At 58.4% G+C, this 57,671-nt stretch carries 49 protein-coding genes and 2 pseudogenes (2 of these 51 cut by a window edge); 37 read left to right on the forward strand and 14 right to left on the reverse strand.

Features of this window, described 5'->3' with window-relative positions; all coding sequences use genetic code 11:
- The 11 genes and pseudogenes from ABOK31_RS34565 to ABOK31_RS34615 all read left to right on the forward strand — a co-directional run.
- On the forward strand, positions 1-152 hold the 3' end of the coding sequence (locus ABOK31_RS34565) for an enolase C-terminal domain-like protein (protein ID WP_349963201.1). The gene continues 1,009 nt to the left of window position 1, outside the view; only the last 152 of its 1,161 coding nucleotides appear in the window; its start codon lies off the left edge, out of view; the stop codon is at positions 150-152.
- A 36-nt stretch (positions 153-188) separates the two neighbouring features.
- A complete protein-coding gene (locus tag ABOK31_RS34570) occupies positions 189-1,304 on the forward strand; it encodes an FAD-dependent oxidoreductase (protein WP_349963202.1) in 1,116 nt (371 codons plus the stop codon).
- Positions 1,285-1,608 carry a (2Fe-2S)-binding protein gene (locus tag ABOK31_RS34575; RefSeq protein ID WP_349963203.1) on the forward strand — a complete coding sequence of 108 codons (324 nt, stop codon included), beginning with the start codon at positions 1,285-1,287 and terminating at the stop codon, positions 1,606-1,608. The genes ABOK31_RS34570 and ABOK31_RS34575 overlap by 20 nt, the downstream gene beginning before the upstream one ends.
- The gene (locus ABOK31_RS34580; RefSeq protein ID WP_349963204.1) at positions 1,605-3,104 is read left to right on the forward strand and encodes an NAD(P)/FAD-dependent oxidoreductase; all 1,500 of its coding nucleotides are present in this window, start codon (positions 1,605-1,607) and stop codon (positions 3,102-3,104) included. The genes ABOK31_RS34575 and ABOK31_RS34580 overlap by 4 nt, the downstream gene beginning before the upstream one ends.
- A gap of 5 nt (positions 3,105-3,109) precedes the next feature.
- A complete protein-coding gene (locus tag ABOK31_RS34585; protein WP_349963205.1) occupies positions 3,110-3,454 on the forward strand; it encodes a RidA family protein in 345 nt (114 codons plus the stop codon).
- 141 nt (positions 3,455-3,595) lie between these two features.
- Complete coding sequence (locus tag ABOK31_RS34590; RefSeq protein ID WP_349963206.1) at positions 3,596-5,779, forward strand: methyl-accepting chemotaxis protein; 2,184 nt, start codon at positions 3,596-3,598, stop codon at positions 5,777-5,779.
- A gap of 97 nt (positions 5,780-5,876) precedes the next feature.
- Positions 5,877-6,950, forward strand: coding sequence for an ornithine cyclodeaminase (locus ABOK31_RS34595; protein WP_349963207.1), 1,074 nt, complete (start codon positions 5,877-5,879; stop codon positions 6,948-6,950).
- Positions 6,950-7,912: an arginine deiminase-related protein gene (locus ABOK31_RS34600; RefSeq protein WP_349963208.1), complete on the forward strand. Its 963-nt coding sequence runs from the start codon at positions 6,950-6,952 to the stop codon at positions 7,910-7,912. The genes ABOK31_RS34595 and ABOK31_RS34600 overlap by 1 nt, the downstream gene beginning before the upstream one ends.
- Positions 7,913-7,949: 37 nt before the next feature.
- Positions 7,950-8,774: an arginine deiminase family protein gene (locus ABOK31_RS34605; protein WP_349963209.1), complete on the forward strand. Its 825-nt coding sequence runs from the start codon at positions 7,950-7,952 to the stop codon at positions 8,772-8,774.
- Between the two features lie 374 nt (positions 8,775-9,148).
- A pseudogene (locus ABOK31_RS34610) lies at positions 9,149-12,029 on the forward strand (Tn3 family transposase).
- 717 nt (positions 12,030-12,746) lie between these two features.
- A complete protein-coding gene (locus ABOK31_RS34615) occupies positions 12,747-14,183 on the forward strand; it encodes a methyl-accepting chemotaxis protein (protein ID WP_349963210.1) in 1,437 nt (478 codons plus the stop codon).
- A 99-nt stretch (positions 14,184-14,282) separates the two neighbouring features.
- Here ABOK31_RS34615 and tam read toward each other — a convergent pair whose 3' ends face one another.
- The gene (tam, locus tag ABOK31_RS34620) at positions 14,283-15,056 is read right to left on the reverse strand and encodes a trans-aconitate 2-methyltransferase (RefSeq protein ID WP_349963211.1); all 774 of its coding nucleotides are present in this window, start codon (positions 15,054-15,056) and stop codon (positions 14,283-14,285) included.
- Positions 15,057-15,135: 79 nt separating this feature from the next.
- Between tam and ABOK31_RS34625 the strand changes: the two genes are divergently transcribed.
- Positions 15,136-15,885 carry a transporter substrate-binding domain-containing protein gene (locus ABOK31_RS34625; protein ID WP_349963212.1) on the forward strand — a complete coding sequence of 250 codons (750 nt, stop codon included), beginning with the start codon at positions 15,136-15,138 and terminating at the stop codon, positions 15,883-15,885.
- A 60-nt stretch (positions 15,886-15,945) separates the two neighbouring features.
- On the forward strand, positions 15,946-16,875 hold the full coding sequence (locus ABOK31_RS34630; protein ID WP_349963213.1) for a GntR family transcriptional regulator: 930 nt from the start codon (positions 15,946-15,948) through the stop codon (positions 16,873-16,875).
- A 6-nt stretch (positions 16,876-16,881) separates the two neighbouring features.
- On the opposite strand, the gene ABOK31_RS34635 is transcribed toward ABOK31_RS34630, so the two are convergent.
- Positions 16,882-17,760 (reverse strand): GntR family transcriptional regulator, encoded by an 879-nt coding sequence (locus tag ABOK31_RS34635; RefSeq protein WP_349963214.1) that lies wholly within the window; start codon positions 17,758-17,760, stop codon positions 16,882-16,884.
- A 198-nt stretch (positions 17,761-17,958) separates the two neighbouring features.
- Between ABOK31_RS34635 and ABOK31_RS34640 the strand changes: the two genes are divergently transcribed.
- From ABOK31_RS34640 to acnA, 14 genes are all read left to right on the forward strand, one after another.
- Positions 17,959-18,810 (forward strand): amidohydrolase family protein, encoded by an 852-nt coding sequence (locus ABOK31_RS34640; RefSeq protein ID WP_349963300.1) that lies wholly within the window; start codon positions 17,959-17,961, stop codon positions 18,808-18,810.
- Positions 18,811-18,849: 39 nt separating this feature from the next.
- Positions 18,850-20,196 (forward strand): 2-hydroxycarboxylate transporter family protein, encoded by a 1,347-nt coding sequence (locus ABOK31_RS34645; protein ID WP_349963215.1) that lies wholly within the window; start codon positions 18,850-18,852, stop codon positions 20,194-20,196.
- 28 nt (positions 20,197-20,224) lie between these two features.
- The gene (locus ABOK31_RS34650) at positions 20,225-21,310 is read left to right on the forward strand and encodes an isocitrate/isopropylmalate dehydrogenase family protein (protein WP_349963216.1); all 1,086 of its coding nucleotides are present in this window, start codon (positions 20,225-20,227) and stop codon (positions 21,308-21,310) included.
- A 21-nt stretch (positions 21,311-21,331) separates the two neighbouring features.
- Positions 21,332-22,711 carry an NAD-dependent succinate-semialdehyde dehydrogenase gene (locus ABOK31_RS34655; RefSeq protein WP_349963217.1) on the forward strand — a complete coding sequence of 460 codons (1,380 nt, stop codon included), beginning with the start codon at positions 21,332-21,334 and terminating at the stop codon, positions 22,709-22,711.
- 7 nt (positions 22,712-22,718) lie between these two features.
- A complete protein-coding gene (locus tag ABOK31_RS34660; protein ID WP_349963218.1) occupies positions 22,719-23,129 on the forward strand; it encodes a cupin domain-containing protein in 411 nt (136 codons plus the stop codon).
- Complete coding sequence (locus ABOK31_RS34665; protein WP_349963219.1) at positions 23,126-23,428, forward strand: antibiotic biosynthesis monooxygenase family protein; 303 nt, start codon at positions 23,126-23,128, stop codon at positions 23,426-23,428. Before ABOK31_RS34660 ends, ABOK31_RS34665 begins: the two co-directional genes overlap by 4 nt.
- Before the next feature lie 225 nt (positions 23,429-23,653).
- Positions 23,654-24,748 (forward strand): isocitrate/isopropylmalate dehydrogenase family protein, encoded by a 1,095-nt coding sequence (locus ABOK31_RS34670; protein WP_349963220.1) that lies wholly within the window; start codon positions 23,654-23,656, stop codon positions 24,746-24,748.
- A 102-nt stretch (positions 24,749-24,850) separates the two neighbouring features.
- Entirely contained in the window at positions 24,851-25,948 is a 1,098-nt protein-coding gene (locus ABOK31_RS34675) for an ABC transporter substrate-binding protein (RefSeq protein ID WP_349963221.1), read from the forward strand.
- 62 nt (positions 25,949-26,010) lie between these two features.
- Positions 26,011-27,771 carry an iron ABC transporter permease gene (locus tag ABOK31_RS34680; RefSeq protein WP_349963222.1) on the forward strand — a complete coding sequence of 587 codons (1,761 nt, stop codon included), beginning with the start codon at positions 26,011-26,013 and terminating at the stop codon, positions 27,769-27,771.
- Positions 27,764-28,840, forward strand: coding sequence for an ABC transporter ATP-binding protein (locus tag ABOK31_RS34685; protein ID WP_349963223.1), 1,077 nt, complete (start codon positions 27,764-27,766; stop codon positions 28,838-28,840). Before ABOK31_RS34680 ends, ABOK31_RS34685 begins: the two co-directional genes overlap by 8 nt.
- A gap of 65 nt (positions 28,841-28,905) precedes the next feature.
- A complete protein-coding gene (locus ABOK31_RS34690) occupies positions 28,906-29,565 on the forward strand; it encodes an aspartate/glutamate racemase family protein (RefSeq protein WP_349963224.1) in 660 nt (219 codons plus the stop codon).
- A 26-nt stretch (positions 29,566-29,591) separates the two neighbouring features.
- Positions 29,592-30,860, forward strand: coding sequence for a 3-oxo-tetronate kinase (gene otnK, locus ABOK31_RS34695; RefSeq protein WP_349963225.1), 1,269 nt, complete (start codon positions 29,592-29,594; stop codon positions 30,858-30,860).
- Positions 30,850-31,488, forward strand: a complete 639-nt coding sequence (gene otnC / locus ABOK31_RS34700) for a 3-oxo-tetronate 4-phosphate decarboxylase (protein WP_349963226.1) — start codon at positions 30,850-30,852, stop codon at positions 31,486-31,488. The genes otnK and otnC overlap by 11 nt, the downstream gene beginning before the upstream one ends.
- Positions 31,489-31,511: 23 nt before the next feature.
- Positions 31,512-34,112 (forward strand): aconitate hydratase AcnA, encoded by a 2,601-nt coding sequence (gene acnA / locus ABOK31_RS34705; protein ID WP_349963301.1) that lies wholly within the window; start codon positions 31,512-31,514, stop codon positions 34,110-34,112.
- Positions 34,113-34,158: 46 nt separating this feature from the next.
- Here the strand turns inward: acnA and ABOK31_RS34710 are convergent.
- The 5 genes and pseudogenes from ABOK31_RS34710 to ABOK31_RS34730 form a co-directional block, all read right to left on the reverse strand.
- Positions 34,159-34,260, reverse strand: a pseudogene (locus ABOK31_RS34710) (carboxymuconolactone decarboxylase family protein); the annotation flags it as partial.
- 133 nt (positions 34,261-34,393) lie between these two features.
- Positions 34,394-35,584, reverse strand: coding sequence for an MFS transporter (locus ABOK31_RS34715; RefSeq protein WP_349963227.1), 1,191 nt, complete (start codon positions 35,582-35,584; stop codon positions 34,394-34,396).
- A 17-nt stretch (positions 35,585-35,601) separates the two neighbouring features.
- Positions 35,602-36,702 (reverse strand): FAD-dependent oxidoreductase, encoded by a 1,101-nt coding sequence (locus ABOK31_RS34720; RefSeq protein ID WP_349963228.1) that lies wholly within the window; start codon positions 36,700-36,702, stop codon positions 35,602-35,604.
- The gene (locus ABOK31_RS34725) at positions 36,699-37,400 is read right to left on the reverse strand and encodes a cupin domain-containing protein (RefSeq protein WP_349963229.1); all 702 of its coding nucleotides are present in this window, start codon (positions 37,398-37,400) and stop codon (positions 36,699-36,701) included. Before ABOK31_RS34725 ends, ABOK31_RS34720 begins: the two co-directional genes overlap by 4 nt.
- A gap of 1 nt (position 37,401) precedes the next feature.
- Positions 37,402-38,145 carry an SDR family oxidoreductase gene (locus ABOK31_RS34730; protein ID WP_349963302.1) on the reverse strand — a complete coding sequence of 248 codons (744 nt, stop codon included), beginning with the start codon at positions 38,143-38,145 and terminating at the stop codon, positions 37,402-37,404.
- A 107-nt stretch (positions 38,146-38,252) separates the two neighbouring features.
- Between ABOK31_RS34730 and ABOK31_RS34735 the strand changes: the two genes are divergently transcribed.
- Positions 38,253-39,161 carry a LysR substrate-binding domain-containing protein gene (locus tag ABOK31_RS34735; protein ID WP_349963303.1) on the forward strand — a complete coding sequence of 303 codons (909 nt, stop codon included), beginning with the start codon at positions 38,253-38,255 and terminating at the stop codon, positions 39,159-39,161.
- A 697-nt stretch (positions 39,162-39,858) separates the two neighbouring features.
- On the opposite strand, the gene ABOK31_RS34740 is transcribed toward ABOK31_RS34735, so the two are convergent.
- The gene (locus ABOK31_RS34740) at positions 39,859-40,209 is read right to left on the reverse strand and encodes a hypothetical protein (protein WP_349963230.1); all 351 of its coding nucleotides are present in this window, start codon (positions 40,207-40,209) and stop codon (positions 39,859-39,861) included.
- A 419-nt stretch (positions 40,210-40,628) separates the two neighbouring features.
- Here ABOK31_RS34740 and ABOK31_RS34745 point away from each other — a divergent pair, with 419 nt between their 5' ends.
- Positions 40,629-41,318 (forward strand): YjjG family noncanonical pyrimidine nucleotidase, encoded by a 690-nt coding sequence (locus ABOK31_RS34745; protein ID WP_349963231.1) that lies wholly within the window; start codon positions 40,629-40,631, stop codon positions 41,316-41,318.
- 630 nt (positions 41,319-41,948) lie between these two features.
- On the opposite strand, the gene ABOK31_RS34750 is transcribed toward ABOK31_RS34745, so the two are convergent.
- The 6 genes from ABOK31_RS34750 to ABOK31_RS34775 form a co-directional block, all read right to left on the reverse strand.
- Positions 41,949-42,671, reverse strand: coding sequence for a GntR family transcriptional regulator (locus tag ABOK31_RS34750; protein WP_349963232.1), 723 nt, complete (start codon positions 42,669-42,671; stop codon positions 41,949-41,951).
- A 39-nt stretch (positions 42,672-42,710) separates the two neighbouring features.
- On the reverse strand, positions 42,711-43,454 hold the full coding sequence (locus ABOK31_RS34755) for an ABC transporter permease (RefSeq protein WP_349963233.1): 744 nt from the start codon (positions 43,452-43,454) through the stop codon (positions 42,711-42,713).
- Entirely contained in the window at positions 43,454-44,200 is a 747-nt protein-coding gene (locus tag ABOK31_RS34760; protein WP_349963234.1) for an ABC transporter permease, read from the reverse strand. The genes ABOK31_RS34755 and ABOK31_RS34760 overlap by 1 nt, the downstream gene beginning before the upstream one ends.
- Complete coding sequence (locus ABOK31_RS34765; protein WP_349963235.1) at positions 44,197-45,009, reverse strand: ABC transporter ATP-binding protein; 813 nt, start codon at positions 45,007-45,009, stop codon at positions 44,197-44,199. Before ABOK31_RS34765 ends, ABOK31_RS34760 begins: the two co-directional genes overlap by 4 nt.
- Positions 45,006-46,007 (reverse strand): ABC transporter substrate-binding protein, encoded by a 1,002-nt coding sequence (locus tag ABOK31_RS34770; protein WP_349963236.1) that lies wholly within the window; start codon positions 46,005-46,007, stop codon positions 45,006-45,008. Before ABOK31_RS34770 ends, ABOK31_RS34765 begins: the two co-directional genes overlap by 4 nt.
- A gap of 250 nt (positions 46,008-46,257) precedes the next feature.
- A complete protein-coding gene (locus ABOK31_RS34775) occupies positions 46,258-47,484 on the reverse strand; it encodes a phosphopentomutase (RefSeq protein WP_349963237.1) in 1,227 nt (408 codons plus the stop codon).
- Between the two features lie 1,042 nt (positions 47,485-48,526).
- Between ABOK31_RS34775 and ABOK31_RS34780 the strand changes: the two genes are divergently transcribed.
- From ABOK31_RS34780 to ABOK31_RS34815, 8 genes are all read left to right on the forward strand, one after another.
- Entirely contained in the window at positions 48,527-49,549 is a 1,023-nt protein-coding gene (locus ABOK31_RS34780) for a BMP family ABC transporter substrate-binding protein (RefSeq protein ID WP_349963238.1), read from the forward strand.
- Between the two features lie 50 nt (positions 49,550-49,599).
- Positions 49,600-51,123 carry an ABC transporter ATP-binding protein gene (locus ABOK31_RS34785; RefSeq protein WP_349963239.1) on the forward strand — a complete coding sequence of 508 codons (1,524 nt, stop codon included), beginning with the start codon at positions 49,600-49,602 and terminating at the stop codon, positions 51,121-51,123.
- On the forward strand, positions 51,123-52,229 hold the full coding sequence (locus ABOK31_RS34790; protein WP_349963240.1) for an ABC transporter permease: 1,107 nt from the start codon (positions 51,123-51,125) through the stop codon (positions 52,227-52,229). The genes ABOK31_RS34785 and ABOK31_RS34790 overlap by 1 nt, the downstream gene beginning before the upstream one ends.
- A 1-nt stretch (position 52,230) precedes the next feature.
- The gene (locus tag ABOK31_RS34795; RefSeq protein ID WP_349963241.1) at positions 52,231-53,502 is read left to right on the forward strand and encodes an ABC transporter permease; all 1,272 of its coding nucleotides are present in this window, start codon (positions 52,231-52,233) and stop codon (positions 53,500-53,502) included.
- Between the two features lie 175 nt (positions 53,503-53,677).
- Positions 53,678-54,811, forward strand: a complete 1,134-nt coding sequence (locus ABOK31_RS34800; RefSeq protein ID WP_349963242.1) for a pyridoxal phosphate-dependent aminotransferase — start codon at positions 53,678-53,680, stop codon at positions 54,809-54,811.
- A gap of 30 nt (positions 54,812-54,841) precedes the next feature.
- Entirely contained in the window at positions 54,842-55,624 is a 783-nt protein-coding gene (locus tag ABOK31_RS34805; RefSeq protein ID WP_349963243.1) for an SDR family oxidoreductase, read from the forward strand.
- 9 nt (positions 55,625-55,633) lie between these two features.
- Complete coding sequence (locus tag ABOK31_RS34810) at positions 55,634-56,515, forward strand: alpha/beta hydrolase (protein WP_349963244.1); 882 nt, start codon at positions 55,634-55,636, stop codon at positions 56,513-56,515.
- Positions 56,512-57,671, forward strand: partial view of a hydantoinase/carbamoylase family amidase gene (locus ABOK31_RS34815; RefSeq protein ID WP_349963245.1) — the 5' portion only. Its footprint extends 82 nt past the window's final position; 1,160 of the gene's 1,242 nt are visible here — the first part of the coding sequence; the start codon lies at positions 56,512-56,514; the stop codon falls past the right edge of the window. The genes ABOK31_RS34810 and ABOK31_RS34815 overlap by 4 nt, the downstream gene beginning before the upstream one ends.

Raw genomic sequence — 57,671 nt, forward strand, 5'->3', positions numbered from 1 at the left:
TGCGCTTGGTCGAAGATCCCACTGATTTTTCGTCCTTCGTGCGCAATGGGGTGGTCCATTTGCCCCAACGTCCGGGTCTAGGAACCGTCATTGACGAGGCCCACGTGCGGCGTCTGACAATCTCGAACTTTAACATGGGAGCGCAAAGATGAGCGCTGTTCCCGCCAACGTACGCGAGATGTCCGCCCATGCAAGACGCTGACCTGACCATTATTGGGGGCGGCCTCGTCGGAGCGTCCATTGCCTGGGGGCTTGCCCGCTCAGGCGTGAGGCCACTCGTTCTCGATGGTTCGGATCTGGACCTCAGGGCATCGCGGGCGAACTTTGCGCTGGTCTGGGTCCAGGGGAAGGGATTGCATGCTCCCCACTATGCGCTGTGGTCGGCCAGATCGGCGAGAGAGTGGCCGATTTTGGCCCAAGCGCTGTCGGAAGACAGCGGCATCGATGTTGGACTCGTTCAAGATGGCGGCTTCACCTTCGCACTTTCGGACGAAGAGCTCGCCTCCATGCACGCCGATATGGAGACTATTGCCAGGGAAACCATCGGCCAAGCTGCGACCTTTGAACTGTTGAACGGTAAAGAAACCCGAGCGCGCGTCCCGCACCTTGGCCCGGATGTCGTCGGATCGATCTATTCTGCGGCCGATGGGCACGTTAATGCATTGCGCCTGTTTCATGCGCTCCATGTCGCAATGGACCGGAAAGGGGCTATCTACCGCCCCAATCACAATGTTGATGCCATCGAACCGGTTGCCGACGGCTTCGTTCTGCGGGGCGAGGGCTTTTCCATTTTCTCGCGCAAGATTGTTCTGGCGGCCGGCCTCGACAACGAAAGGCTGGCGCCTATGGTGGGCCTTGCCTGTCCGCTCAAGCGCAGCAAGGGACAGATTCTCGTGACCGAGAAGTGCAGGCCTTTTCTGCCTTGTTTGTCGCCGACAATCCGCCAAGCCGACGAAGGCGGTATCATGATCGGCGACAGCGAAGAGACAGATACGGCCAGCATTACCACATCTTCGGATATCAGCGCCGTCCTTGCGAGCCGCGCTCTGCGCATTTTCCCGGCGCTTGCGGACTTGAACGTGGTGCGCAGTTGGTCCGGTTTCAGGGTCAAGACTGTGGACGGAGTCCCGATCTACGATCAGTCGGAAGACTACCCGGGTGCTTTCCTTGTGGCTTGCCATTCGGGCGTGACGCTGGCGGCGAACCATTCGCTTATCGTCGCGCCGCAGATCGCTGCCTCCAAGCTTGCGGACGATCATTCACCATTCTCGGCAAGGAGGTTCCATGCTCAAGCGGTTGCGTGAGATCCAAGAGCCCGTGTCGTTCATCTTCGATGGCACCGAAATGCAGGCGCAGCGTGGAGACATGCTAGCCACCGCGTTGCTTGCGGCAGGCGTTGCTCATGTCCGTCGATCTGTCGTCAGTGGTGCGCCCCGTGCTCCTTTTTGCCTGATGGGCGTCTGCTTCGAATGCCTCGTCACAGTTGATGGCGTTCAGAACCGCCAGGCTTGTCTCGTTGAAGTCGAGGATGGAATGACGGTGCTTAGCCAACAGGCCACCTCGAGCTTGCCTGCACCTGCGAGCGTCGAGGAAGGGCGTGCGCCATGACAATGCGGATCGTGTCCAGGGCTGAAGTGCTGCTTCCGGTTTATGACATCGTGATCGTCGGGGCCGGGCCGGCGGGAATGGCGGCTGCGATAGAGGCGTCGAGGGCGGGAGCACGGGTCGTCGTGCTCGACGAGAACCCTCGTTGCGGCGGCCAGATTTATCGCGAGATCACCCGCAACCGGCCGGGCGAGCGCCGCTATCTCGGCGCCGACTACTGGAAGGGAAAACCGCTCGCGGAGTCTTTTGCGGCGAGCAATACGGATTACACGGCGAAAGCCACCGTCTGGAGCATAGAGTGTGCCGACGATGCGGATGAACATGCGCATCATCGTGTGGGACTGACCGTGGCCGGCGTGGCGCGAATGATCGAGGCAACCGCCATCATCCTTGCGACCGGCGCTCAGGAAAGGCCGATGCCCGTACCCGGATGGACACTGCCGGGTGTGATGACGGCGGGTGCGGCCCAGATCGCGCTCAAGTCCTCCGGCGTCGTGCCGAATTCCCCGGTGGTACTCGCAGGCTGCGGACCGCTTCTATACCTGCTAGCAAGCCAGCTCGTCGATGCGGGCGCGCGCAACATGACGGTTCTCGACACATCGCAATCGCTCCTTAGATGGGAGGCGCTGCGCCAGCTGCCAGGCTTCCTGCTTTCGCCTTACCTTGTGAAGGGGCTCGGTCTGCTCCTCAAAACCAAGCGCAACGTGCGAGTTGTGACCGGAGTCCAGTCGCTCGCCATTTTGGGGCAGGACCACGTCGAGGGCGTTCGTTTCGAAACGCGCCGGGGAACCGAAAGCCTGCAGGCCGAGACGGTTCTGCTCCACCAGGGTGTGATCCCGGGCATCAATCTCGCAAGTGCCGCGGGTTGCCCTTTGACCTGGAATGAGCGCCAGCGTGCCTTTGAGCCGGTGACCGACGCCGAGGGACGCACGCCAAGGCGCGGCATCCTCATCGCCGGAGACGGCGCCGGCATCGGTGGTGCTCAGGCGGCGGAAATTGCCGGACGGATTGCCGCCCTGGCAACCCTTTCGGATCTCGGGCTGACAAAAGTGCCGGTTGCGGTTTCATCGCTCAGAAAGCTTCAACGGCAGCGCCGGCGCTTTCTGCGAGGGAGGGACTTTCTCGACGCCCTCTACGCGCCACGGCAGGCCTTTCTTGCCCCACCAGATCCCCAGACGATCGTTTGCCGGTGCGAGGAAATCACCGCAGGCAAGCTTCGCGAGGCGGTTGCGCTTGGACCTCCTGGGCCGAACCAGTTGAAGACGTTCGTTCGCTGCGGGATGGGGCCTTGCCAGGGCCGCCTCTGTGCCGCCACCGTGACCGAAATCATGGCAGCCGAGAAAGGAATGAACCCGAGCGAGATAGGGACCTACCGCCTGCGCTCACCGGTAAAGCCGGTGCGCCTTGCTGAACTTGCCGGTCTTCCACATGCGCCGCGCGCGCTGAAAGCCGTCACCGGAAGAGATCCGGTCGATCACCAAATGAATGAAGAAGGATAATTGTCATGACCGAACGGCTGCTTCGCACACCCACCCTGCATCGCATCGTCAAGCACGATGGCATCGCTTACATCGGCGGCATTGTTGCCGACGACGAGAGCCTCGACATGGCTGGCCAGACCCGAGAGGTTCTGAAAAAGCTGGACGCTTATCTGGAAGAGGCGGGGTCTGACCGATCGAAGCTACTTTCCGCGACGATCTTCATTACGGACATGAATGTCAAACCCGCGATGGACGCGGTCTGGAAAGAATGGCTGGCGCCCGAAGACCTGCCGGCGCGGGCGACCATCGGCGTCGCTGACCTAGGGGAACGGACGCTGATCGAACTCATCGCCACTGCGCACTACTGAGTGCCAACTGCAGACGATAGGAACGCCTCAGGAGGTTGAGGTGAACCGACCGGAATCAATTTTAGGGGGGATGCAATGAAGTGGCTAGGAATACGAAATGGTAGACTTGCCTGGCCCATCAGCCGGAAGATACCCGCTGTCATGCTCTTTGTGGGCGTCCTGTCTTGCGGCGCGGTGGCGGCCTTTGCCGGCTTTACGTCTTTTGCGACAACCGAAGACCTCATCGGCAAACATCTCGAATATGTGGCAACGACAAAACGCGAGACTATCCTCGCCAAGCTCAACGCCACCCTTCTTGAGACGGAAGCCCTCGCGAACACGCCTGGTCTGGTGCAATTGTTCGACAAGCTGAACGTCGGCTTCAAGAACACGCCGGAAGATCAGCGCAAGCACTTATCCGCGCTTAAGGTGGAGGGAGGTGATCTTGCCAAAGGCACCACTGACGAAGCGAAATTTTTCGTCGACAATTATCTCAAGGCGGACCCTTGGCTCAAATCGCTCGTGGCAGAGCATGGCTATGCGGGTATCTTGCTCGTCAACGCCACAGGCGAGCTCGTCTACAGTAGCGGGGGGGATCCGCTCGGCGTTATCGATCCGAGCGGTGCGCTCGGTGCTGCAATCGCACAATCCGCGGATCTCAAAGATGCGGTGATGACGGACTTCAGTGCCGCGACCCCGGGCCAACCCGGCGTTGCCTACTTTGCGGTCGGCGTCGCCGACGCATTCAAACCGACGGCGCGTGGCGGCACATTGCTTATCGCTATCAGCACCGAATTGCTCGATGCAATTTCGCACCAGGATTCGGGATTTGGTCCAAACGGTGAAGCAATCGTCGTCGGAAGTGACGGCAAGATGCGATCGACATCCCGTTTTGCAGATAACAAACTCGCTGCGACGACAATTGACCAAGAGGCGTTCGCGCAAGGCACGTCGCTCCGCGTCTATCGCGGACATGAGGTTCTGGCTGCGCCCGAGCCTCTCGCCTGGGGCGGCCACCATTGGACGGTCGTCGCGCTTGAGCCGGCAGCGGAGATATTCGCACCCGCCATGGCGATGATCTGGAAGATCGTCGCACTCACTGCGGCGACGGCCCTCGTCACGTTATTGGTTGCCGTTGTGGCGTCGCGATCGATCTCCCGGCCCATTACACGGCTGGTGTCGTCGATGAAGCTGCTTGCCTCCGGCGATTCGAGCGGCGACGTGGAAGGCGTCGGCCGGCATGACGAGATCGGCGACATGTCTCGGGCGGTGCTCGTCTTTCGGGAGAATGCAATTGCGAGGGTGGCTGCGGAGACGGACGCCAAAAGAAGCGGAGAAACGGCGGAACGGGAACGCCGGGCAGTGGAGACGGAGCGCGTCGAACGCCTCAGCGTTCAGGCGGGCGTTGTCGCCCAAATCGGCAGCAGCCTGTCCGCGCTCGCTGACGGCATTCTTTGCCGACCAATTGATGCCGCGTTTCCGGAAGACTACCGTCAACTAAAGGACGACTTCAACATTGCCCTGGCGCAGCTGAGAAGCACGATCTGCACGGTGATCGGGCAAGTGAACTCGATTACAGCAATTGTCGGCGAGATGAGCAATTCGACGGATGTGCTGGCGAAGCGCACCGAGCATCAGGCTGTCGTGCTTGATGGCGCGGTTCAGACGATGAACGCCATTTCGAGCGGTGTGAGTCTCACAGCAAACGCTGCAAGCGCGGCCGACGCTTTGGTGTCCGAGGCCCATTCCGTGGCCGCATCTTCGGACGAGATTGTTTCGCAAGCCGTCGCCGGCATGGCCAAGATTGAAGATTCGTCCTTTCAGATCGCCACCATCGTCAATGTCATCAACGACATCGCGCACCAGACAAACCTTTTGGCCTTGAATGCGGGCGTCGAGGCTGCCCGGGCCGGGGAGGCTGGTAAGGGGTTTGCCGTCGTTGCCTCCGAAGTGCGAGCGCTTGCCCAGCGTTCGGCAGACGCTGCGAAAGAGATCAAGGAACTGATTGACGTGTCATCGCAGCGCGTCGCGCGAGGCATGGAGCTCGTCGGTTCTACCAGCGAACTCTTGAAGCAGATCGCCGGGCATATCGATCGGATCAGGGACGTCGTTTCCAATATCGCGTCCACGGCCGCCAACCAGGCGCGGCACCTCGGGGAATTCAAGTCGACGATCCGGGAGATCGATCTATCGACCCAACAGACGGCGGCCATGGCCGAAGAGTCCAAGGCTGCCTGCATGTCGTTGGAGGATGAAGCTGCCCATTTGCTGCATCTCATCAGCAAGTTTGAACTGGGCGAACACGCACCGGCTACCAAGGAGCACTCTCGTGTCCTGGTCGCATAGCTCCCCCCCGAGATTCTTAGCGCGGCAGTCGACCAAAGGCTGCCGCTAGTCTCATACGCCGACATTATGTCGGCCGCGAATAAGGAACTATTGAAATATGCAAGAAAAACTGAATGTCGTCCCCTTCGTGAGCGTCGACCATATGATGAAGCTGGTGCTCGCCACCGGCGTGGAACGCTTTCTCATCGAGCTTGCCGCCTACATCGAAGAAGACTTCCGGCGCTGGGAGTGCTTCGACAAAACGCCGCGCGTCGCCTCGCACAGCTCGGACGGGGTCATCGAGTTGATGCCGACCAGCGACGGCGAGACCTACGGTTTCAAATACGTCAACGGCCATCCGAAGAACACGCGCTCCGGCCGCCAGACGGTGACGGCCTTCGGTGTGCTCGCAGATGTTGGCAATGGTTATCCGATGCTGCTGACCGAAATGACGATCCTCACGGCGCTACGGACCGCGGCGATGTCGGCGGTCGCCGCAAAGTACCTTGCGCCGAAGGGCGCGCGCACCGTGGCGATGATTGGTAACGGCGCCCAGTCGGAATTCCAGGCGATCGCCTTCAAGGCGATCCTCGGCATCGACAAGCTGCGTCTTTACGATATCGATCCGTCCGCCACGGACCGATGCCAGAAGAACCTTGCCGGCATGGGCTTTGAGATCAAGACCTGCTCCTCCTCACAGGAGGCAGTGGAGGAGGCTGAAATCGTCACCACGGTCACGGCCGACAAGCAGAATGCCACGATCCTCACCGACAACATGGTCGGTCCCGGCGTTCACATCAACGCCGTTGGCGGTGACTGCCCTGGCAAGACGGAGCTCCACCGCGACATCCTGCTGCGCTCCGACATTTTCGTCGAGTATCCGCCCCAGACGCGCATCGAAGGCGAGATCCAGCAACTCGATCCGGATCATCCGGTGATCGAGCTCTGGCAGGTCATCGCGGGTCATGCCACCGGTCGTTCCGGTGAACGCCAGATCACCCTGTTCGATTCCGTCGGGTTTGCCATCGAAGACTTCTCGGCCCTTCGCTACGTCCGCGATCGGCTGAAGGATACAGGCCTCTATGATGAGCTGGACCTGCTCGCCGATCCCGACGAACCGCGCGATCTCTTCGGCATGATCCTGCGTGCCGCCAAGCACACTCCCGTCGCTGCCAAGGTTGGAGCACTCTGATGACCAGATCGTCCGTACAAGCGCCGAAGTCAGTGGTGATGATCCGGCCGCATCATTTTACGCCGAACCCGATGACTGCCGCCGACAATGCGTTCCAGTCGAATGACAGCAAACGCTCTGCCGCGGCGATCGCGAACAAGGCCTTTGACGAGGTTACGCGGATGGCCGAAGGTCTCGCCGACACCGGCGTCACCGTCCATGTCTTCGAGGACGAGACCGTCTCAACGCCGGACTCCGTCTTTCCAAACAACTGGTTCTCGACCCATTCCGGCGGGCACGTCGCCATCTACCCGATGTACTCGGCCAATCGGCAAAAGGAGCGCCGCAGCGACGTCATCGAGATGCTGAAGAATGAGTACCGGGTCCAGGACGTCATCGACTACTCAGGGCTCGAGAAGGACAATGTCTATCTCGAGGGCACCGGGGCGATGGTACTCGACCACATCGGCCGGGTTGCCTATGCGGTGCGTTCGAACCGCACCAACGAAGTCGCGCTCGAGCGGTTCTGCACGCACTTCAACTTCGAGCCGATGGTCTTCGATGCCGTGGATCGCAGCGGCAAGCCGATCTACCACACCAATGTGCTGATGTGCATCGGCACGGATTTTGCGCTGCTGGGGACGCAGATGATCCCCGATGCTTCCCGCCGGCAGGAGATCGTCACCAGGCTCGAAGAGACCGGCCGCCAGGTCATCGAGCTGTCGATTGGGCAGATTGAGAACTTCGCTGGCAATGCCATCGAGCTCGAAGGCAGGGAAGGCCGTGTCCTTGTGCTGTCGGCCCGCGCCCACACGAGCCTGGATCAGGAGCAGATCGCGACGGTCGAGCGCTCCGCGAAGCTGTCGCCGTTCAACGTATCGACGATCGAACTCGCCGGCGGCTCGGTGCGCTGCATGCTCGCTGGCATTCACCTGTCGCGACGCACAGCGCTGACGGAACACCTGCAATTCGCGGCCGCATGAGCGTCGCCCAGACAATCGAACTAAAGGATAACCAATCATGTCGCAGACCCGATCCGTTTATGAGTTCAACTCCGCCATCGTCCGTGAGCCGTGCACTTCGGTGGTCAACGGCCTGCGTGCCGATGACCGCGGCGGTCCGACCTACGAAGGTATCAAGGTCGAGCACGACGCCTATATTGCAGCCATGCGCGATGCAGGGGTCGAGGTGACCGTCCTGCCGCCGCTCGAAGCCTTCCCGGACTCGATCTTTGTCGAAGATCCGGCGCTGGTGTTTACCAACGGCGCCATATTGCTTCGCCCTGGCACCCCGAGCCGGGTCAACGAAACGGCGGAAATCGCGCCGGTCCTGCGCGAGAAGTTCGAGACTGTGCTTGAACTGCCCGCGCCCGGTCAGGCGGATGGCGGCGATATCATGTATACGCCGAACGGCGTGCTGATTGGCCTCTCTGCTCGCACCGACAAGATTGGCGCCGAGGCTCTGGTTGCCTGCATCGAAAAGCTTGGTGGAAAGGCCCGAATTGCCGAAACCCCAAAAGGGGTACTGCACTTCAAGACGGCTTCCTCACTGCTCGACGATGAAACCGTGATCGCAACTGCCGCACTTGCCGATGCTGCCGTGTTCGAGGGTTTCCGCAAGATCGTCGTACCGGCAGGGGAAGAACCAGCGGCCAACGTGCTGCGTGTCAACGACGTCGTCTTCGCCAGCGCCTACTATCCGCGCACGCTCGAAATCCTCGACAGCCACGGCTACAAGGTCGTGCCACTGAAGACCGCCGAGATTGAAAAGATCGACGCAGGCCTCTCGTGTATGTCGCTGCGGTGGTATCGTCAGGGTGTGCGTTCCGGCAACCATGTTATTTGATCGAGGGATAACTCCTCAGTCAAATACGATGTAAACACCGCTCCCCAGCTCCTCCCAAGGCGCAACGCGTTGTCTACCGTCGAGCAGGTCTTGACGGTAGACGCCTGTCCTCCCAATGCCCGACGCGCGATCGCCAGCGTAGAATGGCGAATCTCCCATGCCCTGGACGGCGGGCCCTGCCTCGTTCATTGCTCCCTGTCCGGCGCGGGCACCGTGACAGTGCATTTCCGGTCTTTCCCCGTCTGCCTGGCTTTCTCTAGTCACCCCGGAATCTCCCCACCGCCGGCATCATAGAACTGGCCGCCCAATTTAATTTTCCTTGCCACAAGGGATCCTCTTTCGGACACGCATACATAGATAGCGAGATATAGGATATGCCGAGGCGAATTGTCTTGACGGCGCGCCAGCGGTCGTCCCTGCTTGACCTGCCAACCCACGAAGCCTCTCTGCTCAAGCACTATACCTTGGCGGATGACGATATCGAACATATCCGCACCCGGCGCAAAGCCCGCAATCGCCTGGGCTTTGCGCTGCAACTGTGCGCATTTCGGTACCCAGGCCGGTTTTTGACGGCAGACGACACTATTCCCGCAGAAATGGTGAAGTTCATCGCGGCACAGCTTGGCATGCAAATAGACGATCTCGACGGCTATGCCATCCGCGAAGAGACCCGGCGCGAGCATCTTTTGGAGCTCCGTACCATCTATGGCTACAGGAGTTTCACAGGCCGCGTTGCAGGAGAATTGCGGGATTGGCTTCATGGCCAGGCCGAAGATGCCCGCTCCAATGAGGATCTTGCTCAGCGCTTCATCGAACAATGCCGCCGGATTAAGATTATCCTGCCGGGCGTTTCGACAATCGAACGGTTATGCGCCGACGCTCTGGTCGCGGCCGAACGGCGGGTCGAGACGCGGATTGTCGAGCGGCTCGATACAACGATGCGGGCCCGACTTGACGAACTGCTGATCGAAACGGTCGAAGGTCATGTTAGCCGTTTCGTTTGGATCCGCAAATTTGAGATCGGTAACAATTCGGCCGACGCCAACAACCTGCTCGACAGGCTTGAATTTCTGCAAAAGCTTGACCTTGATGCCCAAGTGCTGGCCGGAACGCCACCCCATCGTATCAGTCGTCTTCGCCGGCAGGGTGAACGTTACTTCACCGACGGCTTGCTCGACGTTAGCACCGACCGGCGCTTGGCTATTCTAGCCGTCTGTGTCGTAGAATGGAGGGCCGCCATCGCCGATACGCTCGTGGAGACCCATGACCGGATCGTCGGCAAGACATGGCGGGAGGCGAAGAGACTTTGTGATGGCCAGGCAGCGGATGCCAAGGCTGCCGTCACGAATACATTGCGGGCCTTTTCCCGTCTCGGCTCCGCGGTGCTTGAAGCGCATAACGATGGCAGGTCTCTGGAAACGGCAATCACCATATCACCCGGCTGGTCCGAACTGGAAAAGCTTGTCGCCACCGCAGCCCAACTCACCGACACAATGGCCGCCGATCCGCTCTCCCATGTCGCGCAGGGCTATAATCGGTTCCGCCGTTATGCGCCGCGCATGTTGCGGTGCCTGGAGATTCGAGCCACTCCTGTGGCCGAACCCCTCATGACGGCAGCGGCGTTGATTCGAAACGGGCTGGACTGTCCGTCACTGCCCACGGATTTTCTCCGACCAACTTCCAAATGGAGCCGCCATCTCAACACGGCGCGCAAGGACCGCCGACTATGGGAAGTAGCGGTGCTGTTTCATCTGAGGGATGCCTTTCGTTCGGCGGACATCTGGCTCCACTCTTCTCGCCGCTATGCCGATCTGAGAGAGACGCTGGTGCCTTTAACTGCCGCAAAGGCTACGGCGAGACTGGCCATCCCCTTTGAGCCCGAAACTTGGCTCGCCGATCGAAAAGCTCGTATGGCCGAGGGGCTGAAGCGGCTCGCCAAGGCCGTTCGAACCGGCACAATCCCGAAGGGCAGCATCGAAGATGGCACCTTGCGGATCGAGCGCTTGGCCGCAGCAGTGCCTCAAGATGTCGACGAACTGATCCTCGACCTCAACGGGCGCATTCCCGAGGTCCGGATCACCGATATCCTTCTTGAAGTTGACGCGGCAACTGGCTTCGGCGACGCCTTCACTCACTTGCGGACCGGAGCGCCCTGTAACGACAGGATAGGCCTGCTGAACGTGCTGCTCGCCGAAGGACTCAATCTCGGACTGAGAAAGATGGCGGAAACCTCGAACACCCATGATTACTGGCAATTGTCGCGCCTGTCGCGCTGGCACGTTGAAAGCGACGCCATCAATCAAGCCTTGGCCATCGTCGTCGCTGCCCAGGGGGGATTGCCCATGTCCCAATTCTGGGGGCTGGGTGAAACTGCCTCCAGCGATGGCCAGTTTTTTCCGGCTGCACGGCAAGGCCATGAATCTCTTTAACGCCAAATATGGTCCCGAGCCCGGCTTGAAAGCCTACACGCATCTGTCCGATCAGTATGCCCCGTTCGCCACCCAGCTCATTCCCGCGACGGTCAGCGAAGCACCTTATATCCTCGACGGTCTGCTCATGAACGAAGCCGGGCAACGCATTCGCGAGCAATATGCGGATACCGGCGGCTTCACCGATCATGTCTTCGCAGCTGCCTCAATCCTGGGATACCAATTCATCCCTCACATCCGAGATCTGCCGTCCAAACGTTTCTATGTATTCAATCCAGCAGGCACACCGCAGGAACTGCGCGGGCTCGTCGGCGGGAAAATCCGCGAAGATACCATTCTTCAGAACTGGCCCGATATCTTGCGCAGCGCCGCCACCATGGTTGCCGGCATCGTGCCGCCAAGCCAACTCCTGCGCAAATTTGCCTCATATCCGCGACAACATGATCTGGCGCTGGCGCTTCGGGAAGTCGGCCGGATCGAACGCACGCTCTTCATCATCGAGTGGATCCTCGATATCGACATGCAACGGCGCGCCCGCATTGGCCTCAACAAAGGCGAGGCACATCATGCCCTCAAAAATGCCCTGCGCATTGGGCGCCAGGGTGAAATCCGCGACCGGACTGCCGAGGGGCAGCACTATCGCATGGCTGGACTCAATCTGCTCGCCGCAATTGTCATCTACTGGAATAGCGTTCATCTCGGTCATGCCATCGTCAGTCGCCAAAAAGCAGGTCTCGATGTGCCTCAGGAGCTTCTTGCACACATCTCTCCACTCGGATGGGCTCACATCCTGTTCGCAGGCGAATACAGATGGCCGAAACCGTAGGATGGCTCGCTAACGTACGATTCCGCCCCCAGCCGGAACCGACCCCAGAATCAGCGCGATACCCTACTTCTTCGAAAGACGGGTCAGCAGTTGCCTGGCAGCCCTTGGCGCTGCCGCGGTTCTGAACAATATCGCCGATCACGTCCCAAGCTGCCATGTAGAGGCGAGGTGCTTTAGGGGAGGGTGAAGTCTCATGCAGGATGAACATCTGTTCCGTAAACGGCGATTGCTGCGCAGGCATGCAAGGGTGAGACTTCATTTATTGGATTTTTAAGTAAATAAAGCCAAACTCCCAATAATTAGAGTTGGGGAGCCAGGGCTGTGTCAGTTTTTCGCAATACGAGTATTCGCACCAAGATTTTGACGATGATCTTCTTCGTCAGCATGCTGTCCGGCGTAAGCTTGACCTACACATCGCTGCGGTTTGCGGCTGCTGACGAGGCATATAAGCATTTTATCGGGTCTGCATCGAAAGCCAATACAGACATCGTGGCCGCAACGCGACACCTACAGTCTGTCGCCTATCGCGCCTATCAGGTCACCGCTTATGCACCTGATGCCAAGGATTTCGACGATGTTGCCGGCAGTTACGACAAGAACGCGACGCGGATGTTCGACCGCTTCGCTGACGCAGTCGCGGCTTATCCGGAGGGCAAAGTCGAAATCGATGCCTTCGTTGCCGACGCTAAGGCCATCAAAGCTTTGCTTGACAAAGCAATGGTCGCGGCAAAGGCCAACCGGGATATGAACGCTTTGGCGGTGTTGGGTGCGGTCGATCCAAAAATCGATGACTTGTCGACGCGGCTCCGTGAATGGAACGAGAACATGGAGGCGCGTGTCTCCGGCGGCGTTGCCGACCTGTCCGCGCAAAACATCAACTCAATCGTCGGCAGTGGTGCGGTGCTGGCCTTTGCGATCATCGCAGCCATTTTCGGATCGATGGCGCTGGCGTCGGTAGCTATCGTTGCTCCGATCCAGCGCTTGCGTCAAAAGATGATGCGCTTGGCTGAAGGCGATCTCACAGTTGCGATCGATGAAACGGCTCGCGGTGACGAAATCGGCAGTATGGCGAAGAGTGTCGAGGTCTTCCAGGATAACGCTCGTCAGCGAGTAGCCCTGGAAGCGTCAGCTCGGCAGAAGGATCAGGAACTGGAGACGAGCCGCCGCTCGGTTGATGCGGAGAAGGCCGCGCATGCCCGTGATGTTGAAACCGCGGTTTCGACGTTGGCGGGTGCGCTGGGAAGACTGGCAGACGGCGATCTCAGTAACCGCATCGAATTGCCTTTCGGGGCCGGCCTCGATCGTGTGAGGCTGGATTTCAACGCCGCGGTGGACAAGCTTGAAAATACATTGCGCGCTGTTGGGGCAAATGCCCGTTCCATCGAAGCAAGTGCCATTGAAATTCGCGGTGCTGCGGATGAGCTTGCCCAACGGACCGAGCAGCAAGCCGCTTCGGTCGAGGAAACTGCGGCCGCGTTGGAAGAGATCACCACCGCAACTCGTGATGCTACGACCAGAGCCGAAGAAGCAGAGGGACTGGTGCGGCAGGCCCGTGAATCGGCGCAGGCTTCAGGTTCGATCGTCCAGCGAACGGTCGGAGCCATGAAAGCCATCGAAACCTCCTCGGTCGAGATCGGCAGTATCATTGGCGTCATCGACGAAATCGCTTTTCAGACCAACCTCCTTGCGCTCAACGCTGGCGTCGAGGCGGCTCGCGCCGGCGAGGCAGGCAAGGGATTTGCGGTCGTAGCGCAAGAGGTGCGAGAACTCGCACAACGATCGGCACAGGCGGCGCGAGAGATCAAAGCCCTGATCACCACCTCCAGCGAGCAAGTCCGGTCGGGCGTCGGACTTGTGAGCGAAACCGGAGATGCGCTGCAGGCGATTGTCGCCCGCGTCGAAGATATCAGCGGACGAGTGCGAGCCATTGCGACCTCGGCGAAAGAACAGCTCGTCGGCCTGCAGGAAATCAACGGTGCGGTAACAACCATTGACCAGACAACCCAACGTAATGCCGCCATGGTCGAAGAATCGACCGCGGCAAGCCATGCGCTATCTGGCGACATACAGGCGCTGACCAGTCTTCTCTCGCAGTTCCGCCTGTCGGATTTCAACGAACGTGACCGTCAAAGCGTCCTGGCTCACGCCGCGTAGCGCAGAGGATCATATTGAGGGAAGATGACAGCGATCGGGAGATCGCTGTCATCGCTTCTGAAGCTGAAAGAGCCAACTTCAGTCGGTTGAACTTTTAAGCTACCGCACAGCGACCAGGAAGATCCGTGGGAATGCAAGAAGGACTGTGCCGTCGGGAAGCACGGGATAGCTTTCCTTCAACAGCGCTTCATAACGTTCCAGATACGCAAGCCGGTCATCGTTTGGAAGGCGGCTGAGATAGGGGAGAAGTCCCGTGCTCTTGAACCACTCGACGATCCCATCCAACCCCTGCAACGGATGGTGATAGGTTGTGCGCCAGATATCGACCTGGCGTGCCTGCGATTTTAGGATGGACCAATATTCCGTAGCGCTTAGTATCGTGGTGCGTTCGCTGTTCGCCGCTGCCAGCCGATCAGACCATCTTGGGTCGGAAGCTGCCACCCGCATGCTGACGTGTGATGGTTCATCCAGATTATCAGGCATCTGCACTGCCAATGTTCCGCCAGCTTGCAGGCTGCCGATCAGTCGAGGCAAAAGCGTTTGATGATCCGGGAGCCATTGCAAGACAGCATTGGCGAATATTACGTCTTGCGGGGCTTTCGGCGCCCAGGCGCTAACGTCGGCCTCATGAAACATACATTCGGGAAGGCGTTGTCGTGCCGCCTCGATCATCTTTGGTGACGAGTCCATGCCGGTAATGACACGAGCGCCATATCGCGCGGCAAGCAACGCAGTGGAGTTGCCCGGACCGCAACCAAGGTCGGTCACATGCGCAGGATTTTCGTTCACGACGCGTGCGAGTAGGTCGATCGAGGGTCGGGTTCGATGATCTTCAAACTTGAGATATGATGATGGTGACCAGACGTCGGTCATGAGCATGCTCCACTCTTGCAATTATTGCATTTGTACATCAAGAAGTGCAATGATGTGAAGCAGAGTTAAGGAGTGCGCCATGGTTTTCGAATTGTCTCGCGAAGAAGCAGGCGAGCTAGCACCCGACGGCGCGTTGCGCGTCGCAGTCGCGGTTGGTCCCGCAACGTCGGCCGTCTGGTGCGTTCGAAACCCCGATACCGGAAAACCTGAAGGTGTCGCAGTCTCTCTTGCCAAGGCAATCGCCGACAAGACTGGGCTTGGCTTGGCACTCGTGGAATTCGAAAGCTCCGGCGATATCGTCGAGAAAGCATCGTCCGGCCTTTGGTCCCTTTCCTTCGTACCGATCGACGACGATCGGCGCAGCAAACTGTCGGTGGGTCCCGACTATTATATCGGCGTCAGCACTTTCATGACCAGGTCGGATGAGTTTCAGTCGGTTGATGACGTCGATCGCGAGGGGGTGAACGTCGCCGGCATCACGGGCACCGCGACCTATCGAAGTGCAGCACGTTTCCTCAAACGCGCGCAACTGAGCGCGACGTCATCGCTGGAAGTGGCGATGAGCCTGTTCAAATCTCGGCAGATCGACGCGCTGGCGCTAGGCAAGGAATCGATCTTGAGTGCTGTCGCCAACATGCCCGGCGCTCACGCCGTGGCCGGACATTTTCATGAGGCCGGGACCGCGATCGTCGTGCCTTTGGGTCACCCACACGCGCTTGCCGCTGCTTCTCGAATGATTGAGGCGCTCAAAGCCGATGGAACGGTTCGGGCGGCTTTCGATGCGGTCGGGATGGCTCATGCCGATGTAGCGCCACCAAGGGCTGTTTAACAACGGCGCAAATTGACGTATGACCGTCACCGAGGAACACTATCGAGAGCATATCCTGGAATGCGCGTAAGCCAGCTAGCCACGAACATCGCAAGGGAAATTGGCGAACTGATCCGAACCGGCGAGTTGCAGGTGGATGCACATCTGAGTACGCAGGGCTTGGCGGACCGTTTCGGGGTCTCTCGCTCGCCGGTGCGCGAGGCGATGCAGATGCTCAACGATCAGGGGTTGCTCGAACAGAAGCCCAATCGGGGCTTCTTCGTCAAGTCCGGTATCGCGCCCGAGGCGCAGAAGGATCCTGACGAACCGCTTCCTGAGCCGATGAGTGACTATCATCGTCTCTCAGAGGATTGGCTGACCGACCGGATCCCGGCCGACGTGACAGAGCAGATGCTTCGCGAGCGATACGGGCTGACGAAGACCCAGCTCTCAGATATTCTCATGCGAGCATCGCGCGAGGGCTGGGCCGAGCCAAAGCAAGGCTATGGCTGGCGCTTCCTGCCAGTTGCGAAGACGCCGGAATCCTTTGAGCAGATTTACCGGTTTCGAATGCTTATCGAGCCGGCCGCCATGCTCGAGCCGACCTTCATGCTCGATCGCAAGATCATAGACGAGCAGCGGCGCATTCAGGAGCGGATGCTGGCGACCGACATCTCCAGCTTGCCGGCCGAGCGGCTGCTGCACAACGGCTCCCTTTTTCATGAAGAGCTGATCAAACTTTCCGGCAACCCGTTCTTTTACATTTCGCTCGTTCGCGTGAACCGAATGCGGCGCCTCCTCGAATACCGCTCGAAGGTCGACCGTGATCGCCTGATGGTCCAATGTCAGGACCACCTTGCGATCCTGACCCTGCTCGAGAAGGGAGAGATTGTGGAGGCCTCTTATGCGATGAGACGCCATCTCGGTGGTGCGCTTTCGAGGAAATCCCCCTTGCTGTGGTCTAAAGAAGCCGGGGCGACGCGCCAGGTGAAGGAAGAGCAAGAGCAGTGACGCCACCTAATCGGCCACGGTCTTCATCACGCTGACGGAAGAGAGGTGGTTCGTCATGAACTCGGACGCCTCGACCATCCGCCCCTGCAGCAGCAGATCGGCAAGCCGTACGTGTTCGCGACACCTGACGATCGCATATTTGCGATTGAGCGATTGGCGATATTCGATCAGCCGGCGCAGCCTGTCGATCCGCTTCAAGGATTCGATGAAGAACAGGTTGTGACTGCATTCGATGATTGCTTCGTGCAGCCGGCTGTTGATGTCGAACAGATCAGGATTGGAGACGTCCCAGATCTCGCCGTCGATCAGGCGCTGCTGATGCTGGCGACAATCTTCAAGCGATGAGCGGTTGAGGACGAATGTCGGCTCGAGAATTGCCGCCGGCTCGATTGTCAGCCGGAAGCGATAGCTGTCCTTGTAGGCCTGCATCGAGGTGAGCATCGGCAGGAATTCCCAACCGTGGCCCGGAAGGCGATCGATCCAGCCTTCTCCCGCGATCCGCCTGAGAACCCGCCCGAGATGGGCTTTGGTCAACCCGTATCGCCGCGCGAGCTCGCTTTCCGTGACCTTGTCCGGAAGATTGCCGGAAAGCCGGTCACTGGCAATCTTCATATAGGCGTCGTCGTCGTCGTCGGATCGCGGCTCCGTCAGGCTTGCGGGAACAGTCCGACCATCCCAGTCGACATAGAAGCCACCGGTTTCGGCCGTTTTCACAAGACCCTGTTCCTCAAGGATCTTTAGTGCACTGCGCACCGGCGATCGGGACACCTTCAAATGCTCGGCGAGCTTGCGCTCCACCAGACGCATGCCGTTCGGCTCGTCGTGCGCGCGCACATATTCGACGATCTTGGACGCAAGATGATTGATTAAAGGCGTTGAATTCACGAGATCTCGGTCGCTCCGGTTTTTCCTTGCCGTTCAGGCACATAAGCAGATTTCACGCTGGATTAAAACCACCATCGCGTCAAATGATGGTTTTTTTAGATTGCAAAATACCAAAACGAATGTATGGTCTGCCCAGCTTTGGAGGAGCCGGGATTGGATTTTACTCAACATAAAGCCTTTCATAGGCCGTCAGTCGCGATGCCGCTGGCATGCGATAGCCATGTGCATGTGTTCGACCCCGAGCGGTTCGCCTATGCGTCAGGCCGCGCTTACACCCCGGGTCGAGCGACCTGTCGGGACCTGGCCGCGTTTATGCATTCGATCGGCACTGAGAGGGTGGTTCTCGTCCAGCCGAGCGTTTACGGAACCGACAATTCCTGCCTGCTGGACGCCCTGGCGCATTTCGGCGATGCAGCCAGAGGCGTGGCGGTCGTCGATCCGGACAGCGCGACTGACGAGACCATTGCCATACTCGGCCAGGCCGGCGTGAAGGCGCTCAGGGTCAATTTCGAGGCGGCACCTGGAACAATACGCAGATCGCCCCCCGATATGCTGCGCAGCACCTCGGGCAGGGCGGCTGCCCATTCGATGAAGGTGCAGCTCTTCCTGAACCTTTCGGATTGCGCACGCCTAAGGCCGCTCATCGAGGAGATCGCCGTCGATGTCGTTCTTGATCATTTCGCTGCCCTGAACACCACAGCAGGCGTCGGCGGAGATGATTTTCAGGCGCTTCTTCAGATGGTCCGTGACGGCCATGTCTGGGTAAAATTGTCGGCGCCCTATCGCGTGGCCGCCGCGACGTCCGCGGAAGATCTTCGTCCATTCGTCGAGGCTCTTATCGAGGCCAATCCCGATCGTCTCGTCTGGGCGTCGGACTGGCCGCATACCGGCGGTGGCCGCGAGCGCGCCACGCGCGACGTCAATGTAATCGAACCTTTCCGTGAGATCGACGACGGCGCCGACCTCGATCGGCTGTTTGGTTGGCTTGGCGACGCTGAGCTCTACCGCAAGATCCTCGTCGAGAATGCCAAGACCCTGTTCGAATTCTAAAACATCTCAGGTCGCATCGTCGACCGAGGGGAGGACACCATGACTTATCATCCGGCCCAAGGGGCAATAGCAAAAGAGCCGACCGAGCGTCCCGGGCGCCGCGAGCGCTGGTGGCGCCTTATGGACATCGATGTCGGCATCATACCCTTGCCAGTCTACGTACTTCTGGTTTGCCTGCTGGCGATCTTCGTGTGGCAAGGTCTGATCAATGGCGAGATCGCCATGGTCATCGGCATCATGGCGAGTTTTGCCTTCACCCTTGGTGCGATCGGCAACAACGCACCTGTCATCCGCAACATCGGCGGGGGCGCTGTGCTCGTCACCTTCGTTCCCTCTTATCTCGCCTACAAGGGGTGGATCCCACCCCAGGCTGTCTCGGTCGTCAGCGACTTCTTCAAATCCACCAACGTGCTCAGTCTCTTTATCGCCGCCGTCATCGTGGGCTCCATCCTCAGCATGGACCGCGATACGCTGATCAAGGGATTTGCCAAAATCTTCGTTCCCCTGGCCGCGGGGTCGCTCGTTGCCGCTCTGGTCGGCGTCACCGTCGGCACCTCCTTGGGGCTCGGCGCGCAGCACACCTTGTTCAACATCGTCGTTCCGATTATGGCCGGCGGCGTGGGCGAAGGCGCAATTCCCCTCTCGCTCGGTTATGCCGGGATCACGGGACAAGACCACGGCGCCATCCTTGCCCAGCTCCTGCCGGCGATCCTTGTCGGCAATCTGACAGCAATCATACTAGCGGGTGCCCTCAATTCACTCGGCAAGCGCTATCCGGCTCTGACGGGCAACGGTGTTCTCCAGCCCAACAACAACGACGAAGGTATTGTGCTTCTCGACAGCGGCAAGACGGACGGCAACGTGCAGAATATCGCAGCCGCCGCGATGACTGCGGTAACGCTCTACCTGACGGGCGTTCTCGCCTTCAAACTGCTCGGTTTCCCGGCCCCGGTCGTCATGCTGTTCCTCGCGGTGATGCTGAAGCTTGCCCATGGCGTCTCGCCGCGCCTGCAAACCGGATCCTACACCGTCTACAAATTCTGCCTGACCGCAGTTGCCTATCCGATGCTGTTTGCATTCGGCGTCGTGCTGACGCCATGGGACAAGCTGGTTGCCGGTTTTGCGCCCGCAAATCTCATCACGATCATGGCGACAGTCACGGCGATGGTCGTCACCGGCTTCATCACCGCGCGCTTTGTCAACCTGCATCCTGTCGAGAGTGCCATCGTCACCGGATGCCACAGCGGCATGGGCGGAGCCGGCGACATTGCGATCCTTTCCGCAAGCAATCGTATGCGATTGATGCCTTTTGCACAGATCGCGACCCGCATCGGCGGCGGCATCACCGTGACGCTGGCACTTCTGGCCATGGCCACCCTGCACTAACCCTCAACTGACAATGGAAGCCCCCACCATGAAAATTCTCGTACTCCCAGGCGACGGTATCGGTCCGGAGATTACTGAAGCGACCCTGCAGGTGCTGCGCGTCGCAGATCGCACACTCTCGCTCAACCTCGAATTTGAAAGCCAGGATATCGGACTGGCCTCGCTTGCCGCCGAGGGCACGACCCTTCCTGAAAAGGTCATGAAAGCGATCCCCGCCTCGGACGGTGTCATTCTCGGACCGGTATCGCACTATGACTATCCAACCCGTGACAAGGGCGGCATCAATCCGTCCGGTGAGCTACGCGTCGTCTTCGAACTCTACGCGAATGTGCGTCCTTGCCGCTCGCGGCCGGAACTGACCGTGCTTCGCAAGCCGATGGACCTCATCCTCGTTCGCGAGAACACGGAAGGGTTCTACTCCGACCGTAACATGTTTGCCGGCTCGGGCGAGTTCATGCCCGATCCGGATCTGGCGCTTTCCATTCGCAAGATCACCGCAAAGGGATCGGCGCGTGTCGCGCGTGCTGCATTCGAAATCGCAAGGGGCCGTCGCAAGAAGGTGACCGCGGTTCACAAGGCCAATGTGGTGAAACTGTCGGACGGCCTGTTCCTTCGCGAAGTCCGCAAGGTGGCGCAGGACTACCCGGATGTCGAACTTGAGGAGCTGATTGTCGATGCCGCAGCCGCGCTGCTGATCCGTCGGCCTGACAGCTTCGACGTCATGGTCACCACGAACATGTTCGGCGACATCCTCTCCGACGAGGCATCGGAACTGTGCGGCAGCCTTGGGCTCGGCGGTTCGATCAATGCGGGCGATGAGATCTGCGTCGCACAGGCCCAACATGGTTCGGCGCCTGACATCGCTGGCCAGAATGTCGCCAATCCGGCCTCGCTCATTCTGTCCGCCGCGATGCTTCTCGACTGGAGGGGCCGGCGCGATGGCAATTTTCGCCTGACCCAGGCGGCCGCAGCCATTGAACAAGCCGTCGAGACAGCGCTCGACAATCCGTCCGTTCGCACCCGCGACATCGGTGGGACCGCGACGACCGACGTCTTTACGAACGCGGTTTGCGATGCGCTCGAGCGCGTTTGCTCCACTACCCATGCAGCGTGATCCAGGAAAAGTGAGAGAACAATGATCTCGTCCGTCAACCCGACAAACGGTAAACAGCTTGCGACCTTCGAACTCCACACGGAGGCCGAGGTCGAACAGGCTCTGACTGCGGCCGTCAAGGCCCAGGCGCTATGGAAGAAGGTGCCCGTCAGCGAACGGGTCACCCTCCTGAAGTCGATGGCGCGTGTTCTGCGCGAAGAAAAACACAGGCTGGCCGAAATGACGACCAGGGAGATGGGCAAGCCCATCGCCGAGTCAGAGGCAGAAATCGAAAAATGTGCCTATAACTGCGATTTCTACGCCGAGCACGCCGCCGGCTATCTTGCCGATGAAGAGGTTCCCTCGAACGCGAGCGAGAGTGTCGTCGCCTTCGACCCCCTTGGGGTGGTGCTCGCCATCATGCCGTGGAACTATCCGTTCTGGCAGTTCTTCCGGTTCGCAGCTCCCGCTCTTGCTGCGGGCAACGGCGCGATCCTCAAGCATGCCAACAATGTTCCCGAATGCGCGCTGGCAATTCGAGACGTCATGGAAAAGGCCGGCTGCCCGTCCGGTCTGTTCTCGACCATCCTGATCGACGCCTCCAAGGTCGCCGGACTGATCGCCGACGATCGGATTGCGGCCGTCACCCTGACCGGATCGACCGAGGTCGGCGCCATCGTTGCAAGCCAGGCCGGCCAGGCGCTGAAAAAGCAGGTGCTTGAACTCGGCGGCTCGGATCCGTTCATCGTTCTCGCCGATGCCGACCTCGAACAGGCAGCAACCGTTGCGGTCAAGGCGCGCTACATCAATGTCGGTCAGTCCTGCGTCAACGCCAAGCGCTTCATTGTCGAGGAGAGCGTGGCCGATCGCTTCGTCGAATTGTTCTGTGAGGCCGCCAAGGCGCTGAAGATTGGCGATCCGATGGAACGGGATACGAATATCGGCCCGATGGCGCGGGAGAACCTGCGCGCCACGCTTCATCGCCAGGTGGAAGCGACAGTCAAAGCCGGTGGCGTGCTGAAACTCGGCGGCAAGCCGGTGGAAGGCGATGGCTTTTTCTACCCGCCGACCGTCATCGACAATGTTCGCCCCGACATGACCGCGTTCCGTGAAGAAACATTCGGTCCCGTGGCGGCCATCATCCGCGTGAAAGATGCGGTCGAGGCGATCGCGATGGCGAACGATACCGAATTTGGTCTTGGAGCGGCACTGTGGACGCGCGACATCGCGCGCGCCAAGACGCTTTCCCGCCAGATCGATGCAGGTGCCGTGTTCATCAACGGCATGGTCGCATCCGACCCCCGCTACCCATTCGGCGGGATCAAGCGATCGGGCTATGGCCGGGAACTCGGCGTCTATGGCATCCGCGAGTTCGTCAACATCAAGACAGTCTGGATCGGACCCGCGAAGGCAGTGAAGTGAGAGCGGTATGACACAGGCAGCTATTCTTCGACCAAAGGAACTGAAAACCAATGACCGCGGCGGCGGCGCCCGCACGACGCCGCTGGTCACCCGCGGTTGTGGTTCGACCAGCATGATCAACGGCATCACGGCATTCGATCCCGGGGCGGCGATCGGTCTTCACAAGCACAATTGCGAAGAAAGCGTCATGGTGCTCGATGGCACCGCGATTGCCGAGATCGACGGTGTGCAGCACAGACTGCAAGCAAACGATACGACCTGGATTCCGGCCGACGTACCGCACAGGTTCATCAATGCCTCGGACAGCGAACCGATGCGCATCTTCTGGACCTACGCCTCAGTCGATGCCACCCGCACGATGATCGCCAGCGGCGAAACGCGCACCATTGATGCGGAACATGGAAAGAAGACGCCATGATTATCGAGCGCGCAAGACTTTCCATCAAGCCCGAACTGGCCGACGCGTTTGGCGATATCTTTGAAGACGTTGCTCCGCTGTTTCTGGCGGCAAAGGGCTGCAAAGGCGTGCGGTTCGAACGGTCGATCGAAGAGCCGGCCACCTACTATCTCGTGGTCGACTGGGAAACGCTTGAAGATCATATGGTGGTCTTCCGGGGTTCGGACGATTTCCAGAAGTGGCGGGCGGCCGCAGGTGGCTTCTTTGCCGCGCCGCCTCTGGTCGAGCATGTAAGTGTTACGAAAAGCGCGAGCGTGTAGGACGTCTGTGAACCGGGATCCCAGGCTGGCAGGTCGATAAACAGGTACCCGACCGCCGCGACCGGCGGTCGGGGAGGGAAATGCCGCGCCGATCTGTCGCGGAATACGCACCAAAAAAACTTGAGTGTGGCTGCAGATTCAATATTGCATTTCAATCTATAAAAAGCCAATCTGTGCGCGTGATGACGACGACGGACATCCGCCGTCTCTAGGGAGATCAATTCAATGAGAATCATGGTTACGCCGTGCGACGGCATCGGTCCGGAAATCACCGCTGCGACAATGGAAGTGCTCCAGGCGACGGATAAGGCGTTCGGCCTGGACCTGACCTTTGACTACGAAGACACCGGTTTCACGAGCCTTGAGAAGTTCGGCACGACGCTGCGCGACGAGGTCATCGAGCGGGCTCGCGGTTATGACGGAATCATCCTTGGACCGCAGTCGCACATGGACTACCCGGCGCGCGACAAGGGTGGCGTCAATGTGTCGGCGGGCTTCCGCGTCAAGCTCGACCTCTACGCGAACGTTCGCCCGGCACGCTCGCGCTCGTTCCTGAACAATTCGAAGACGATGGACCTCGTGATCATGCGCGAGGCAACCGAAGGCTTTTACCCGGACCGCAACATGGTGGCGGGAACCGGCGAGTTCATGCCAACTGAAGATGTGGCGCTTTCGGTGCGCAAGATCACCGCAAAGGCCTGCGAACGCATCGCTCGCCAGGCATTCCTGCTCGCGATGAAGCGCGACAAGCGGGTGACTGCGGTTCACAAGGCCAACAATTTCATCCTGACCGACGGCCTGTTCATGAAGCAGGTGCGCAAGGTCGCTGAAGAGTTTCCGGAAGTGAAGCTCAACGATTTCATCATCGATGCCATGGCCGCGCATCTCGTTCGCGACCCCTCGCGCTTCGACGTGATCGTGACAACCAACTTCTATGCGGACATTCTGTCTGACCTCGCAAGCGAACTGTCTGGAAGTCTCGGCCTTGCCGGTTCCATTAACGCCAATGCCGAGCTCGGCCTCGTGTGCGCCCAGGCGCAGCACGGCTCTGCACCCGACATCCAGAACCAGAACATCGCAAACCCGACCTCGCTCATCCTGTCGGCGGCGATGATGCTGAGCTGGCTCGGCGAACAGCGTGGCCTGCCGAACTTCGAAGCAGCCGGCGCCGAAATCGAGCGCGCTGTCGATGAGGTGCTGGCAAATCCGGCCAGCCGTACGCGTGACCTTGGCGGCAACGTCAACACCGATGCCTTCGGCTCGCTCGTGGCACAGGCAATCGGCACGGGCTCGACCGAAAGGAAGGTCGCTAACGCCTGATCTGGTTTTCTGGCTGATTGAAGCCAATCAAAGGTTCGGGGGCGCGTTGTGCGCCCTCGGAGTTATCGCCCGGAGGAGACTGGGCATTTTGGGAGAAGAGACATGAATTCGTATATTTCCTCGAAAGGACTTGCGGCCGCCGCCGTGCTGTCGCTCATGACGTCTGTCGCTTTCGCGCAGGAGGTCCCGGCAGGATATCCCGCAGACTACGCCTCCATCATCGATGCCGCCAAGAAGGAAGGAACAGTATCCGTATACACGTCGACGGATGCCGCCCAATCTCAGAAGCTGCAGGACGCTTTCACCAAGAAGTACGGAATTAAGATCGCTTATAACGATCTGGGTACCAATGGCGCCTACAACCAGGTGATTTCGGAAGCGGCTGCTGGCCAGACTACCGCCGACGTCGTCTGGAGTTCGGCGATGGACCTGCAGATGACGCTTGTCCAGGATGGCTACGCCGACGAATACAAGTCGCCTGAAGCAGGTAAGCTGCCTGCCTGGGCCGACTACAAGAACACCCTCTATGCCACGACGGTTGAGCCAATCGGTGTCATCTACAACACCAAGGCGCTGACCGAGGATAAGCTTCCAAAAACCTATGCCGACATGATTACCTTCCTGAAGGACAATAAGTCGACGCTTCAGGGCAAGGTCGCGACGTTCGATCCTGAAAAGAGCGGTTCGGGCTTCCTGCATCACTCCAACGATGCACGCAATCGTAAGGATTTCTGGGACCTCGCCAAGGCCATGGGTGACGATGGCGCCAAGATCTATTCGAGCTCCGGCGGCATGAAGGAAACCGTGGTTTCCGGCGAGAACGTCATCGCGATCAACATCATTGGCTCCTACGCACTTCAATGGGTCAAGGAAAGCCCGAATCTCGGCGTGCATTTCGCGACCGATTATACCCCGGCTTTCTCGCGCCTTGCGATGAAGACCAAGGATGCACCGCATCCGAATGCCGCCAAGCTTCTGATCGACTTCATGCTGTCGTCGGAAGGCCAGTCGCTGCTTGCCGAGAGCGGTCTGCCGTCCGTGCGCGAGGACGTTACCGCCGGCCTCAACATCAAGACGCTGAACGAACGCGTCGGCGGTGGATTGAAGCCGATCGCTGTCGACGAAGGTGTCTTGGAATACATGGACCAGATGAAGCGCGTGCAGTTCCTCAACGATTGGAAAGCCGCCCTCGGCCGCTGAGGTCTAACGCCTGCGGCGCGTATAATCGCGCCGCAGCTCCTCTTCTCTAGTGTGAGGCAGATATGTCTACCCATGTGCAGGCACCGGCAGCACTTCCCCTGTCAAAGGAAGCGGCCGAAAAGAAATATCCGGCAAGAATGCCGAGACATGGCAACGCCAACCTCTACCGCAACATCGTCATCGGACTATTGGCGATCGCGGTTCTGGCTCCCGTCGGTCTCATCATCTATCAGAGCTTTCTGTCGGCTCCGTTCTTCAGCAAGAGAGCGCAGTTCGGCTTCGACGCCTACAGGTATGTTTTTACCGACAAGGCGTTCTACAAGGCGCTCGGCACCACGGCGATTTTCTCGTTCGGCATGGTGGCGATTGCCGTGCCGCTCGGCGGCCTTCTGGCGTTCCTGATCACCAGAACCGACATCAAAGGCAAGCGTCTCCTCGAGATCCTCGTGCTCGTGCCGATGTTCATTTCGTCGATCGTGCTGGCCTTCGGCTACACCGTTTCCGTCGGTCCGACTGGTTTCGTGTCGCTGTTCATCCGCGATATCGTCGGCATCGTGCCCTGGAACATCTATTCGCTGCCAGGCATGATCCTGATCGCCGGCCTCAGCCACGTCCCGCATGTCTATCTCTATGTGTCGTCTGCCATGCGCAATCTGCCGTCCGACCTTGAGGAGGCGGCTCGCACGACCGGCGCGTCGATCTGGCAGGTCTCACGAGACGTTACCTTGCCGATGGTTTTGCCCGCTTTGATCTTCGCGGCTTCGCTCAACATCCTGCTTGGATTCGAGACCTTCGGTATTCCGCTGGTGCTCGGCGACCCGAACGGCATCATGGTTTTGACCACCTACATCTACAAGCTGACGACACTCTTCGGCACGCCCACCTACCAGCTCATGGCCGTCGTCGCCGTCGTCTTGATCCTCATCACGCTCCCGCTCGTGGCCGCGCAGCGCAGGCTCCTTCGCAACGCCAAGAAATACGCTGCCATGGGCGGCAAGGGCGCCCGCGTTTCGACGCTGAAGCTCGGCACCAGCGGCCAGGTCATCGCGCTTTCGATCATTGGATTTTGGCTCTTCGTGTCGGTCGTGCTTCCAATCGGCGGGATCACTGTGCGCGCATTTGTCGACGCGTGGGGTGAGGGGGTAAACCTCTGGGATCAGCTTACCTTCGCCAACTTCGACCGAATGCTCGATGTCCCGAGCCTGTCGCGCGGCATTGTCAACACGGTTATTCTCTCCGTCTTCGGTGGCGCGGCAGCTGTCGCCATCTATCTGGCGGTTGGTCTTGCCGGCCATCGGAACTGGGGCCTTTCGAACACGGTGCTGGACTATATCGTGCTCCTGCCCCGCGCCCTGCCGGGACTGGTCATCGGCCTTGCCTTCTTCTGGGTGTTCCTGTTCGTTCCGCTTCTGACGCCGCTTCGGCCGACACTCGTCAGCCTGTTCGTCGCCTATGTCGTCGTCGGTCTTTCCTACGGGCTCCGGCTCCTGCAGGGCACGCTGATCCAGGTTGCCCCTGAGCTTGAAGAGTCCGCCCGCACGACAGGTGCGACGATTGGCCGGACGTGGAAGGATGTGGTCATACCGATCGTGCGTCCGGGTCTTGCCGGTGCCTGGGCACTGATCATGATCATCTTCCTTCGCGAATACGCGACGGGTGTCTATCTCATGGGCGCGGGGACCGAAGTCATTGGCTCCCTCATGGTCTCGCTTTTGCAGACCGGAGCAATGAATACCATTGCCGCACTTTCTCTCATCAGCATCGTCCTGACAGGTGCGGGCCTAGCGCTTGCCCTTCGACTTGGAGCTAAAATCCATGACTGAACTTGTTGTCAATAATGTCCAGAAATGGCTCGGTGGCCTGCAGATCCTAAAGGGCGCCTCGTTTACCGCGCACAAGGGAAGCATCGTCGCCCTACTCGGCGCATCCGGTAGCGGCAAGACCACCTTGCTGCGCTGCATCGCGGGACTGGAACAGCCAGAAATCGGTACGATCGTCATCGGCGGCAAGACCGTACTCGATGGCGAAAAGAAGCTCGCGCTGCCACCGGAACAGCGCAATATCGGCCTGGTGTTCCAAAGCTACGCGCTCTGGCCGCACCGGACCGTCAAGGAAAACGTCGGCTACGGGTTGAAGCTGCGCGGTGTCGACGCAGCCGATATCGGCAAGCGGGTCCAGGCAATCCTCGACCGGATGGGTCTTGGTCATCTCGCCGATCGGTTTCCCTCCCAGCTTTCTGGCGGCCAGCAGCAGCGCGTCGCCATCTGCCGCGCGCTGGTCTACGAGCCACGCGTTCTCCTCCTCGATGAACCCTTGTCGAACCTTGACGCAAAGCTTCGCGAAGAGGCTCGCTATTGGATCCGCAAGCTGATCCTCGATCTGGAAATCTGCGCCATTCTCGTTACGCATGACCAGAGTGAGGCACTGGCGGCGGCCGACAATATTCTCCTGCTGCAGGACGGTCGCATCGTCCAGCAAGGCGGACCACAGGAGATCTACTCCAACCCGAACAGCTTCTATTCGGCCGACTTTCTTGGCGCCAACAACATCGTCAAGGCCAAGGTCCAGACCGTCGACGGCAAGGTTGCGGTAATCGGCGGGCAGGGCTGGTCGCTGAACGGAACTGTCCGGGAAGGTGCGGGGCTCGGCCAGGCACAGGATGCGCGCGCCGTCATCCGCGTCGAGCAGATCAAGGTGACCGACACACCGTCGGCCGACGGTATCGAGATGGATCTCGACGACAGCATCTATCTCGGCGATCGCTGGGAATATCGCCTTCGTCGCGGTGACTTCGTCGCCAAGGCGCACGGCACCAAGCAGATGGCTTCCGGGAAAGTCTGGGCTCAGATCCCGCCTGAAAGCGTGTGGGTGTTTTCCGGCGCGCAAAAGTAACGGCGAAAGGCGGCCGCCTGTCCTCCCGGGCGGCCGCCAATTTTTGACATACGACAGGATCTGATATGGCCACCGCCCCGCGCATCGCCCTTATCCACGCGACCTCCATCGCCATCGACCCCATCAAGGCTTCCTTCGAGAAGGGCTGGCCTGAAGCACAAACGATCAACATCCTCGAAGACAGTCTCTCGCCCGATCGCGCCGATGTGCCGTCTATCACCGATGAACTTGCGAACAGGATCCTGTTGCTCGCCGAATACGCTATCAAGTCACGCAGCGATGCGATCCTCTTTACCTGCTCGTCGTTCGGATCGGCAATCGAGGCGGCGGCGGCCCAATTGCCGGTTCCTGTTCTGAAACCGAATGAGGCGATGTTCGAGGCCGCGATCGACCAGGGCGGCCGCACCGCGATGCTCTACACCTTCCCGCCGGCCAAGGGCAGCATGGAGGTCGAGTTTCATGAGGAGGCGGCACGCAAGAACCCGTCGGCCACAATCGAGAGCTTTCTTGTCGATGGCGCCATCGACGCGGTCCGCAACGGCGACATCGAAACTCACAATCGCCTGGTCTCGGAGGCAGCAAGCGCTCTGACCGGCTACGACGCGATCATGCTGGCGCACTTTTCCACCGCACGCGCCATCGAGCGGGTTCGCACGGTGACCGCGACACCGGTATTTAGCAGTCCCGACGCCGCGGTTGCCAAACTGCGCAACCTGCTCGCCTGACAATTCAAAGACTGGGAGGACGGAGCATGCTTCTGGGCGTGATCGCAGACGATTTTACCGGGGCGAGCGACATCGCCAATACGATCGCCAAGGGTATCGCACCGGAAGGCGGGCTGAGAACGGCGCAGTTTCTGGGTGTTCCAGCCGATCCGGCGCCAGCTGGCATAGAAGCCGGCGTGATTTCCCTGAAGACACGTTCGATAGCGCCGGCCGAAGCGGTACGGCAATCGCTCCTGGCGCTCGAATGGCTTCTCGAGCAGGGCTGCCAGCAGATCGTCTTCAAATATTGCTCGACATTCGATTCGACCCGCGAGGGCAATATCGGTCCTGTCGCAGAAGCGCTTGCAGAGCGCCTCGGCGTCAAAGGTGTTATCGTATGCCCGGCGTTTCCCGGTGCGGGCCGGACAATCTATATGGGGCATCTTTTCGTGCAGGATCGGCTCTTAAGCGAATCCGGCATGCAGAACCATCCGCTGACGCCGATGTCCGACCCCGATATCCGTCGCTGGCTCGGATATCAGACGAAAGGCGCGGTCGGCATCATCAAGCACGGCGTCGTCGGGCAAGGTGAACGTGCAATCCGCGCGGCACTCGATGCCGCAACCGACGGTCTGGTGGTCGTCGACGCGATCTCGGATGAAGACCTGATCGCGATCGGAAGTGCCGCGGCCGGTGATCGGCTGCTGACCGGAGGCTCAGGCATCGCGATCGGTCTGTCACGCAATTTCATCCGGCGCGGCCTCGCCTCCGGCACCACTGCCCAGGCTGTCGGTCTGGCCGGCCCCGAAGCGATCCTTGCCGGCAGTTGCTCGGGCGCAACCAGAGGCCAGATCGATATACATAAGTCGGAACATCCAACCCTTGAGATCGATGTCGACCGGGTGATGGCAGGCGAGACGAACGCAGAAACAATTGTCGAGTTCATGCTGCGCAACAGGGGCAAGGCGCCCTTGGCCTATTCGTCCTCCACGCCCGAGGGCGTCCGGCAGTCACAGGCCCAGTATGGTCGCGAGGCGGTCGCCGACAAGCTCGATCGACTGTTTGCAGACACGGCAAAGCGCCTCGTCGCGGAAGGCGTCACGCGCCTTGTCGTTGCCGGCGGCGAGACGTCGGGCGCCGTGGTCTCGGCGCTTGATCTCGGGGCGCTCTCGATCGGGCAGGAAATCGATCCCGGTGTTCCGGTTCTGGTCTCGCATGGCGATCGGCCGGTGGCTCTTGCCCTGAAATCCGGAAATTTCGGCGCGCCCGATTTCTTCACCAAGGCTTTGCAGAGGATGGCAGCGCATGGACACTGAAAACAAGGTCCGCGAAGATATCGTGCGCCTGTCGCGGTCGCTGTTTGAGCGCGGATTTTCCGTCGGCTCGGCCGGAAATATCAGTGCGGCCGTCGAAGACGGCGTTCTGATGACGCCGACAAACTCATGCCTGGGATTTCTCGACCCGGCGCGCATCAGCAAGATCAGCACGGACGGACGCCATCTTTCGGGCGACAAGCCATCCAAGGAGATCTTCCTCCACAAGGCCTTTTATGACACGCGCAAGCAAGCCGGAGCCGTCGTCCACCTTCATTCGACCTTCGCAACCGCGCTCTCTTGCATGACGGACGTCGACCCTGACGACTGCGTACCGCCGCTGACACCCTACGTCGTCATGCGGGTCGGACAAGTCAAACTCGTGCCCTATGTCGCGCCTGGCGATCCGCGGGCAGGCGATCTCATCCGGGCGCTTGAAGGCCGCTATGCCGCGGTACTTCTGGCCAATCACGGACCAGTCGTGACGGGCAAGGACATCCATTCCGCAGTTTATGCCTCCGAAGAACTGGAAGAGACGGCGAAGTTGCTGGTCACTTTGCGTGGCACGCCAACCCGCATGCTCTCGCAGGACAACGTCACGGAGCTTCGCACGCTGTTCGGCGGTGGCTAGGGCCTTGCTCGGATGGGGAGGACATTCTGACAACGTTCGAATTTAATGGTGCGGCCTATCGTATCGTCGATCTTCCCGCTGAGATCGGCGGCGACCTCAACCGCATGCCGCATATCCATCGGATCCTGATGGAAAACATCCTGCGGATTGGCGACGCTGACGCCGGCCGATCGAAGGACGCGATGATCGCCTGGCTCGCATCCGGGACGAGCGATGTCGAGATCTCGTTTCTTCCAAACCGGGTTCTGATGCATGACACCACCTGCGGTCCGGCATTGGTCGACATTGCCGGAATGCGCGCTGCGTTGGCAGAAGCGGGCGGGGACCCCGCTACACTCAACCCGGTGATTCCCGTGGACGTCTCGACCGATCATTCCGTCGCAGTCGATGATTTCGCCAGCGATGTCGCGTTCTCACGCAACATGGAGCGCGAATACAAGCGCAATGCCGAGCGCTATAGTTTCATGAAATGGGCGACCAACACGCTCACGGGTTTCCGAGTCCACCCGCCGGGAACCGGGATCATGCACACGCTCAATCTGGAGCGACTGGCGACCATCGTGGCAACGATCGATCGGGACGGGACACGGTGGGCGGCCCCCGATACGCTGATCGGAACCGACAGTCATACGCCGATGATCAATGGCATCGGCGTGCTCGCATGGGGTGTCGGGGGTCTTGAAGCCGAAAGCGTGTTCTTTGGCATGCCCGTCAGTCTTCGGATCCCCGAAGTCGTTGGTGTGAAACTGACCGGGGCATTGCGGGAAGGCGTGCTGGCAACCGATCTGGCGCTGGTCGTGACGCACCTTCTGCGCAAGATCGACCTGCAGGACAGGTTCGTCGAATTCTTCGGCCCCGGCGTTGGTAACCTCAGTGCCGGCGACCGCGCCGTCGTTGCCAACATGACGCCAGAGTTCGGCGCCAACACAGGATTTTTTCCAGTCGATGCCCGCTCCGTCGAATATCTGGCGCAGACCGGCCGCAGTCGTGATCACGGTCGATTTGTCGAAGATTATGCAAAGCGCGTCGGACTGTGGTTCGATCCCGATGCCAACCCCAGTTTCACGTCCGTCGTGGAGCTTGATCTTGGCAGCGTCGAACCGAGCCTGGCCGGCCCGCAGAGGCCGCAGGACCGGATTTCCCTGTCCGATACGCAGGCCGCGATTGCGGGCATGCGCAAGAGCGAAAGCGCTGGCTTCGTTCCCGACCAACCCAATGACGGCGCAGTCGCAATCGCGGCAATTACCAGCTGCACCAATACCTCCGACCCTAGATTGCTGCTCGCCGCCGGACTGTTGGCACGCAAAGCCGCTGCCCTTGGTCTTCGGCCCGCGCACTGGGTCAAGACGTCGCTTGCGCCGGGTTCGCCGACGGCGGAACGATATCTGCGACGCGCGGGCCTCCTGGACGATCTCGAAACGATGGGCTTCGGTATCGTTGGGTACGGCTGCACCACCTGTATCGGCAACTCCGGTGCACTGACACCATCCGTTTCGGATGCCATGCGGGAGCGCGATGTCCTACCCGTCGCCGTCCTTTCCGGCAATCGGAATTTCCCGGGTCGTGTGCATCCGCAACTCGAGGCGGGATTTCTCGGCTCTCCGCCTGTGGTGGTGGCATTCGCGATCGCCGGCACGGTCGACATCGATATTTTGACTGACCCCATCGGAGTGGATTTATACGGCCGACCAGTTCGACTGTCCGATGTTTGGCCATCGGGCGCCGAGATCGATGATGCGCTTGCTCTGGCAATCAGTCCGACAGACTTCGAGCCCGCGTTTCAGGCGGCCGAAGACAGTGCGCAATGGGCGGATTTGCCGGCGCCGACGACAACCCTGTTTCCCTGGCATGAGGCCTCCACCTATATTCGAAGACCTCCCTTTGCCAATATTGGCGAAGGCTCAAGGCTTGGAATCTATGAAGCACAGCCGATATTGGTGCTCGGTGACGATATAACGACCGACCATATTTCGCCGGCGGGAGCGATCGCGGCGAACGGAGATGCAGGCCGCTATCTGATCGAACGTGGCGAGAACCCGTATGACTTGAACGTCTTTTCATCCCGCAGGGGAAACTGGGAGGCGATGATCCGCGGGCTGTTCACCAATAAGAACGTCCGCAACCGCCTCGGCGAACATCTGGCGCCCGGCTCGACAATCCATGCGCCCTCTCAAAGGACGATGGCGCTCTGGGATGCGGCTGAGAGCTATCGCGCCGAGGGGATTCCGGTGGTCATCATCGCTGGTGAACGCTACGGCATGGGGTCGTCAAGAGACTGGGCTGCCAAAGGTGTCGCCTTACTTGGCGTTCGCGCTGTCATTGCCTCCAGTTTCGAGCGAATTCATCGATGGAACCTGATCGGCATGGGCGTCCTGCCACTGAAGCTGCCGGAGAGTCTGAGCTCGTCGCAGATCGATCTGAAACCGGGAGACACGGTCACCGTTCATGCCGCATCGGATGCGATTACGGCCCGTTGCAGCGTTTTGATCGAGATCAGCCGGGCAGGTGAGAGAATGGAAGTTGAGACTGTGGCGGCCATAGAGACGGCTGCGGAAGTCGCGATCCTGCGCGCGGGAGGGATCCTGCCGATGATTTTGCGCCAGAAGCTGTCCGCAAGTGGTTGAAGGCGACGGGCGTGGTCCTGGCCAGAGATGCGATCTCATCGAAGGCGCGGGCGGAGTAGGTCAACGCTGCGCCTGTGTTCAGGGCGATAGCGACACCGAGTGCTTCCACGATCTCACTTTCGGTCGCTCCGAGTTCGATGGCCTTCTTTGGCGTGGACAGCGATGCATCTTGAGAAGCTTCAGGAGGCGGTCTTGATCGTGCTAGCGTCATTCGCTTGGCCAACAATCTTGACGAAGAGACGGTGTTCGAGAGCGGTAGCGCCGCTCTCGCCCGATATCTCCTAAGCAGCAACCAACGGTCGCGCTGCCCGCCATACCAATGGCACCAGAACGAGCGCAACCGCCGGCATCACGATCCAGTTGATCGTCTCCCATCCTGAGCTGTGAAGCAGCGATCCCGAGAAGAAAGACGCGCCGGCGACCGTCCCGAAGACGAGAAAGTCGTTCGCGCCTTGCACCTTGCTGCGCTCCGCCGGCGTGTGGCAATCGCCCACCATCGAGGTCGCGCCGATGAAGCCGAAGTTCCAGCCGATGCCCAGAAGAATGAGCGAAACCCAGAAGTGGGCGATGTCGAAGCCGGAAAGCGCCACAGCCGCCGACAGTCCGATCAGGAGAAGTCCGACCGCAGCGACGCGCTCCTTCCCAAAGCGCACCATCAGGCGGCCGGTGAAGAAGGACGGGCCGTACATGGCGAGAATATGCCACTGGATACCAAGTGCTGCCTGATTGATCGAGTGTCCGTGGCCGACCATGGCGACGGGCGACGCCGTCATGACAAACGTCATCAACCCATAGGAGACGACGCCGGTCGCAATCGCCAGGAGATATTTGCGCGAGGTCAGGATCTGAACGAGCGGACGCTTGTTTGCGCCTCCACCCGGATTCGACTGGACCGAGGAAGCCGAGCGTAGCTTCCACAGCACAGGGAAGGCGAGGGCGGCTAGCATCGCCTGGCTGATGAAGCTCCCTGCGAAGGCTGTTGCGGGCACGGCGTCCCGCGTCCAGATCACGAGCTGCGGACCGATGATGGCGGCGACCAGACCGCCGACCATGACCCGGGCGATCGCCTTCTGACCGTCTGCTCCGGATACGTTGTCGGCGGCTGCAAAGCGGTAGCTCTGGACATAGGACGAATAGAAACCGGCCATGCACGTGCCGAGGCAGAAAACGAGGAAGCTCGACAGGATGATGCCCATCGCCGCGATCAGGCCCGAGACCATTCCGATCGTCGTTCCGACCAGATAGCCGCGACGTCGTCCAAAGCGGCGCATGACGTAGGCTGCCGGTAATGTCCCAAGCGCAAGGCCGAGGTTCAGAAGGCTGACAGGCAGCGTGATGAGATCGGGATCGGGCGACAGGTGCTGGCCAACCAGGCCGCCGAGCGAAATGACGATCGGGGCGTTTGCCCCGCCGAAAGCCTGCGCGACCGTCAAGATCCACGCGTTGCGCTTGCCGATTTTGGCGTCGGCCATACCGTTCTGCTGCATGTCTATTCCGCGTTCAATCGAGAAAAAATATCTGCGACAGCCTGCCGGGCGGCTACGACCGCGCCCGCGAGGTAACCGGGCTCGGAAGAACTCGTCTCACTGCCGGCCATCAGCAACCGCCCTTCCCAGGGACCGGTAACCCAGCGCGGGCTGCCCGGCGCCGGATGCTCTCCACCCGTCTGATCGAGCAAGGTGGCAGTGAGGGCATCGGCCGCCCAATCCTTGATCAATGTCGCCCTGGGCGTCAGCGCCTGAGGTCCAAACAGTCTGGCAAGTTGATCGACACAAGCTCGCTTCAACGCCGCCTCACCGATCGTCGAGCGTTGTTCGGCTCCGATCCCAAGAAATCCAAAAAAGGCGGCCTTCCCCGAATTGGTCATCGCATCATGGATCTCGACCATCGGCCCGACCATGCTTTGAGCGGTTCCCGAGAGACCGTCGTTTCGCCAGAAGGCTTCGTCATAGACGGCGAAGAATTTAGCATGTGGCGCCATCCAAGTGGGAGTGCCGCGCCATCGTGCGGCAATGGCGGGGTCCTGCGCCGGGGAAAATGTCACGGTCGCCTCGAAAAGGCGAGGCGGGAGAGCGGCAACGACATATTCGGCGACGATCGTTTCGCCTCCACCTTCCGTCGTCACGGAAATCTCAACCCCGCCGTTCGTCAGCGCAATGGCCGTGACCCTGGTGCCGAGCCTGATCCGCTCTGGCGGCAGTCGCGCTTCCAGCGCTCGCACGGCAGCACCGGTCCCACCCGAAATCCGCATCGATTGCTGGTTTTCGTAGACAGGTGAAAAACGCTGCGGGCGCTCGCGGGACATCCGCTCGAAGACGACATCGCCGTCGCTGTGCTGGACGAAGGAATCCAGATCGAGCTCATCGATCAGTTCGGCCATTGCCGGCTGCATCGCCGGCCAGAACCATGAGGGTCCAAGATCGAAGCCGTCGGCTGCCGGCATTGCATCCTCCCCAGCCGTCAAAATCCGACCGCCGGTTCGGTCGCGCGCCTCGATGAGAAGCACATCGACGCCGGCAGCATGCAGCTTCTGTGCGGTGTAAAGACCGGAAAGCCCGGCGCCGATGATTGCCACCTTGCATGTGCTCACGGTTTCGCTCCCTCTACAGGTGCGTCGAACGCGCAGACGTCCTCGTGAAAGAGAGGTCCCGACTTGTACCAGACGCGAGCGCCTTGCGGGCCGACGGTGGCCTTCAGGTCCTGGCCAGCGGGAAGCCGCAGCCAAGTCCAGCGATCGAGGACATCGCCATTCTCTTTAAAGCTACCGTCAAGGACGAGGAGCTCAAGGCCGCTCGGGTTGCCGATCTCCAGTGTCGCGTTTGCCTGCCAGTCCTCCGTCATGACGAGTTCGTCCGGCCCGTCGAACAAGACGCACGAATTCCCCACCCCATGACGTGCGCTTGCCGAGGGGGCGTCTCCAAGTCGGCTGACGATGCGCTCCCGGTCGCTCGCCTTGAACTGCCAGAGCTTGACCAGGATCGTGCAACCACTGTCACTCTTCGGTGCGTGACCAGTTCCAGGCGGGTTGCGGACATAGGTGCCGGCTGGGAAATCGCCGCTCTCATCCTGGAACACGCCCTCGAGCACGAGAAATTCTTCTCCGCCAGGGTGACCGTGATAGGAAAAGCTGCTTTCAGGCGCGTATCGGACGATGGAAGTCGCGTGCGCCTTCTCGTCGCCGATCCGGAAAAGCATCCGGCGGTCGACGCCCTTGGCCGGGCTGGAGATCCAGTCGAGTTTGGCGGCATGGACGATAGTGCGCTTGGAAAGGTCTTCATTCAAAAGCATCTCAAAGCTCCGATCTGCCGCCGTCTATGACGATCTCTGCCCCAAGCATGTAGCTTGAAGCATCGCTTGCGAGGAAGAGGACGGCTGCTGCGATCTCCTCCGGTTGTCCCATCCGACCGAGCGGCACCTGCGCGCCGACGCGGTCCGCATAGGCGCGAAACTCGTCCTCGGTCTGATTGCTTCCACGATGAATTGGCGTCTCTATAGAGCCGGGGCTGACGGCATTCACCCTGATACGGCGATCAAGGAGCTCCGCCGACATCGTCCGGGCGAAAGAGCGCACGGCTGCTTTCGACGCGGACAGGATAGCACGGCCGGGCGTTCCGACCTGGTTTAGCCACGACGTGTTGAGGATGATCGAACTGCCGTCACGCAGAAGCGGAAGTATAGCCTGAACTGTGAAGAACACGCCCTTGACATTGGTATCCATAATTTTGTGGTAGGCGTCCTCGTCCGTGGTCGAAAGCGGGGTCCCGATTGCAACGCCGGCATTGGCGAAGACGATGTCGAGAGAACCGAACGTCTGCTCGATCGTCGTGTTTATACGCGTGAGGTCGGCTCGCGACGTCACGTCCGCCTGGATACCGATTGCCTGACCGCCAAGCTTTGCAACGGCCGCGTCCAGCTTCTCGACGGAGCGCCCGGTGATTGCGACGCGGGCGCCGTTCTCAGTCAACAACCGGGCCGCGGCAAACCCGATCCCGCTTGCTCCGCCAGTCACCAATGCGATCTTTCCTTCGAGCATCATCTCATAGTTCCTCGTATCAGGTACCTTTAGCTAGACCGTGTCGTTTGCAATCGCGAGGAAAAGACGCCATATCGACAAGAAAGAAATTCTATGTCGTGAGCAAAATGAGAAATCTCACCAGACTGAAGTCGCTGCAGGCCTTGGAAGCGTCCGCGAGACACGGGAGCTATGTCGGCGCATCCGCGGAACTTGACGTCACGCCACCGGCGGTCGGTCAACTCGTTCGCTCGCTGGAGGACTGGGTGGGCTACCCTCTCTTCAAGCGTAGCCGTTCCGGCAGAGAGCGGCTGACCGCCGTCGACGAAGCACGGGAGGCTCTCGAAGATATCGCACAGGGTTTAGACCTACTGGAATCCGGCATGAAAAAACTGCGCGGCCGCAGGGCGCGGTCCGTTGTCGTCGTCACGGCGTCGCAGGCTCTCGTGGCAAACTGGCTGATGTCCCGGCTGGAGGATTTTTCGACCCATTACCCCAACGTCGATGTCCGTCTCGACGTGTCGGATCGTGTGATCGATCTGGCGCAAGGGGAGGCCGACATCGGCATCAGGTGCGGGCTGGGCACCTGGAAGGGTATAAAATCGACATATCTCATGGCCGAGGAGATCATCGCCGTCTGCCACAACAAGCTGCTGCCGACTGACAGAGAGGTGATTGCCGGCTGGATGTCCGAGCAAACCTTGATCCACGATGGCACACCGCATCCCGGCGGGGACTTCCCGGCCTGGGCCGAATGGCTGGTGCGCGCGGGGGCAAACCATGTTCCCGACGACGGAGGGCTCAAGATCAATTCCACGGCGGCGGTCATCAATGCAGCTGTGGCGGCCCGGGGCGTCGCACTGGTGAGAAAGGCGCTGGTGGCTCAGGAAATCGAAAGCGGGCGGCTGGTGCACCTGCTCCCAGACGTGAAATGGCCGGTCAAATGGGCCTATTACGTTGTAGCCTCAGGAAAGGCCCTTCGGCGATATGAGGTTTCGGCCTTTCACGACTGGGTGGTGAATAAAGCCGTTGCGTGACGGGGCGCGAAATAGCTGGAGGAATGAGGCAATTGCGGTCTTCCCTTAGCAACGCTCGGTGCCCGAACAGGCTAGGGATATGACATCAGGCGTGATTTGAGGACCCTTGATCAATGGGGGGAGGGCTCGCTGGCGGATGCCGGGGCGATTACCTACACATTTACCTGGCTGTGTTGCCAGGGAGGTTCCAGACTGCAAGAAGTCGACGACATTGCACGGGCTTGTCCCAGTCGCTCGCAGTGCGCGCGCCATCCACGATAAATTGAACGAGGAACGGCGCAGCAATCGGCTGAACCCGCTACTCGCTCACGACTGGCTCTCGGTCTACGCCATGGCGGCGCCGCTGGTTCAGATCCTTTCACGGCGGGCGTGCGCGGAAACTACCGACACGCCGCCGTCTGACAACCGTTGGGACTATTCTGGCAAATTCTAGACCAGCGTTGGCGCAGTTTCGCAGCGAAACCGCGCCTATTGTCCGTACGACAAGTAACGCCAACGCCGACGGTGCCATTCTCATTGAAGTCTTCGCGCCGCCGCGAGTCGATTTTTCGCTGCAGCCCGGTTTTGTTCTTAATGCAGGTGATTACCCACCTCCGAAAGGACTCGATGGCAGTCATGCATCGCCGGCCGGCAACGTCGCAGCTTGGAAGGGCTGAAGGGCGGCTGGGATGGGGTGCCGCGTCAAACAAGGTCCATTCTAAATGTTTGCCGCAGTGTTGATCTCGAACGGCAGCACATGTTGGGAGACAATCGACGTCCGCTGGGTATTGAGGGCTTCCGCCATTTCCGTGACCAGAGTATCCGCAGGGAGTCGTGCAGGATGCGAGAGGACGACGCCGATCACTCCTTTTGCAAGTCCAGCGCGCGTCTCGTTTATGAGTCCGTGGGCGATAAAAGTTAGTCTCCTGGCAGCAGGCCCGCCGTTTTCGCGAAGCGCGCATGACACCCGTAACATAACGCCCACCCAATTATCTTCCGTTTCCAGTAGTCTTCGAGCCATCTCGTAGGCGATTTCAGGTTCCTCCTGGGTGCCTATCGTCTCCATCATTTGGAAGTCGCGACCGCTTTCCCTGAAATAGACCGGACCTCGACCGTTTAAGACCCACTGGGCTTTTTGGTATTATTTTCCTAGCGCGATCAGGGCGGGACGGCAGCGGGAATGACAGACCCTGGAACCGCCAACAGCTACTAAATCCAGCAACACCAGTTGCTAGGATATCATCAAAAAATCAGCCTGTCCTTGTTGTGGAACGGCGTGGAAGCCTGCGCATCTGGAGGTTGAAAAGTCGAAATTAGGCGCACACGCAGGTTTGATAACCCGGATGCACATAAAACTACGTTGACGGTGTTTTTTGCACTCCATCGGGCCGGTTGCGCTTTCGCCCACGGTGTAGTTCAAAGGAACCTACAAAAGCGGAGGCTTTCGACCTCGAATTCCACCCCTATTAACAAGCCGAGTGCCCCGAAATGAAGTACCGATACTTTCTCTTCGATCTCGATGATACATTACTTGATTTTAAAGCGTCGGAGCGGCTTTCGTTCTTTCGCACGATGGCCTCTGTGGGAGTATCAGGCGATTTTGATGCGGCATTTCGCGCGTATCAAGCTGAGAACACCAAACTTTGGCTACAGTTTGAGAAGGGCTTCATCACAAAGGACTTTTTGAAGGTTGAACGGTTTCGCCTTGCGCTGGCGACAGCCAACATCGATGCGGACCCGAACGTCGTGAGTTCACGCTACCTCGACATGTTGCCTGAGGCGGTCGTTCTACTCGATGGAGCAAGGGAGATTTGTGAACACCTCTCTGCTTGGGGCGAAGTGGGGATCATCACCAACGGCATTGAGCATGTACAAACGAAGCGCATCGCAAATTCTGGTCTTTCCCCTTGGCTTAGCTTTGTGGCAACATCCGAAGCGTGCGGTTTTGCAAAACCTGACGCGCGATTCTTTGAATATTCGACGCAAAGATTTACCACTTTCAATAAGGCGGAGGCCATCATCATCGGCGATAGACTTGATGCAGATATCCTGGGCGGCAACCAATTCGGTATCGAGAGCTGCTGGTTTAATCCAATGGGGATCGAAAATAACACGAGCGCACGGCCGACAATGGAGGTGGCGTCGCTTTCCGAGATCCCGGCTCGCCTCTCATGCTAGAAGCTTTGGGGGAAAAATAGGTATAGGAGCGAAGTCAAGAAAGGATGGTAGAAGGCGGTATCAAACGGCTCCACTGCTGCTTTCAACGGCGACCAAAATGTCTGGATGGCCACACAAGTTGAGAGGCTTCTGGGGCAATTGTCCGGTCGGTGGGGCATTATCCTCGCCGGCGCACTTTTTATGTGGAAGGCGGAGGCGCCGGAGCTTGGCGGCTCCTTTCGGCATTCGCGATCGCCTGAGTAGGTCAGGAACCGGCCCCGTGGGAGCTGCCCGGGCAGCCTGGCGATGCCATTTCACCGAGGTTAAAATCGGGCATTATCGAAGGAGGTCGAGCATATCTGCGGCCGCACGCTCAATGGCGTCACGAGCGTGGATCACTTTGGACCTGACGACTTTTCTCTGCCCGTTAAGCACCATAGCCGCTGCGACACCGTTGCGGTAGAATCTACCGGGATCCGTTTGCTTTAATCAACTGGACCTGCTCAGACGAGCTCGATGGCAGTCAACCTAGGTCTGGCGCTATCGAAAGCCGGCTGCCATCGGGCAGTGGCGTGTTGCCTCCACTCGCCAACAAAGGCGCGTCCGCGTCGAAAGCAACTAAGTTGGGGGCGTGGGCGATAACTAAAGCGTCTATTTATAAACATCCATAGTGCGGGTAAGGCGTGCGATAAAATCGACCATGTCATCACCCAAGAGGTTTAGATGGTCCATGGCGGCTGTAGCAGCAGCGACAGGGTCATTGGCCTTGATTGCGTCGATGATTTTGCCGTGTTCGCCAATTGTTGCTTCCATTCGGCCGGGAAGATAGGTGACATGCTTTCGGTACATCGACACGCGCCGACGTAGAGCACGTGTCTGATCCGCAATGAATTCAGTGTGCGAGGCATCGTAAAGCAGGTCGTGAAATTCTGCGTTGATCTCATAAAATCGATCAGGATTGTGGGCGCCTAGTTCGTCCTCGAGACGTTGCTGAATCTCAAGGAGCCGAGCGATCTCCTCAGGGGTAGCGCGCCTTGCGGCGTACCGTGCGCACATCCCCTCCAAGTTCGCCATGGTCTCAAACATTTCCATGAGCTTTGGGATTGAAACTGCAGCCACCGACACGCCCTGTCTCGGGCGGACTTCGAGCATGCCCGTCGCGATCAGTGCTTTAATGGCTTCGCGCATGGGTGTGCGGGACACTTGGAATTGATCCACCAGGGCGCCCTCATCGATCCGGGCGCCTGGCGGCAGACGACCGGTGATGATCATTTCCTCAAGTGCCTCACGCAGTTCGTCTGACCGGCTAACCCGGCCACGACTTTCCATGTCGCCATGGAGTTTCTGTGATTGTGCGCTCTCTTTTACAGCCATAGGTATGATCCCGCCTGCTCGACTTTTTCCTCGAGTAGCTTAATCCCACCAAATGAACCTCTTAAGCAACCCCGCCAAGATACCATACAAGATAAGACTAGCGATTGAAGACAGGACGACTGCTGACCAAACCGTGACCGAGTCAATTTGCGACGTCGCTCGATAAATAGTCTGCCCGATTCCTGAATAGGCTCCGAGCATCTCCGTGACGATTACCACGACGGTGCAACGTGCGAATCCCACCTTCAGGCCAGTCCCGATGGATGGTAAAGCCGCAGGCAGTCTCAATCTGGTTAGGATCGACATCGAACGCGCACCAAAACTCTGATAGAGGTCGATATGCGCGGGAAGCGGGCTGGTTAGGCCCGCAAGCGTATTAATCAGGACCGGGAAACTGACCGTTAAGGCAGCAATGGCAATTTTTGAGGCGACGCCGACACCGAACCAGATCAGGGCGAGCGGCACAAACGCGACCGTCGGGACCATATTAATGGTGACGGCAAGTGGCATGATTGCCCATTGTACCGATGGCAGCAATACGAAGACAACCGCAAGAGGTATGCCGATCGCCGAACCAAGGAAAAAACCGCCGAGAGTCTCTCCAATAGTGATAAGCAGGTCACCGAAGAGCTGAGATGCTTGCGATCCCATGAACTCCGCGATCTTGAGTGGCGAAGGCAGGACGAAAGGCTGGATGCCGAATGTTACGACAACAAGTTGCCAAGTTATCAGTGCGACTAGGAGCGTCACTGCTGCAGGGAAAATTGAGGTCAATCTTTGCATTACTCGCCCCTCCACCAAACAAGCTTCTTTTCGCAGTAGGCAAGCAGACTGTAGAATGTCCCTCCAAGAAGACCGGTCGCAATAATAAGGACCCACGTGCGCAGGACGTCTTCGAAATAGAGCGCCTGTAGCAGCATAACGCCAAGGCCTACGGTGTCGCCAAACCATTCGCCGACGATGGCGCCGACGAGGGCAAGAGAAACGCCTGTTTTCAAGCCGACAACGATATTGGGAAGTGCCGCCGGCAGCTCTACGGAGCGATAAGTCTTCAGCCTCGACGCTCCGAAGCTCCGGAATAGGTCAACGCGCTGGGGGTTTACGGCCCTAAGACCCTGCAAGGTGTTGACCGAAATCGGGAAGAACGCCAGGAAGTACGAGATAAACACCTTCGCCAGCAGGGTATTCCCGAACCAGATCACGACGATAGCGCCGAAGGCCACAACTGGTATTGTTTGCAAGGCAACAAACAGCGGTAACACTGAGCGCTCGAGGACGGGCACCTTCGCAAAAAGTGTGCCCCAGATAACCCCGGTTACTGCTGCTAGGGTAAATCCAAGAAAAGCTTCCAGACCGGTCCGTCCCACCGCGGCCGCAAGCTCAGGCGCAACCGCAACTGCATTGACTACAATTTCTCCAAGTCCTGGAAGGTACCTATCCGGCACGCCGGCGATCGGAACAACAACCCACCACACAAATATGAGACCAAGGGGGAACATCGCTGTTCTAAGCACAGTTCCTGCCGTCATGACCGCTCCGTATCGAAAGTTTTGCGGCTTTCCTCTTCAACGACCTCGAGAAGCCTTCTTTTGATGGCGCCAAACTCAGCCGTTGTCGCAAGAGCGGACTCTCGCGGGCGGGGAAGATCGATCGTTTCGCTATATTTGATCGAACCTGGGCGGGTCGACATCACCGCGACTTTGTCGCCTAGCAGGATCGCCTCGTCGATATCATGGGTGATGAACAGTACGGTCCGCTTGTGGCGAGCCCAGATATCCAGAAGCCATAACTGCATCATCGATCGCGTCAATGCGTCGAGTGCGCCGAAGGGTTCGTCAAGTAGCAGGAGATCGCGTTCAAAGAGAAACGTACGCATGAGCGCGACGCGCTGTCGCATGCCGCCAGACAGTTCATGAGGGTATTTGTCTTCGAAACCTGCAAGGCCGAATTCGGGAAAGAGCGCTCGTGCCCGGTCGCGTGCTATTCGCTTCTTCACTCCCTCAATCTCGAGCGCGACAATAGCGTTATCAAGGACAGTGCGCCATGGGAGTAGCAGGTCGCGTTGCGGCATGAAAGAGACCTTGCCCAGCAGCTCTCCTTGTCCTTGTATTCGACCGTCAAAGACGATCGACCCATCCGCATCAGGTGGCAAGAGACCGGCAATCATGTTGAAGAGCGTTGATTTTCCACTTCCTGATGGCCCGATTAGAGTAATAAACTCTCCGCGTTCTAAAGAAAGGTCCACACCTTTGACCGCTACGACTGGTCCGAAACGCTTGCCTAGATTTACCAGCTGAAGGTGAGGGGGTGCTGGAACCCCCTTCACGAGTGGATTCATAGGCTCTTGTCCTCTGCCGGCACCTTGTCCCAGAACTGGTTGGTGAACGCGGCGTTCACGTCCTGGGGGCTCTTCAGCGCCTTGAATTTTACGAGACTTTCATTTACCGCTTTGCTCGCGTCTATATCCACGTATCCGATGCCTTTGGTTCTAGCATCTCCTGAGGACGCCATCCGTGCATATTCGGCCATCATAGCGGCCTGATGCTCACGCTTGAGACCGGAGCCGTGCTTCATGACGATATTCACTGCATCGTCCTGATTGATGATGGCGTCCTTCCAGCCCTTCAGCGTGGCGTTAAGGAAGGCTTGGACGATCTCAGGTTTTTCTTTGACAGTTTTCTCGGAGGCGATAATTGCGCCATCTTGCCCACGGACTCCGTTCTCGTCAGCTCGAAAGATCTTAACCGGAATGTTCTGCTCCTTGAGCGTGAGCAGTTCATTGTACGTGGTCACGGTGGAGATCTCATACTTTCGGTCGATAAACGGTTGCATCGAGAACGGTTGTGACGCTACTCGCTCCTTCGTGGGATCAAGACCCGCATTGGTCAGTACAGTGAACAGCTGATATTGCGAGCCGGTGAACCACGCCGACATGGTCTTGCCAGCGAAATCCTTCACAGAGTTGATCCCTGCATCGTCGTGGGCAACAAACGCATAAGGAGAGGTGGGGAGGGTCATGCCGACCGTTATGATCGGGAGGTTCTTTTCTCTGGCGAACAAAATCGCGTCAGTCATTCCAGTAACAGCAAACGTATCAGCGCCAGAGGCGACCATCGTTTCCGCTGTGACATTAGGGCCACCGGGATTTACCGTGACATCGAGGCCCGCCTCTTTGTAGAAGCCTTTTTCGAGCGCGACGTAGACTCCGGCAAATTGCGCTTGGGCTACCCAGCGAAGTCTGACGGATACTGCCTCTTCCGCGTAACCACTTGAAACGCTTCCGGCGAAGCCGATCATGGCCGCGACTAAAGATGACGTGCATTTGAATGATCTCATTGTTCCGTTCCTCTGGATACGATTTTTGATCTTTCGTATTTTTTTTCTTTGAGCGTTGCAAAATGGAGATCGGACGTCAAGCGCCTATATGTTCAAAACGTCTTTTTTTGAATGCAGAAATATCAGAATTGGATAATTTGAAAGCGAGGTCAAGTTTTCTCCGCGAAGGCCAGCCCGCTGTCAGGTTTGCTTTAGCAGAAGCAGTCAGCGTGATGGCGGCCTTCGTTTTTGTCAGCAGCACTGGGCGGTCTCAGCGACCGAGTGGAAGAGCTTCGCCATGCGGGCCGAGATCTACACCCAGCCATGCTGCGATTGTCTGCGCAACATCCGCGAAACTCGTTCGAACCCCTGCACTTCCGGGGCTAATCGACGGAGAGAAGCAAAGGATCGGTACCTGCTCGCGCGTGTGATCGGTACCGGTCCACGTCGGATCGTTCCCATGATCAGCTGTAATAACGAGCAAGTCGTCATCGCCCATGATTTCCATGATTTCGGGAAGACGTGAGTCGAACTGCTCCAAGGCTAGAGCATACCCAGCGACATCGCGTCGATGACCGTACTCCTGATCGAAATCGACGAAATTCGTGACGATTAAATCACCCGACTTCGACGATCGAATAGCTTCGACGGTTCTATCCATTATGCGCATGTTTCCACTTGCTTTCAGGACGTGAGTGACGCCTCGGCCGGCAAAGATGTCGGATATTTTGCCGATAGCAAAAACATCTTTGCCGGAATCCTTCACCCTATCGAGAATTGTTGGCTCAGGTGGCGCTATAGCGAAGTCGCGGCGATTTCCCGTCCTTTTGAAGCCGCTTTCCTCATCGCCCGAGAAGGGACGAGCAATGACGCGCCCGATCCGCATCGGCTCCGTCACCTTGAAGGCCACTTTGCATAGTTCATAAAGCCGCTCTAGTCCAAAGCTCTCTTCGTGGGCCGCAATTTGCAGGACGCTATCAGCCGATGTGTAGAAAATGGGAAGTCCGGATCGTATGCTCTCAGCGCCGAATCTGCCGATCACCGAGGTTCCTGAGGCAGGCATGTTGGCAAGAGTTCCGTTGATCCCGGCCTCTTTGCAAATCTCCTTCAAAAACGGCGCACTGAAAGCGGGAATCGTATTCGGAAAATAGCCCCAGTCTTCGATCGCGGGTACGCCCGCCAACTCCCAGTGCCCTGAAGGCGTGTCCTTTCCCTTCGAGATCTCCCGACCAACGGCAAAAAAACCCTTTGATACTGAACCGTCCAAGCCGGCAGGCGTCAGCCCAGTCGAGAGCTTCGCAGCGGCGCCAAGGCCCAGGCTGCTGAGATTGGGTAAATGCAGGGGGCCGGATCGCACTCTATCGGTATCCGCTCGGCCAGCGGCCGCCTCACGAGCGATGTGGCCGATAGTATCCGCGCCCAGGCTCTGGTAATCTCCGGCATCGGGGGCCCCGCCGATACCCACGCTATCGAGGATACAAAGGATTGCTCGAGTCATAGTTGGCCTTTCATATGTATAAGACATAGATAAGATTTACGTCGGTTAGATTTGATCGTCGGCATACTCCTGGGCCGACTCGCGCCAGGGCATCCAGTCACTGACTTCGTATCCAAGAATTCGCGTGCGCATCCAGGGCGTGAGCGTCATCATCCCTGCGCTCTTTGAGCGCTATGCTCCAACACAGAACCAACATACGGCCCGGTTGCTGCGTGATGAACCGCCGATAGGGACCCATTCTCATCCTGATCTCCTCAGTCTGATTTTGAAGAAACGATTCCGCCCCACGCTGAATATTGCCTCCTGTCACTTCCTATTGACGCTGTAGGACAGCATCGCGTAGCCCGCCCTGCCGAGGCCGCGCATTCGTCTTGCAGCGATGCAAGCTCCTCGAACTGAGCCTCCGTCCCCCGTCAAGCCGCGAGTTTCGCGCAAAGGCTTTCAAGCTCCGCCATCGCTTGGAGTATGTCGACGACTTCCGGCGATGACATCGCGCGAACCGTAGGACCCCGCCGCGCCTCCCAAGCAAGAAAGTTACGAGCCTCGAGACTGCGCAAGGCCTCTCGCACGGGAGGGTATAAAACGCGGTGCCAGCTCTTTCTCATCCAAGCTTTGGAGATATGGTGCCAGTAAGTATTTCTGCTTCGAGGCATATACGGATACGTTCGACGATGGTTGGGCCCGCTATGGTTGACATTCCTACTCCTGAAAAGATTGCGACGATCGGACCGGTAGACGCTCACAGTCCCCATCATCGCCTGCTTCGTGGAGAGTATACGAAATAGGCGATTGAGGATGCAACATCCTTATTAATGAAGAATTTTACGCGGACAATAAAGGTCAGGGCAGAATACTTGAGCGCAAAGACGGGCTCGAGGTCGGAATTTCGCTCCATATGGGCGAGCTGCAAGGTTGTGACACTTTTTTACGCGAATTAAGAATATCAGAATTGCATTTCTGCATACGGTATGCGTAGATATGGATACCTTGCGAGGCTGAACCTCGCGAGTGGCTCTGCAAAATTTATAAAAAGGGGATCACCATGCGTATCTGCAACACATTGGCTGGGGCACTCCTGGCTACGACTGTTATCGCCATGCCGGCTTTCGCGGAGAAGCACGTCACGGGTTGCGAACTAACCGATACTGGAGGGGTTGACGACCGTAGCTTCAATGAGACGGCGTGGCGCGGTATGAAACGTGCAGAAAAGGAACTCGGCATTTCGGCGAAGGTCGTGGAATCGCTGTCAGAGGTCGACTACGAGCCCAATATGACATCTGTGCTCGGTGGAAAGTGCGACGTTATCGTAACAGTCGGATTCTTATGGGGAAAGGCGACGGAGAAGTTCGCTAAAGCCAATCCTAATCAGAAGTTCTCGATTGTCGATTACTCCTACAATCCACCCCTTCCGAATATCCGTAGCCAGACATTTGCGACCGATGAAGCTGCCTTCCTTGCAGGTTACCTTTCCGCGGGCATGACTAAGACTGGTACCATCGGCGTTTTCGGTGGGATGAACATCCCGCCAGTCACGATCTTCATGGATGGCTACGTGCGCGGTATCAGGCACTACAATAAGGTTAAGGGCGCAAAGATAAACGTTTTGGGCTGGGACCCGGATACCAAGCAGGGCCTCTTCGTCAATAATTTTCGCTCATTGGACGATGGTCGGACTTTTGCGCAAAATCTCTACGACGAAGGTGCAGATATTGTCCTTCCTGTTGCGGGCACTGTCGGCCTCGGCAGCGCGGCCTTGGCAGACGAGCTTGGAGCTGAAAAGCTGAAGATACTCGGCGTCGATGCCGACATGGCTCTGACAAACGAAAAGTTCAAGGGCGTCTACCTCACCTCGATCATGAAGCGAATGGATAACACCACCTTCGAAGTCGTCAAAGCCGTTAAAGAAGGCACTTTTGCCGGGGGCGAACAGCGCGGCTCCCTCGCCAATGGCGGTGTGGATATCGCTCCCTTTCATGACTTGGACAAAGACGTTCCAGCAAATCTGAAGGCGGAACTCGCAGACGTCAGAGAGCAGATCGTATCGGGGAAACTCAGCGTCAAGTAAGGCGGATCCAGCGAAAGCTGGATCTTCCCTCCAACCGAATCGCGAAAATCATGATAATCACGCTCGATAAGATCACGAAGCGTTATGGAAGCTTCGTTGCGAACGAGGATATCTCGTTCACTGTAGCCTCCGGGGAAGTTCATTGCCTCTTGGGGGAAAATGGCGCCGGAAAAACCACCTTGATGAACGTCATCTATGGCTTGTCGCCGGCAGATGGAGGAAGGATACTCATAGACGGATCGGAAGTTAAATTTGCTAGTCCGAAAGATGCCATCGCCGCCGGCGTCGGCATGGTCCATCAACATTTCATGCTGATCCCTGCCTTCACAGTGGCGGAGAACATCGTTCTTGGGCAAGAACCCACCACGATGGGTGATCGCCTCGACCTCAGAACAGCTAGACAACGCGTTATCGATATTAGCGCCAAGTTCGGGCTAGGTGTGGATCCCGATGCGAAAATCGAAGACCTCCCGGTGGGCGCTCAGCAGCGCGTGGAAATTGCCAAGGTGCTGTACCGGGCGGCCGACGTTGTAATTTTCGACGAACCGACCGCCGTGCTGACTCCTCAGGAGGTGGAGGGCTTCTTTGATATTGTCCGTGGGCTTCGTACTGCTGGCAAGGCAGTCCTCTTGATCACTCACAAGCTCAACGAGGTTATGGAGATTGCGGACAAGATCACTGTCTTGAGACACGGTCGCGTCGTTGGCCAGTCCGATCCAAAGGATAGCACCCCCCAATCGCTGGCAAACATGATGGTTGGCCGCCCCGTCTCGCTGCAGGTCGATAAGCAGACCGCAGTCGTCGGCAAGCCTGTTCTGGAACTAAGGGAAGTCTTCACAGCTGACGACCATGCCAAAACCGCTCTTTCGGACATCAACCTTGCAGTCCGGTCCGGGGAGATTGTTGGTATCGCTGGTGTTCACGGGAATGGGCAAACAGAGCTGATCGATGTTGCGGCCGGCCTGTCGCCGCATGCGAGTGGTAGCGTCTGGATTGACGGACGTTACGTCGACAATATCGGCGCCCGCGGACGACACGAAATAGGGCTTGGTCACATACCCGAGGACAGAACGCATTGTGGCTTGGCGCTCTCGATGTCCATCGTCGAAAACTCGGCTCTGAACAGCTACTATGAGTCCCGCTTTTCTTCGCTCGGACAGGTAGATTGGCCGAGTGTCAAGGCGGTTACGAACGACCTCGTGAAAGAATTCGACGTCCGAACCAACAACGTCGACTTGCCCGCTTCTTCTCTATCCGGAGGGAACCAGCAGAAAGTCGTCATCGCACGAGAAATGAGCCGACCGATCAAGGCGCTCATTGCGGCTCAACCGACGCGTGGCGTGGATGTCGGATCTATCGAATACATCCACAAGCGGATCGTCGAAGCGCGCGATCAGGGCGTTGGCGTGCTGTTGGTTTCGACAGAGCTTGATGAGGTGTTAGCGCTCTCCGACCGGATCCTGGTCCTTTATCACGGGAGGATCGTGGCGGAGTTCGAAGGGAAAATGGAAAACCGAGAATTGATCGGTTTGGCGATGGCAGGTGTCGCGCCGCCCCAAAAGGGACTTCAGTAATGAATATCGCAGCTACAAAATCACGCTCTTTAGTAGGGACTAGCGGCGCGGTGGCATCGATCCTATTGGTCGTGCTCGCGCTCATAACCGCGCTTGCAGTCGCAATCGCCATCATGCTCGTATCCGGCGTTTCGACTGAAGGTGCGTTCATAGCGCTCCGATCCCTGGCTATCGGCGCATTCGGCTCTCCGCAAGGCCTGTCAGAGACGCTTGTGGCATCCACGCCGTTAATCATCGCTGGAGCCGCATTCATCGTTGGCGCGCGCGCTGGACTATTCAACATTGGCCTGGAAGGGCAATTGCTGGTCGGAGGTATGGCTGGTCTGGTGGCAGGATTTAGTTGCCCAGGCTTGCCAACGGTAGTTCACATTCCGCTTGCGCTGGCGTGTGCGTTTACAGCAGGGGCAATGTGGTCGGGATTAGCTGGATGGATGAAGGTATCAAGTGGAGCGCACGAGGTCATCACGACCATCATGCTCAATTTCGTCGCTCTTCGCTTTGTTGAGTTCCTTCTGAGAAATCCGCCGGTGCAAAATCCAGACCGGTCAGACCCGATATCTCGGTCAGTCCTTGATTCTGCTGCGCTACCTCAGCTTCTTGGATGGGTAGATCCGTCCCTGCGCGTAAACTTCGGCTTTTTACTTGCTCTCGGGGCCGCTCTTGCTGTGGCTTTTCTTCTCTGGCGGACAAAACTGGGGTTCGAAATCCGGGTAATGGGGGCAAGCCCCATGGCCGGCCGAGTCGCAGGCATGAGTCCGGCGAAAACGATTATTCTGGCCATGATGATTTCCGGTGGTATTGCCGGGTTGGCGGGTGCCAGCCTGACCTTGGGTGTGCTCGGTCGTGCGACACCGGGCTTCACAGGTGGCCTTGGGTTCGAAGCGATTGCGGTCGCACTACTGGCCCGTCTCCATCCTGTAGGTGTTGTCTTCTCAGGGATCCTTTTCGGTGGACTGATTGCCGGTGGTCGTCAAATGAGTGTGGTGGCCGACGTCAGCATCGACCTCGTAACCGTCATCGAAGCGATCGTTCTGCTTTTTATCGCCGCCCCGATTCTGATCAAGCGGCTCTACCCGTTCGTATTCCAGTCGGGCAAGGAGGTCTGACATGTCTAGTTCCGCAATTGTTCAGGCTGAGCAGAAAGCTCCAGTCGATCCCGCGCTGCGCAAGCGTAATCGCATCGTCGGCCTCCTGCTCATTCTTATAGCAGTAGTAATCGCTGTAAGTTTGGGTCACAACTTGGCAGGCAGTGCAACATTCAATCTCGATCCGCCAAGGGCAGACTGGAAAATTGGAGCACTGCATATTCCCGCTGGCCCATATATATACGTGGTTTCGGCGATTGTCGCCCTGTTGGGATTCAATCTCCTTCTGAAGGCAGAATCCAAATCGACGAACCTTTTGCTGGGGATCGCGCTGGCTCTCGCGACGACAGCGTTCCTGACTTGGGCGACGGCGGACAAATCATTGTCCTTGGTTGGCCTTCTTCAAGCCACGGTCGTTCGTGCTGTTCCCATCGCATTTGGCGGGTTAGCCGGCGTGCTCTGCGAGCGAGTTGGTATCGTCAATATCGGAATCGAGGGGATGATGCTTGCGGGAGCTTTCACCGGTGCGGTTATTGGCTCCCTCCTCGGTGGTTACAGCGGGCTCTTGGCTGCTACAATTGTCGGTGGCCTTCTCGGCTGGCTACTGGCGATCCTGACGGTCAGGTTCCTTCTGGACCACATTATCGCAGGCGTCGTAATCAATATGCTGGTCCTTGGCTTAACCAGTTATGCTGCAAGCCAAGTGCTCGTCAGAAGTCCAAGCTTGAATCATGCACCAATCTTCCGCGCGATTGAAATTCCGATCTTGAGCCAAATACCATTGCTCGGACCGGTCCTATTTGCGCAGAATCTTTTCGTATATGCCGCCCTGATAATGATTGTAGGCACAACCTACTATCTGTTTCATACTCGATTCGGCCTACGTGCGCGATCGGTTGGCGAGTACCCTCGCGCTGCAGATACCTTAGGCATCGACGTATTCCGTACCCGCACCCTCCACGTTGTACTCGGCGGGATGGTTGCCGGCTTCGGAGGAGCATGGTTCACTCTGGGGGCAGTTGGCCAGTTCGATGAAAATATGACTGCAGGACGCGGCTTCATAGGACTGGCTGCGATGATCTTTGGCCGCTGGCATCCAATAGGCGTCTTGGCCGCCGCGCTGGTCTTTGGATTTGCCGACACTCTGCAGCAGAAACTCATAATATTGCAGACGCCTGTGCCGTCCGACTTTCTGGCGATGGCCCCGTATATTGTGACCATTATTGTCGTTGCAGGACTGGTTGGGCGGGCGCGTGCCCCGGCCGCTGATGGGCACAATTACGTCAAATCCTAACATTCTCGTCAGATCGCGTCTGCGTCTATCGAGCCAACCGTGGTCCTTCCGCGGTTGGCTCGATGCCGCTTCGCGATACTTGTATGCAAATTGCAAAAATATGGATACATAATATTGACATCGGTCTACAGGAATGCAAACTCTGGCTATCGGGATTGATGAAGGGGAATTCGCAATGAAGAGATTTGAAAGTCGCAACGGGCATTTCGACCGCTTGGTCGCAAATGCCGATCTGCGGTGGATGGGACAGAATACAAACCACGTACCAGCGCATCCCGCCGTGTTCGAGGCAATGCAGAAGTGCATTCGCGACGAAGGCTTTCACATCTACGCGCCGCCGCTAGGCTTTGAGGCTCTACGCCAAGGGATCATCGATGATCTCGGCTTGCCCGGCCTAACTGCCATGGTGACGGACGGAGCAGTCGAAGCTTTGTACCATGCCTGCCATACTCTTCTTCAGCCTGGCGACGAATTCGTAACCACCGATCCGACTTGGAACTGGCCGATGGCTTTCGCGCGGTCCAAGGGCGCCGAAGTGAAGCAGGTTCCCATTTATGGAGAGGAATACGGCTATCGTCTTTCCGCAGAGCGGCTCGCAGCAGCAATCACGCCGAAGACGAAGATTGTCTATCTCGTTGACCCTAACAACCCGCTCGGTACCGCCTGCACGGCGGAAGAGATCTCGACGATCGTGGATGTCGTGAAAAAGGCAGGGGCGTACCTGATCCACGATTGCACCTACCGCGATTTCGCCTACGATCACACTCTTGCCGCGAAAATCTATCCAGAGAAGACGCTAACGATCTATAGCTTCTCGAAGTGGTCGGGCCTTGCGGGTCTGCGCGTGGGAGCTGTTATTTCAAATCCTGACCTGATCGAAGCGCTCTCTGCTTCGCCGCCGAACAATCTCGGATCCAATATCGTCTCCCAGCATGCCGCAATCGCCGCGCTGTCGATCAAGAAAGAGTGGTTCCCGAAAGTTCTGCAAGTCACGCGCGACAACCAGAAGGTCGTTAAAGATGCGTGTGACAAGATTGATCGTTTGGTTGTGCCGGTATTTCCTTCGAACGGCAATTTCCTTGTTGTGGAAACCCAAAAGCTCGGCATCGCACCCGAAGCACTGGTGGCGGCCTACCAAAACCACAACATCATGATCCGACAGGGTGCCTATCACACGCCAAAGTTCGGTGACCGCTTCATCAAGGTCAGCGTCAGTGTTCCACAAGAGTGGGCCGAGGAGTTTGCTCACATTCTCCCGCAAGTCATCGAGGAAGCCCGAACTCTGAAAATCGACGCCGGCAATTTCTAAAATCAACGCGCAAACAGAAGAAGAACGACTATGGATCTATTTCTCAGTGGCAAAAAAGTTCTCATCACCGGCGCATCACAGGGCATCGGCGAAGCACTTGCCAAGACGTTAGCCGAAGAAGGCTGCCATCTGCACTTGGTGGCCCGCTCGGGCGACAAGCTGGAAGCAATTCGGCAGGAAATCCTCAATGCTAATCGGGTCAACGTAACTGTGCAGGCCGTCGATTTGACGGCAGACGGTGCCGTAGAGGCAGTTGTTGAAGCAGCCGGCGATATCGATGTTCTCGTTAACAACGCTGGCGCGATCCCGAGCGGAAGCCTCTGGGATGTCGACGCGACGCGTTGGCGCGACGGATGGGAGCTGAAGGTCTTCGGCTACATCAACATGACCAGAGCAGTCTATGCCAAGATGAAGGCTCGCGGTGGCGGGGTCATCATCAACAACATTGGTAACGGTGGCGAAGTCTTCGACCCGCAGTACGTTGCTGGTACAACCGGCAATGCGAGCCTTATGGCTTTCACGCGAGCCATGGGTGGTCACAGCCTCGACGACAATATCCGCGTAGTCGGCGTGAACCCGGGCCCGGTCGATACCGACCGTATCTATAACATGCTCAAGAAGCGTTCCGTTTCCATGTTTGGCTCCGAGGATCGCTACAAGGAACTCGAAGCCCGTTACCCACTTGGCCGACCGGCACATATGAGCGAAGTTGTTGACCTCATTGTCTTCCTGGCTTCGAAGCGCTCCGGCTACACGAGCGGTACGATCATGACTGTCGATGGTGGCATCGCATCTCGTCGTTCAATCATCTGAGGTGGAATAATGGCACGCGCGAGAACGTCAGACGGTATTGAGCTCTATTTCGAGGAATGCGGCAGTGGAGAGCCCATTCTCTTCGTCCACGAGTTCGGCGGCAACTACTGGAGTTGGGAACCGCAGATCGGTTATTTTGCGAGGCGCCACAAATGTCTGACGTTCGCCGCGCGGGGTTTTGCCCCCTCGGACATTCCAGAGGATGTGAGTGCTTACTCTCAGGCAAGGGCGGCAGATGACATTTTCGATGTTATGACTGCTGCTGGTATCGAAAAGGCCCATCTTATTGGCCTGTCTATGGGGGGGTTTGCGGTCCTCCATGCTGCCCTTCGCCGCCCTGACCGGGTCTGCTCAGCTGTTGCTGCTGGAACGGGCTACGGCGCCGAAAAAAAGTGGGAAGAATACTTCCGCGGCATTTCCGAAGGCGTTGCCAGCAAGTTTGAAACCGTCGGGGCGAAAGACTTCGCGCCGATTTACGCCTCTGGCCCCTCCCGAGTTCAGTTTCAGAACAAAGACCCGCGCGGGTGGGCTCTTTTTGCCGAGCGTCTCGGCAAGCACTCAGATCGCGGCGCGGCAAACACGATGCGCGGCGTGCAGATGCAAAGGCCGTCGCTTTATGATCTGGAAGAACAGTTCAAGGCTCTAGACGTACCCGTCCTGATAATGACTGGCGACGAAGACGACCATTGCCTGCAAACCGGTATTTTCCTGAAAAAGTCGATCAGCAGGGCAGGGCTCTCAGTTTTTCCGAAAGCAGGTCACACGTTGAACCTTGAAGAGCCAGATCTCTTCAATCGGGTCGTCGCAGAGTTTCTGGCACAGGTCCAGGCTGATAAGTGGGAAAGGCGTGATCCAAGAGCAAATGGTGCTCAGATCATGAAAACCGAATGATCGGCGACGTGCACGGTCACGTCGATGGGGAGCGCCTGTGGGCGCGGCTGATGGAGCTCGCCGAGTTTGGCAAGCGTCCAGATGGCGGCGTAGATCGCCAAACGCTGACCGTGGACGAAATCGCCGCTCGCGCTCAAATCGTGAGTTGGGCGCGAGACCTCGGTTTGACGCCCTACACTGATGTGGCGGCCAATCTGTTCCTTCGACTTGAAGGGCTTTCTCCTAAACTTGCGCCCGTCGTCGCCGGATCTCATATCGACACCCAGCCGACGGGTGGGAAATTTGATGGTGCTTTCGGTGTTATAAGTGCCCTCGAGGCCGTCAACGCTATCATCAGTTCGGGCAAACGAACCAATCGGTCGATCGAAGTCGTCGCATGGACAAACGAAGAAGCGTGCCGCTTTGCCCCCGGAATGACTGGATCGTGTGTCTTCACAAACAAGCTTTCGATTGGTGAGGCTGAGCTGCTAAAGGACGGACAAGGCGTCAGTCTGGCTCAAGCTCGCGATGCAGTGTTGGCGTCTGACGATGGCGTATCGTTGCGAGATTTGAACTGGCCGATCGCCAGTTACGTCGAACCTCACATTGAGCAGGCGACGCGTCTCGAAGAAGCGGGTTATCCCATTGGCGTTGTGACCGGCATCCAGGGAACGAGGCGGTACCGCGTCAAGATCCTCGGCGAGCCCGCGCATGCCGGGACCGCCGAACGAGGGGTTCGGCGAGACGCCCTGCTTGCTGCGGCGCGGATCATCAACTCGCTTGATCTTGAGACAGCAAAAATCGCTGGTTTCAAGTTCACTGTGGGCATGCTGAACGTCACGCCGAACGCCCCTTCCGTCGTCCCGCAAGAGGTCTTCTTTTCGATCGATATCAGACATGTTGATGATCAGGCGGTCGATGCGATCGCCAAGTGTATTCATAGCATCGTTGAGCGCGAAAAAGGCCCCTGCGGGGCTATTGTTAAGGAGATCACGCATGCTCCATCGGTTCATTTCGACGCCGAGATTCAAAATAAGATTGCTGCATGTGCTGATGCTGTTGGAATACCGCACATGCCCGTATTCTCAGCTGCAGGCCATGACGCACGCCAGCTTAGTTACATCGCACCCTCCGGAATGATTTTCGTCCCTTGCAAAGGCGGCATTAGCCATTCGCC

Origin of the sequence: Rhizobium sp. ZPR4 (assembly GCF_040215725.1) — a bacterium.
Classification (GTDB): domain Bacteria; phylum Pseudomonadota; class Alphaproteobacteria; order Rhizobiales; family Rhizobiaceae; genus Rhizobium; species Rhizobium rhizogenes_D.

Bases quoted from the DNA above. Each gene is read 5' to 3' on its own strand.
- ABOK31_RS34805 (WP_349963243.1), top strand. From the start codon at position 54,842: ATGGATCTATTTCTCAGTGGCAAAAAAGTTCTCATCACCGGCGCATCA.
- ABOK31_RS34735 (WP_349963303.1), top strand. From the start codon at position 38,253: ATGAGAAATCTCACCAGACTGAAGTCGCTGCAGGCCTTGGAAGCGTCC.
- otnC (WP_349963226.1), top strand. From the start codon at position 30,850: ATGGACACTGAAAACAAGGTCCGCGAAGATATCGTGCGCCTGTCGCGG.
- ABOK31_RS34740 (WP_349963230.1), bottom strand. From the start codon at position 40,209: ATGATGGAGACGATAGGCACCCAGGAGGAACCTGAAATCGCCTACGAG.
- ABOK31_RS34775 (WP_349963237.1), bottom strand. From the start codon at position 47,484: ATGACTCGAGCAATCCTTTGTATCCTCGATAGCGTGGGTATCGGCGGG.
- ABOK31_RS34795 (WP_349963241.1), top strand. From the start codon at position 52,231: ATGTCTAGTTCCGCAATTGTTCAGGCTGAGCAGAAAGCTCCAGTCGAT.
- ABOK31_RS34570 (WP_349963202.1), top strand. From the start codon at position 189: ATGCAAGACGCTGACCTGACCATTATTGGGGGCGGCCTCGTCGGAGCG.
- ABOK31_RS34810 (WP_349963244.1), top strand. From the start codon at position 55,634: ATGGCACGCGCGAGAACGTCAGACGGTATTGAGCTCTATTTCGAGGAA.
- ABOK31_RS34650 (WP_349963216.1), top strand. From the start codon at position 20,225: ATGAAAATTCTCGTACTCCCAGGCGACGGTATCGGTCCGGAGATTACT.
- ABOK31_RS34725 (WP_349963229.1), bottom strand. From the start codon at position 37,400: ATGCTTTTGAATGAAGACCTTTCCAAGCGCACTATCGTCCATGCCGCC.
- ABOK31_RS34675 (WP_349963221.1), top strand. From the start codon at position 24,851: ATGAATTCGTATATTTCCTCGAAAGGACTTGCGGCCGCCGCCGTGCTG.
- ABOK31_RS34645 (WP_349963215.1), top strand. From the start codon at position 18,850: ATGACTTATCATCCGGCCCAAGGGGCAATAGCAAAAGAGCCGACCGAG.
- ABOK31_RS34605 (WP_349963209.1), top strand. From the start codon at position 7,950: ATGTCGCAGACCCGATCCGTTTATGAGTTCAACTCCGCCATCGTCCGT.
- ABOK31_RS34595 (WP_349963207.1), top strand. From the start codon at position 5,877: ATGCAAGAAAAACTGAATGTCGTCCCCTTCGTGAGCGTCGACCATATG.
- ABOK31_RS34760 (WP_349963234.1), bottom strand. From the start codon at position 44,200: ATGACGGCAGGAACTGTGCTTAGAACAGCGATGTTCCCCCTTGGTCTC.
- ABOK31_RS34600 (WP_349963208.1), top strand. From the start codon at position 6,950: ATGACCAGATCGTCCGTACAAGCGCCGAAGTCAGTGGTGATGATCCGG.
- ABOK31_RS34660 (WP_349963218.1), top strand. From the start codon at position 22,719: ATGACACAGGCAGCTATTCTTCGACCAAAGGAACTGAAAACCAATGAC.
- otnK (WP_349963225.1), top strand. From the start codon at position 29,592: ATGCTTCTGGGCGTGATCGCAGACGATTTTACCGGGGCGAGCGACATC.
- ABOK31_RS34575 (WP_349963203.1), top strand. From the start codon at position 1,285: ATGCTCAAGCGGTTGCGTGAGATCCAAGAGCCCGTGTCGTTCATCTTC.
- ABOK31_RS34785 (WP_349963239.1), top strand. From the start codon at position 49,600: ATGATAATCACGCTCGATAAGATCACGAAGCGTTATGGAAGCTTCGTT.
- ABOK31_RS34655 (WP_349963217.1), top strand. From the start codon at position 21,332: ATGATCTCGTCCGTCAACCCGACAAACGGTAAACAGCTTGCGACCTTC.
- ABOK31_RS34750 (WP_349963232.1), bottom strand. From the start codon at position 42,671: ATGGCTGTAAAAGAGAGCGCACAATCACAGAAACTCCATGGCGACATG.
- ABOK31_RS34590 (WP_349963206.1), top strand. From the start codon at position 3,596: ATGCTCTTTGTGGGCGTCCTGTCTTGCGGCGCGGTGGCGGCCTTTGCC.
- tam (WP_349963211.1), bottom strand. From the start codon at position 15,056: ATGACCGACGTCTGGTCACCATCATCATATCTCAAGTTTGAAGATCAT.
- ABOK31_RS34715 (WP_349963227.1), bottom strand. From the start codon at position 35,584: ATGGCCGACGCCAAAATCGGCAAGCGCAACGCGTGGATCTTGACGGTC.
- ABOK31_RS34580 (WP_349963204.1), top strand. From the start codon at position 1,605: ATGACAATGCGGATCGTGTCCAGGGCTGAAGTGCTGCTTCCGGTTTAT.
- ABOK31_RS34685 (WP_349963223.1), top strand. From the start codon at position 27,764: ATGACTGAACTTGTTGTCAATAATGTCCAGAAATGGCTCGGTGGCCTG.
- ABOK31_RS34680 (WP_349963222.1), top strand. From the start codon at position 26,011: ATGTCTACCCATGTGCAGGCACCGGCAGCACTTCCCCTGTCAAAGGAA.
- ABOK31_RS34670 (WP_349963220.1), top strand. From the start codon at position 23,654: ATGAGAATCATGGTTACGCCGTGCGACGGCATCGGTCCGGAAATCACC.
- ABOK31_RS34640 (WP_349963300.1), top strand. From the start codon at position 17,959: ATGCCGCTGGCATGCGATAGCCATGTGCATGTGTTCGACCCCGAGCGG.
- ABOK31_RS34615 (WP_349963210.1), top strand. From the start codon at position 12,747: ATGGTCGCGGCAAAGGCCAACCGGGATATGAACGCTTTGGCGGTGTTG.
- ABOK31_RS34770 (WP_349963236.1), bottom strand. From the start codon at position 46,007: ATGAGATCATTCAAATGCACGTCATCTTTAGTCGCGGCCATGATCGGC.
- ABOK31_RS34755 (WP_349963233.1), bottom strand. From the start codon at position 43,454: ATGCAAAGATTGACCTCAATTTTCCCTGCAGCAGTGACGCTCCTAGTC.
- ABOK31_RS34585 (WP_349963205.1), top strand. From the start codon at position 3,110: ATGACCGAACGGCTGCTTCGCACACCCACCCTGCATCGCATCGTCAAG.
- ABOK31_RS34730 (WP_349963302.1), bottom strand. From the start codon at position 38,145: ATGCTCGAAGGAAAGATCGCATTGGTGACTGGCGGAGCAAGCGGGATC.
- ABOK31_RS34745 (WP_349963231.1), top strand. From the start codon at position 40,629: ATGAAGTACCGATACTTTCTCTTCGATCTCGATGATACATTACTTGAT.
- ABOK31_RS34630 (WP_349963213.1), top strand. From the start codon at position 15,946: ATGCGCGTAAGCCAGCTAGCCACGAACATCGCAAGGGAAATTGGCGAA.
- ABOK31_RS34765 (WP_349963235.1), bottom strand. From the start codon at position 45,009: ATGAATCCACTCGTGAAGGGGGTTCCAGCACCCCCTCACCTTCAGCTG.
- ABOK31_RS34665 (WP_349963219.1), top strand. From the start codon at position 23,126: ATGATTATCGAGCGCGCAAGACTTTCCATCAAGCCCGAACTGGCCGAC.
- ABOK31_RS34780 (WP_349963238.1), top strand. From the start codon at position 48,527: ATGCGTATCTGCAACACATTGGCTGGGGCACTCCTGGCTACGACTGTT.
- ABOK31_RS34790 (WP_349963240.1), top strand. From the start codon at position 51,123: ATGAATATCGCAGCTACAAAATCACGCTCTTTAGTAGGGACTAGCGGC.
- ABOK31_RS34690 (WP_349963224.1), top strand. From the start codon at position 28,906: ATGGCCACCGCCCCGCGCATCGCCCTTATCCACGCGACCTCCATCGCC.
- ABOK31_RS34625 (WP_349963212.1), top strand. From the start codon at position 15,136: ATGGTTTTCGAATTGTCTCGCGAAGAAGCAGGCGAGCTAGCACCCGAC.
- ABOK31_RS34800 (WP_349963242.1), top strand. From the start codon at position 53,678: ATGAAGAGATTTGAAAGTCGCAACGGGCATTTCGACCGCTTGGTCGCA.